The following is a 55,634-nucleotide window of genomic DNA, read 5'->3' on the forward strand; positions in this document are numbered from 1 at the left end:
GGGACCCGGCGGGCGGCGGCCCGGCGGGCGGCCCTGCCGGTGGTGACCCAGCGGCAGCCAGGCCGGCGGACGGCCCCGAAGGGGGTCCGGCGGGTGCTCCCGGGGGCGGTCCGGCAGGCGATCCCGCGGGCGGCCCCGAAGGCGCCGCTCCCGCGGGCGTCCCCGGGTGCGCCACCGCCTGGGGAGGCGAGGGCGGTACGGGCGGCTGCCCGCCCTGCTGCGGGCCGCTCCCCGCGCCGCTCGCGGGAGCCGCGCTCAGGGGAACGCCGCTCGCGGGAACGGGAACGATGCCGGGCCCCGGCGCCTGACCCGATCGCTCGGGCGGTGGCAGCGGACCCCCCACTGCGTGCTGCATCCGGTGCCACTCCGTCTCGTACGCCTGATGTATCCGGTGCCGCCGGAACGTTACCGCCCCCGGCCCCCACAGGGGGAACGGCCGGGGACGCCCCCTGGTGCCCGGTCAGCCCGCCAGTTCCTCGGCGAGCGCCCGAAGGGCCAGCCGGTAGGACCCGATCCCGAACCCGGCCACCGTGCCGGTCGCCACGGCCGCGACGACCGAGGTGTGCCGGAACTCCTCCCGCGCGTACGGGTTCGAGATGTGGACCTCGATCAACGGCGCGGTCCGCTGGGCGGCGGCGTCACGCATCCCGTACGAGTAGTGCGTGAACGCGCCCGGGTTGATCACCACGGGGGTCGACGTGTCCGCGGCCTCGTGGAGCCAGCGGATCATCTCGCCCTCGTCGTTCGTCTCCCGCACCTCGACGTCGAAGCCGAGCTCCGCGCCGAGGGTCCTGCAGGACTCGACGAGCCCCTTGTAGGAGGTGGCGCCGTAGATGTCGGGCTCACGGGAGCCGAGCCGGCCCAGGTTGGGGCCGTTGAGCACCAGAACCGGACGGGGCTCGCTCACGCCGACACCTCGCCGTACGCCGCGATCAGGACCGCCGGGTCGGGGCCCTCCAGGACGGTGGGCTTGCCGATCCCGTCGAGCACGATGAAGCGGAGCAGGTCGCCGCGGGACTTCTTGTCGACCCGCATGGTCTCCAGGAGCTTGGGCCACTGGTCGCCGCGGTAGGTGAGCGGCAGCCCGACGGACTCCAGGATCGCGCGGTGCCGGTCGGCGGTGGCGTCGTCGAGCCGCCCGGCGAGCCGGCCGAGTTCGGCGGCGAAGACCATGCCGACGGAGACGGCGGCGCCGTGGCGCCACTTGTACCGCTCGTTCTTCTCGATGGCGTGGGCGAGGGTGTGGCCGTAGTTGAGGATCTCCCGGCGGCCGGACTCCTTCAGGTCGCCGGAGACGACCTCCGCCTTCACCTTGATCGAGCGGACGAGCAGCTCGGCGGTGTGCGGCCCGGCGGGGGTGCGGGCGGCCTCCGGGTCCTCCTCGATGAGGTCGAGGATCACCGGGTCGACGATGAAGCCGGCCTTGATGATCTCCGCGAGACCGCTGACGTAGTCGTGCACCGGCAGCGAGTCGAGGGCCGCCAGGTCGCAGAGGACGCCGGCGGGCGGGTGGAAGGCGCCGACGAGGTTCTTGCCCTCGGCGGTGTTGATGCCCGTCTTGCCGCCGACGGCCGCGTCGACCATGGCGAGGACCGTCGTGGGTACGGCGATCCAGCGCACGCCGCGCAGCCAGGTCGCGGCCACGAAGCCGGCCAGGTCGGTGGTGGCGCCGCCGCCGACGCCCACGATGACGTCGCTGCGGGTGAAGCCGGTCTGGCCCAGCGCCTTCCAGCAGTAGGCGGCGACCTCCACGGTCTTCGCCTCCTCGGCGTTCGGCACCTGGATGGCGACCGTCTCGTACCCCTGGTCGGCCAGGTCCGCGCGGAGCGCCTCGCCGGTGTCGGCGAGCGCCTCGGGGTGGATCACGGCGACCCGCTTGGCCTGGGTGCCGATCAGACCCGGGAGCTCGTCGAGCAGCTGCCGGCCGACCAGCACCTCGTACGGATCCGTGCCCGCGCTGCCCGCGACCTGGATGCGGGTGACTTCCTGGTCCGTCGTCATGCGTCCTTCTTCAGATCCAGTGCCGCGAGGACCGCGTCCGCGACCTCTTCGGGGGTGCGGTCGTCGGTGGTGACGACGGCCCGGGCGACTTCGGTGTACAGGTGGCGGCGCGCCTCCATCAGCTCGCGCCACTGGCGGCGCGGGTTGACCGCGAGCAGCGGCCGCGCGGCGTTGAGGCCGACCCGGCGGACCGCCTCGTCGACGTCCATCGAGAGGTACGCGACGGGCAGCCCGGCGAGCAGGGTGCGGGTTCCGGCGTCGAGGACCGCGCCGCCGCCCAGGGCGAGGACGCCCTCGTGCTCGGCGACGGCCGTGGCGACGGCGGCCCGTTCGAGGGCGCGGAAGTGCTCCTCGCCGTCCTCGACGAAGATGTCGGAGATCTCGCGTCCCTCGGCGGCGACGATGTCGGCGTCGGTGTCCCGGTAGGGCGCGCCGAGCCGTTCGGCCAGGAGCGCGCCCACCGTGGACTTGCCGGATCCCATGGGTCCGACGAGGACGACCAGAGGTCCGGCGGTCACCGGATGTGCAGGTTGTCGAGGTACGACCGGACGTTGCGGCGGGTCTCGGGGACCGAGTCGCCGCCGAACTTCTCGACGACCGCGTCCGCGAGGACCAGCGCGACCATGGCCTCGGCGACGATGCCGGCGGCGGGGACGGCGCACACGTCGGAGCGCTGGTGGTGGGCCTGGGTGGCCTCGCCGGTGGCGACGTCGACGGTGGCGAGCGCGCGGGGGACGGTCGCGATGGGCTTCATCGCGGCGCGGACGCGCAGCAGCTCACCGGTGGTCAGGCCGCCCTCGGTGCCGCCGGAGCGGCCGGAGGTGCGCCTGAGGCCGTCGTCGGTCCTCACGATCTCGTCGTGGGCCTGGGAGCCGGGCACGCGGGCGAGGTCGAAGCCGTCGCCGACCTCGACGCCCTTGATGGCCTGGATGCCCATGAGAGCGGCCGCGAGCCGGGCGTCGAGGCGCCGGTCCCAGTGGACGTGCGAGCCGAGCCCGACGGGCACGCCGTAGGCGAGGACCTCGACGACGCCACCGAGCGTGTCGCCGTCCTTGTGGGCCTGGTCGATCTCGGCGACCATCGCCTTCGACGCGTCGGCGTCGAGGCAGCGGACCGGGTCGGCGTCGAGCTTCTCGACGTCGGCGGGGGTCGGGTAGACGCCGTACGGGGCCTTGGCGGCGGCCAGCTCGACGACGTGCGAGACGATGTCGATGCCCGCGGTCTCCTTGATGAAGGAGCGGGCGATCGCGCCGAGGGCGACACGGGCGGCGGTCTCACGGGCGCTGGCGCGCTCCAGGATCGGCCGGGCCTCGTCGAAGCCGTACTTCTGCATGCCGGCCAGGTCGGCGTGGCCGGGCCGGGGCCGGGTCAGGGGGGCGTTGCGGCCCGTCTCCTTGAGCTCCGAGGGGTCGACCGGGTCGGCCGACATGACCTTCTCCCACTTGGGCCACTCGGTGTTGCCGACCATGACGGCGATCGGGGAGCCGAGGGAGAGCCCGTGGCGGACGCCGCCGAGGAAGGTGATCTCGTCCTGCTCGAACTTCATCCGGGCGCCACGCCCATAGCCGAGACGTCGCCGCGCGAGGTGGTCCGCCACCAGCTCTGTGGTGACCGGGACGCCGGCGGGAAGACCCTCCAGCGTCGCGACCAGCGCGGGTCCGTGGGATTCCCCAGCGGTCAGCCAACGCAACCTGCTCAACGATGCTCCTCATGCTCGCGCCTGGGCACTGCGACGACGCGGCCGGGTGCGCGGCCCTGGCCCGCCACCACCGATCCTCCCACGTCCGGGGCGTCCACTTGGTCGCCGGTCCAGCTATCGGACGCGCGTCTCGTCCCGCTGGGCGGTCCCGTCGGGATCCTCGGCCCACTCGGCCCCCTCGGCCTCCTCTGTCTCCGGGGCGGAGGAGGAACGACTCCTCAGCCAGGTGAGGAAGCCGTAGGCCACGGTCAGGCCGAACAGGGCGAGCACGGTGTAGCGCGCCCACGCGGGCAGCGAGCTGAAGAACCCCACCCAGAGAAAGCGCACCACGTCCACGCCCGCGTCCCACTTCGACGCCAGCAGAGTTTCCCCGCCCATGCCCCTCGTACTCCCCCGTGTTCGTCCTGCTCCCCGTGCCCGCTGTCCGGCACGGGCTCCCGCCTACCGGGCGGCGAGCGCCCGTTCCCCCGCCGCCCGCATGGCGGTCAGCGGCGCCCTCGGGACACCCGTCATCTGTTCGACCTGGAGGACGGCCTGGTGGACGAGGAGGTCGAGGCCGCCGACCACCTTGCCGCCGCGGTCGGACCAGGCCGCCGCGAGCGCGGTCGGCCAGGGGTCGTACAGGACGTCGAAGAGCGTGCCGACCGCGTCGGGGACGTCGGTGGCGAGGGCGTTCGTGGTGCCGGCCGGGGTGGTCGCGATGACCAGCGGGGACGCGAAGGCCTCCGCCGCGTCGTCCCAGCCGGCGGTACGGACGTCCACACCGAGCCGCTCGCCCCAGCCGCGCATCTCCTCGGCACGCGCCTCGCTGCGTACGTACGCCGTGACGGGCCCCGCGCAGATCCGGGCCAGCGCGGCGAGCGCGGAGGAGGCGGTGGCGCCGGCGCCGAGGATCGCCGCCGACTCGACCTTCTCGACGCCCCGCTCCCGGAGGGCGGCGATCATGCCGGGGATGTCGGTGTTGTCGCCGACCAGGCGGCCGTCTTCGCGGAAGACGACCGTGTTGACGGCCTCCACGGAGGCCGCCGTGTCGCTGATCTCGTCGAGCAGCGGGATGATCGACCGCTTGAGGGGCATGGTCAGCGACAGACCGGCCCAGGTCGCGTCGAGCTCGGCCACGAAGCCGGGCAGCGCCGCCTCGTCGACCTCGAAGCGGTCGTACGACCACGCGTCGAGGCCGAGCTCGGCGTACGCGGCCCGGTGCAGGACCGGGGAGAGCGAGTGGGCGATCGGCGAACCGAGGACGGCCGCGCGGTGTTGCGTGCTCACTGGCCCTGTTCCCGTTCCTTCTCGTACTCCGCGACGTTCCGGTTGTGCTCCTTGAGCGTCACGGAGAAGACCGTCTTGTTCTCGTTGATCGACACGAAGTAGTACCACGGGCCGTCGGCCGGGCTCATCGCCGAGTTCAGCGCCTCGATGCCGGGGTTGCTGATGGGACCGGGAATGAGGCCCTTCACGTCGAACGCGTACGTGTTGTACGGGTCCTTGATCTTGCGCATCTCCTCGACGGATCCGACGTCGAGCGTGCTCGTGCCCCTGAGGTAGTTCACCGTGGAGTCGAACTCCAGGCGCCCCACGGTCTCCACGTTGTTCGGCTTGAGCCGGTTGTAGACGACGCGCGCGACCTTGTCGAAGTCGTGCTTGTACTTGCCTTCGACCTGCACCAGGCTCGCGACGGTCAGCAGCTCCCAGGGGCCGCTCAGACCCACGCTCTTCGCCTTACCCTCCAGGTCCAGCTTGGTGTACTCCTGGTTCGCCCGGGACACCATCTTGCGGAGGGCGTCCTCCGGCTTGCTGTTCTTGGCGACGGGGTAGCTCGCCGGGAAGAGGAAGCCTTCCAGCGGGTCCTTGACGTCGTCGTGGTTCTTGGCCCAGTCGGGCAGCCCGAGGGAGTCCGCCTTCGCCTGCGCGATGCCCTTGGTGGTGCCCGCCTTGAGGTCGAGGCGCTTGTCGAGCTGGTCGTACACCCAGGCGTTCCGCTTGCCCTCGGGAATGACGAGGTTGGCCTGGCTGACCGGGTCGAGCATGAGGGAGACCGCGCTCTCGGCCGACATCTCCTTCTTCAGCGTGTAGACGCCCGCCTGGATCGAGAGACCCTTCGGGTTCCGCCCCTGCGCCGAGACGAAGGCGTCGACGCTCTTGACGACACCCGCCTTCTTCAGGATGTTGCCGATCTCGTAGCCGCCGGCGTCCTTCGGGATCTCGACCTGGACCTCACCGCTGCCGGTACCGGCGAAGTCCTCGGCCGCGCCGAACTGGCCCTGCCAGAACTGGTAGCCGAAGTAGCCGACGCCGCCGACGCCGCCCGCCAGGACGAGCGTGACGACCAGGCAGGCCACGCCGTTCTTGCCTTTGCGTTTCTTCGCCTTGCCGCGGCGTTCGCGGTCGCCGCCGCGGGAGCCCCGGCCGGAGCCCGGCTCGTCGTCGTACTCGTCGTACTCGTCGGCACGGTCGTCCCCGCCGGTGAAGAAGGGGTGATTCTCCTCCTCGGGCTCGGGGCGCGCCTCCTCCTCCGGCGCCCAGTCCCTCACCGGCTCCGGCGGGTTCTGCCGGTGGCCGGGAGGCTGGGGCGGCGGGTACGCCTCGGGCGTGCCGTAGAGATCGGGGTTCTGGCCGCCGTACGGATCGGCCGGGGGCGCACCGTATGCCATCGCCGCCTGGCCGGTCTCCCAGTTTCCGTCGTACTGCTGTCCGAGGTTCCCGGGCGTGTCGTACTCGCCCGGGTATCCCGTCCCGTACTGCTGCTGATGCTGCTGCGCGTGCTGTTGGTACTGCTGCTGCTGCATCTGCTGCTGGTACTGCGGATCCACGTAACCGTGGGACTGCTGCGGCTCCTGGTACTGGGGCTGCTGGTACTGCTGCTGATACTGCTGCTGGTACGGGTCGCCCGGGTACTCCTGGCCGTACTCGTTCGCCTGCTGCGGGTGCTGGTACTGCTGCTGGCCCTCCCACCCCTGGTCCCCGTACAACGGGTCCCCTGGGTGCCACGGTTCGGAGCCGGGGCTCCGGCCATACTCAGTCATCGATCCCCAAACAGCCGCGAGGCTTCCGGACGATCCGCCTCTACGTAGTGCGGCAGCTGTTCGAACACCGCCGCATCGCGCGGAACGTTACCGTATCGCGATCAGATGACCACTTCGACGCCCTCACCGGGCGGATTACCTGATACCCGTTCGGACTCAAGAGCGTTCTGCAGGATGATCACAGCGGCGGCCTGGTCGATGACGGACCGGCCCTTCTTGGCCTTGACGCCGGAGGCCCGCAGGCCCTGTGTGGCCGTCACTGTCGTCATGCGCTCGTCGACCAGACGAACGGGCACAGGGGCGATCCCGCGTGCCATCTCCACGGCGAAGGCACGGACCTTGGTCGCGGCAGGACCCTCCCGCCCGCTGAGCGAGCGGGGCAGGCCCACGACGACCTCGATCGGCTCGTACTCCTCGACGATCTGGCGGAGCCGCCGGTGGGCGGCCCGGACGTCACGTCCGGGCACGGTCTCCACCGGCGTGGCGAGGACCCCGTCGGGGTCGCACGAGGCGACCCCGATCCGGGCGTCCCCGACGTCCACCGCGAGACGGCGGCCGCGGCGCATCGTCACGCCGTCTCCCCCACGAGGCGCTCGACGGCGGCGATGGCCTCGCCGACGGCCTCCGGGTTCTGGCCGCCGCCCTGGGCGACGTCCGGCTTGCCGCCGCCACCGCCACCAAGGGTCTTGGCGGCCGTGCGGACCAGTTCGCCGGCCTTGAGACCGCGCTCGCGGGCGGCCTCGTTGGTGGCGATGACGGTAAGCGGCTTGCCGTTGGCCGTGGTGAACAGGGCGACGACGGCGGGACGGCCGCCCGAGATGCGGCCGCGCACGTCGAGGACCAGCCTGCGCAGGTCGTCGGCGCCGGTGCCGTCCGGGACCTGGCCGGTCACCACGGCGACACCGCGGATGTCCTGGGCGGAGTCGACGAGCCCGGCGGCGGCCTGGAGGACCTTCTCCGCGCGGAACTTCTCGATCTCCTTCTCGGCGTCCTTCAGCTTGCCGAGCATGGTGGAGATCTTCTCCGGCAGCTCCTCCGGGCGGCCCTTGACCAGCTCCTGGAGCTGGGCGACGACCGTGTGCTCCTTGGCCAGGAAGCTGTACGCGTCGACGCCGACGAGGGCCTCGATACGGCGCACGCCGGAGCCGATGGACGACTCGCCGAGCAGCTTCACCAGGCCCAGCTGGGCGGTGTTGTGGACGTGCGTACCGCCGCACAGCTCCTTGGAGAAGTCGCCGATGGTGACGACACGCACCTTCTCGCCGTACTTCTCGCCGAACTCGGCGATGGCGCCCTGGCGCTTGGCCTCGTCGATCGGCATGACCTCGGCGTGGACCTCGAGCTCCCGCGAGAGGACCTCGTTGATCTTCTGCTCGACGTCGGTGAGGACCGCGCCGGGGACGGCGTTCGGCGAACCGAAGTCGAAGCGGAAACGACCGGGCTGGTTCTCGGAACCGGCCTGGGCGGCCGTCGGGCCGAGGGCGTCGCGCAGCGCCTGGTGGGTGAGGTGGGTGGCCGAGTGGGCACGGGCGATGGCCCGGCGGCGGCGCACGTCGATGGTGGCGTAGGCGGTGGCGCCCACGGTCACCTCGCCGACCTGCACGGAGCCCTTGTGCACGGAGACGCCGGGCACCGGCTGCTGCACGTCGCGGATGTCGATGACCGCGCCGCTGTGGAGCCTGATCCGGCCCTGGTCGGCGATCTGGCCGCCGCCCTCGGCGTAGAACGGGGTGCGGTCGAGGACGACCTCGACGTCGTCGCCCTCGGAGGCGGCCGGCGAGGGGACACCGTTGACGAGGAGGCCGACGACCGTGGTCTCGCCCTCGGTGTTGGTGTAGCCGGTGAACTCGGTGGCGCCGTTGCCGTCGGCGATCTCCCGGTACGCCGTCATGTCGGCGTGACCGGTCTTCTTGGCCTTGGCGTCGGCCTTGGCGCGGTCCCGCTGCTCCTTCATCAGGCGGCGGAAGCCGTCCTCGTCCACGGAGAGGCCCTGCTCGGAGGCCATCTCCAGGGTGAGGTCGATCGGGAAGCCCCAGGTGTCGTGGAGCAGGAACGCCTTGTCGCCGGAGAGGACCGTGCCGCCGGAGGCCTTGGTCTCGGTGACGGCGGTGTCGAGGATGTTGGTGCCGCCCTTGAGGGCCTTGAGGAAGGCGGCCTCTTCGGCGAGGGCGACGGTCTCGATGCGCTTGCGGTCGGTGATCAGCTCCGGGTACTGCTCGCCCATGGTGTTGATCACGGTGTCCACGAGCTCCTGGACGACCGGTCCTGTGGCGCCGAGCAGACGCATGTTGCGGACGGCGCGGCGCATGATGCGGCGCAGCACGTACCCGCGGCCCTCGTTGCCGGGGGTGACGCCGTCGCCGATGAGCATGACGGAGGTGCGCATGTGGTCGGCGACCACGCGCAGCGAGACGTCGCTCTCCTGGGACGTGCCGTAGTCGACGCCGGTGAGCTCGGTGGCCTTGTCGATGACGACCTGGAGGGTGTCCGTCTCGTACATGTTCTGGACGCCCTGGAGGATCATCGCCAGGCGCTCCAGGCCGAGGCCCGTGTCGATGTTCTTCGACGGCAGCTCGCCGAGGATCGGGAAGTCGTCCTTCCCGGAGCCCTCACCGCGCTCGTACTGCATGAAGACCAGGTTCCAGATCTCCACGTACCGCTCGTCGTTGACGGCCGGGCCGCCCTCGACGCCGAACTCGGGGCCGCGGTCGTAGTTGATCTCGGAGCACGGGCCGCAGGGGCCGGGGACGCCCATCGACCAGTAGTTGTCCTTCTTGCCGAGGCGCTGGATGCGCTCGGCCGGGACGCCGACGACGTCGCGCCAGATCTGCTCGGCCTCGTCGTCCTCCTGGTAGACGGTGATCCAGAGCTTCTCCGGGTCGAGCCCGTAGCCGCCGTGCTCCACCGGGGTGGTCAGCAGCTCCCAGGCGAGCTTGATGGCGCCTTCCTTGAAGTAGTCGCCGAAGGAGAAGTTGCCGCACATCTGGAAGAACGTGCCGTGGCGGGTGGTCTTGCCGACCTCTTCGATGTCGGGCGTGCGCACGCACTTCTGCACGCTGGAGGCGCGCGAGAAGGGCGGCTTGACCTCACCCAGGAAGTAGGGCTTGAAGGGCACCATGCCGGCGGGGACGAGCAGCAGAGTCGGGTCGTCCGCGATGAGCGACGCCGAAGGGACGACGGTGTGCCCGCGCTCCTCGAAGAAGCTCAGCCAGCGGCGGCGGATTTCAGCCGACTCCATCAGTGGTCCTCATTCCGGTTGTACGAGTTCGTGGGGATTGCATACGTCGTGGTGGGGCGCGCGGTGGGATCGAGCGCGGCCCTGCGGCGGGGCGGCGGGAGTTCACGGTCCCGGTCGTCGGCCGGTGCCGCGTCCAGGCCGAGCACCTCGCCCAGTTCGGCCTCCCGCTGGACCATGCCCGCCCTCACGTCGAGGGCGAAGTCCTTGAGGCGGTGGCCGGTCTCGACCGCCTTGTTCGCCGCCTGGGCCGCGAGACTCTCGGGGGTCAACTGCTTCAGCTTCCGGTTGACCTTGGTGGTGGCCCATACGCCGGCGGCTGCGCCGGCCGTGAACCAGAACGTGCGGCGGAACATCGCGGCTCAGCCCTTCTGCTTCCGGCGTCGCGAGGACGGCACGGTACGGCCGACGATCACCGTGCGCCGGGCGGAGGCCCGCGGCACGTCCTCGCCGTCGCCGGCCCGGCCGAGCGCCTTGCGCACCCCGTAGCCGAAGGCGGCGACCTTGACGAGCGGGCCGCCGAAGGTGGAGGCGACGGTGGAGGAGAGCGCGGAGGCGTTGGAGGTGACCTCCTGGACGTCCGACGCGATGGCGTCGACCCGGTCGAGCTGGGTCTGTGCCGAGCGCACGGTCGCGGAGGCGTCGGCCAGCAGGGGGACGGCCTGCTCGGTCACGTCCGCCACGAGCTTGGTGGTCGCCCTGAGCGTCTGCGCCAGCCTCACCAGCACCACGGCGAGGAAGGAGACCAGGATCGCCCAGAAGACGGCCACCAGGATCCCGGCAACCTCTCCACCGGTCACTCTGCACCGCTCTCTTCTGTCGTTGGGCCCTTGTGAAAGTCGTCCTCCGACCCTATCGCGCCCGGGGTGTCGCGCCGTACCTCATTACCGCCCGTGGGGCGGGACTCACGGGAACCGATTGTACGGAGAGCACGTGAATGAGTACGCTCCGTGTCCCATGCGACGGAGCAATCTCCCGGCGGAGCTGAACCGGTTCGTCGGACGGGCCGCCGAGCAGGCCGCACTGACGGCGCTCCTTGACGCGTCCCGCCTGGTCACGGTCGTGGGCGTGGGCGGGGTCGGCAAGACCCGGCTCGCGCTCAGGGCCGCCGAAGAGACGCAGAAACGCTACGGCGACGGGGTCCGGCTCGCCGGGCTCGCGCCGCTGCGCGACCCCGGCCTGGTCGAGTACGCGCTGGTCGAGGCGCTCGGCCTGACCGACCACACCCTCAAGGCCCCGCGCGAGGTGCTCCTCGACCATCTCGCGGAGCGGCGGCTGCTGCTCGTCGTGGACGGTTTCGAGCACCTCGTGGAGCGCTGCGCCCCCCTGCTGCGCGAGCTCCTGGAGCAGGCTCCGGGGCTCACCGTCCTGGCGGTCGGCCGCCGTCCCCTGCGGGTGCCGGGCGAGGCCGTGTTCCGGCTGGCGCCGCTCGGCGAGGCGGACGCGGTGACGCTGCTCGCGGAACGGGCGGCCGAGGCGGGCGCGCCGGCGCTGCCGACCGGCGAGGCCGCCGTACGGGAGCTGTGCCGGCGGCTAGACGGGATTCCGCTCGCCCTGGAACTGGCGGCCGGGCGGCTTCCGCTGCTCTCCGTCGAGCAGATGCTGTTCCGCCTGGACGACCGCTTCCGGCTCCTCACGGCCGGCGTGTGCGGAGCGCTCCCCCGCCACCAGACGCTGCGCACCGCCATCGGCTGGAGCCATGAGCTGTGCACCCCGGAGGAGCGGCTCCTCTGGGCGCGGCTCTCGGTGTTCCCCGGCCCCTTCGACCTGGACGCGGTGGAGTACGTGTGCGGGGGGCGGGAGCTGCCGCCGGAGAGGATCCTGGAGCTGCTCGGCGGGCTGCTCGCGCAGTCGCTGCTCATGCGGGAGGACACCCCCGCGGGCCCGGCCTACCGGATGCTCGACACGGTCGCCGCGTACGGGGCGGAGTGGCTGGCGGCGCTCGGCGACACGGAGCGGATGCGGCGGCGGCACCGCGACTGGTACATGGGCCTGGCGACCTGGTGCGAACTGGAGTGGTTCAGTTCCCGCCAGCCGGAGGTGGCGGCCCTCACGGAGGCGGCGCTCCCGCATCTGCGGGCGGCCCTGGACCTCTGCCTGGAGCTCCCCGAGGAGGCGCATCTCGCCCAGCACCTCGCGGGCACGCTCTGGTTCGCGTGGGTGGGCTGCGGGCGCCTCTCGGAGGGCAGGCACTGGCTGGAGCGCTCGCTCGCGCTCGAGTCGGGGCACGAGGAGGCGCGGCTGAAGGCGCTGTGGGTGCTCGGGTACGTGGCCGTGCTGCAGGGGGACGGTACGGCGGCGGTGGCCGCGCTCCACGAGTGCCGGGAGCGGGCCCGATCCTCCCGGAACGAGTTGGCGGAGGCGTACGCGACCCACCGGCTGGGCTGTCTGGCGCTGCTCACGGACGACATGGCACGGGCCGAGGAACTGATCGGGTGGGCGCTGGACTCGTACCGGGAGCTCGGCGAGCTGAACAGCAACGTGCTGATGGGGCAGGTCGAGGTGGCGATGGCGCGGGCCTTCGCGGGAGACCTTGAGGGCGCGGTCGCCCTCTCCCGGGAGGTCCGGGAGATCTGCGAGGAGCGGGGCGAGCTGTGGACGAGGGCGTACGCCCTCTACGTGCTGGGGTACTCGGCGTGGACCCGGGGCGCGTACGGCGAGGCCCGGGAGCTGCTCACCGAGTGCGTCCTGATCAACCACACCTTCCGTGACCTGGTGGGGCTGGTGCTCGCGATCGAGCTGCTCGCCCTGGTGACGGTGAGCGAGGGCGACGCGGTGGAGGCTGCGGTCCTCCAGGGGGCGACGGTGCCGGTATGGCACACGGTCGGCATCCGGCTCTTCGGTTCGGAGGCGTTCGACAGGCCGAGGGCGCTGTGCGCGCAGCGGGCGGAGGAGGCGCTCGGCGCGGAGGCCTACGGCGTCGCGTTCCGGGAGGGCGAGGGGCTCTCGCCGGCGGAGACGGTGGAGCGGGCGCTCGCGGCCGGCCGGCCTCCGGCCCTCGGCGGCCCGGCGGAGCCTTCCGCCCCGCGCCCCTTCCGTACGGGCAGGCCGGCGGCGGTCCCGGGAACGCGGAAGCCCGCCGGCTCCCCCACCGGAAAGGGTGGGGAAGCGGCGGGCTGAACACCGCGTGGGTGGTACTGCGCCGAAGCTGGAATCAGCGGGCGTAGTACTCGACGACCAGCTGCTCGTCGCAGATGACCGGGATTTCCTTGCGGTTCGGGTCGCGGTCGAGGCGGAAGGCCAGGGCCTTCAGGTTGACCTGCAGGTAGCGCGGGGTCTCACCGTCGGCGGCGAAGCCACCCTCGCGGGCCATCTCGAACAGCGGCTTGGTGCGGCTGCGCTCGCGGACCATCACGACGTCGTCGGGACGGACGCGGAACGACGGCTTGTCGACCTTGCCACCGTTGACCTGGATGTGGCCGTGGACGACCATCTGACGGGCCTGGTAGATGGTGCGGGCGATGCCCGAACGCAGGACCAGGGCGTCGAGGCGACGCTCGAGCTCGACGACCAGCGCCTCGCCCGTCTTGCCCTCGGCCTTCTTGGCACGGTCGTAGGCGCGCGCCATCTGGCGCTCGCTGATGTCGTACTGGGCGCGCAGACGCTGCTTCTCGAGCAGACGGACCTTGTAGTCCGAGTTCTGCTTGCGGCCACGGCCGTGCTCGCCCGGCGGGTAGGGGCGGGCCTCGAAGTACTTGACAGCCTTCGGGGTCAGCGCGATGCCGAGGGCACGCGACTTCTTGACCTTGGGACGGGACTGGTTCGGCATGAACCAACCTCTCTCTTCGTACGAAACGGCTTCACCAGGGTTAGGGGAGGTCGCATCCGCAGCCGGGAAACCCGCCTGGTCCGTACGAGACGGACCTGCCGGGCAGCCGCTCCCAGGTCTGGGCACATACGTGCAGCACGCGAACGGCCCACCGCCGCTCCCGGGATCCGGGTGGTGGTGGGTTGCCCGCGACACCTTCGAAGGTGCGCGACGCTCCTGGAAACCCCGCCCGAGGGCCGGGTCTCCGGCTGACTGTCCCGTTCTGGTGTGCCGACCGGGGCCGGACACGGGACGCAGCAATCCGGACCAGTGTACCGGGTGCGCGGGTGGCCCGTGTCCACTCTCCCCCGCGGCCGGTCCGGCGCTACTCGTCGCCCTTCAGGCGGGCTCGTACGCGCTCCACCACGTCCGCGTATCTCGCCTCCGCTCCGTAGCGCGTCGGCTCGTAGTACTGCTTGCCGTGGATCGCGTCGGGGGCGTACTGCTGGGCCGCGATGCCGCCCGGCACGTCGTGCGGGTAGACGTAGCCCTGGGCGTGGCCGAGCTTGGCCGCGCCCTTGTAGTGGCCGTCGCGCAGGTGCGGCGGGACCGATCCGGCGAGGCCGTTGCGCACATCGGCCAGGGCGGCGCCGATGGCCGTCGTCGCGGCGTTCGACTTGGGGGCGAGGGCCAGGGCGATGGTCGCGTGGCTCAGGGTGAGCGCCGCCTCGGGGAAGCCGATCATGGCGACGGCCTGGGCGGCGGCGACGGCGATCGGCAGCGCGTTCGGGTCGGCGAGGCCGATGTCCTCGCTCGCGGAGATCATCAGCCGGCGGGCGATGAACCGGGGGTCCTCCCCCGCCTCGATCATCCGGGCGAGGTAGTGCAGGGCCGCGTCGACGTCGGAGCCGCGGATCGACTTGATGAGCGCGCTGGCCACGTCGTAGTGCTGGTCGCCGTCCCGGTCGTACTTCACGGCGGCGCGGTCGACGGTCTCCTCGACGGTCTGGAGGGTGATCTCCGGCTCGCCCTTGGCGATGGCGGCGCCGGCCGCCGCTTCGAGGGCGGTCAGGGCGCGCCGGGCGTCACCGCCGGCGATGCGGAGGAGATGCGCCTCGGCGTCCGCGGGCAGGGTCACCGCCCCGCCGAGCCCCCGCTCGCCGGTGAGGGCCCGGGCCATGAGTCCGCGCAGGTCGTCGTCGGTCAGCGGCTCCAGGGTGAGGAGCAGCGAGCGGGAGAGGAGCGGGGAGATGATGGAGAAGTACGGGTTCTCGGTGGTGGCGGCGATCAGCGTCACCCAGCGGTTCTCCACGGCGGGCAGGAGCGAGTCCTGCTGGGCCTTGGAGAAGCGGTGGATCTCGTCGAGGAAGAGGACGGTCTCCTTGCCGTAGCCGCCGACCGCGCGCCGGGCCCCTTCGATGACGGCCCGGACCTCCTTGACGCCCGCGGTGATCGCGGACAGCTCCACGAACCGCTTGTCGGTCGCCTTCGACACCACGTACGCGAGGGTGGTCTTTCCGATGCCCGGCGGACCCCAGAGGATCACGGAGGAGGCGCCGGCGGGACCGCCGCCCCCGTCCCCGACGAGGCGGCGCAGCGGCGACCCGGGCTTGAGCAGGTGCTTCTGGCCCACCACCTCGTCGAGGGTGCGCGGGCGCATCCGGACGGCGAGCGGGCTGCCGGCCGGGTCCTTCTCCTGCCGTTCTTCGGCTGCTGCGGTAAAGAGATCGGGCTCCACAGTCATGAAGCCTAGGTCACGGCACTGACAGAGCGGCCCGCCGTCAGCTGGTCCAGAAGTCCCACCAGCGGGTGAGGATCAGCATGCCGATGATCCCGATGTGCAGGACGGGCAGGATCCAGGTGAACTCGTCGAAGAAGGTCCTGAGGCCGCGGGGGGCGGGGATGACGCCGTACCGGACGTTGTGCGAGGTCACGTACCAGAACATGACGATGGTCGCGACCCAGGCCAGGCAGCACCAGAGGCAGAGCGAGTTGATCTCGTACAGCGACTGGTACATCAGCCAGGTGCAGAAGCCGACGCCGAAGAGGGTGCCGGCGTTGAGGCCGAGCCAGTACCAGCGGCGGTAGCGGGCTCCGGCGAGCAGCGCCAGGCCGATCGCGACGACCATGGCGTAGGTCACCAGGCCGAGCATCGGGTTGGGGAAGCCGAAGACCGAGGCCTGCTCGCTCTTCATGATGTTGCCGCAGGACACGATCGGGTTGAGGCTGCACCCCGGCGTGAAGTCCGGGTCCTCCAGGAGCTTGAACTTGTCGATCGTGATGACCCAGGCGGCGAGCACTCCGGCCGCTCCGGTGATCACCAGCAGCCAGGCGAAGGCCCGGCTCGCACCGATCGTGCCGTCGCCGTCCCGGCCGGAGGCGGCTTCGTCCACCGCTGCCTTCGTCATGTCGCCGTTTCCCTCGCTCGCTGGCCCCCTGGACACGGTCATTCTGCCGTACCGCGCCTCGCGTCCACCGTTCGCCGGAGATAAGTGAAGCGGCCGTAAGGACACGCGGAGGGGCCCGGACCGGCGCGTGCGCGTGGTCCGGGCCCCTCCGTCCGTACGGTCCGTCAGGCCAGCTTGGCCCGTACCGCGTCCAGGAGACCGTCCACGGGGACCGCCTGCTGTTCGCCGGACTCCATGTCCTTGAGCTGGACGACGCCCTCGGCGAGGTCGCGCTCACCGGCGACGACGGCGAGGCGGGCTCCGGAGCGGTTGGCGTCCTTCATGGCGCCCTTGAGGCCCTTGCCGCCGAAGGCGAAGTCCGCGGCGATGCCCTCCCTGCGCAGCTCGGTGACCTTGCCGAAGAGGAGGCGACGCGCCTCGTCGCCGATGGCCACCGCGAAGACGCTGGTGGCGGCGGGGAGGTCGAGCTGGATGCCCTCCGCCTCCAGGGCGAGGACCGTGCGGTCCACACCGAGCGCCCAGCCCACGGACGGCAGCGCGGGGCCGCCGATCATCTCGGAGAGGCCGTCGTAACGGCCGCCGCCGCCGACCGCCGACTGCGAGCCGAGACCACCGTGGACGAACTCGAAGGTCGTACGGGTGTAGTAGTCGAGGCCGCGCACCAGCTTGGCGTCGTCCTCGAAGACGACGCCCGCCGCGGTGATCAGGGCGCGCACCTCCTCGTGGTACGCCTTGCACGCGTCGCACAGGTAGTCGCCCAGGAGCGGCGCGCCGACCAGCTGCTTCTGCACGGCCTCGCGCTTGTCGTCGAGGACGCGCAGCGGGTTGATCTCGGCGCGGCGACGGGTGTCCTCGTCGAGGTCGAGACCGCTCAGGAAGGACTGGAGCGCCTCCCGGTAGACGGGGCGGCACTCCTTGTCGCCGAGCGAGTTCAGCAGGATGCGGAAGTTCCGCAGGCCGAGCGAGCGGTACGCCTGGTCGGCGAGGATGATCAGCTCGGCGTCGAGCGCCGGGTCCTCCGAGCCGATGGCCTCGGCGCCGACCTGCGAGAAGTGGCGGTAGCGGCCCGCCTGGGCCCGCTCGTACCGGTAGTACGAACCCGAGTACCAGAGCTTGACGGGCAGGTTGCCCTGCTTGTGCAGGTTGGCCTCGAGGGCCGCCCGCAGGACCGAGGCGGTGCCCTCGGGACGCAGGGCGAGCTCGTCGTTGCCCTTCGTGGTGAGGGTGTACATCTCCTTGGACACGATGTCGGTGGACTCGCCGACACCGCGCGAGAAGAGCTTGACGTCCTCGAAGCCGGGCGTCTCGACGTATCCGTAACCCGAGTTCTTCAGCGGGGTCGAGATCGCCTCGCGCACCGCCAGGAAGGTGGCGGAGCGCGGCGGGATCAGGTCGTACGTGCCCTTGGGGGCCTTGAAGGTGCTCACGTGAGTCGTCACATTCCTCGTCGGGGAGCCTTCTCGCTCCCGAGGCCGGAGGCCACGTCCCGCAGATAGGGGTTGGTGGCGCGCTCCTGGCCGATGGTCGTCTGGGGACCGTGTCCCGACAGCACCACGGTCGAGTTGTCGAGCGGCAGGCACACGCGTGCCAGCGACTCGAGCATGTCGTCCATGTCACCGCCGGGAAGGTCGGTGCGTCCGATGGAGCCGGCGAACAGCAGGTCCCCGGAGAAGAACACGGAGGGGATCTCCGTGGTCTCCGGCATCCTGAAGGTCACCGACCCCTTGGTATGACCGGGCGCGTGGGCGACGGAGAACTCCAGACCGGCGAGCTTCAGCTGCGCGCCGTCGGTGAGCTCGCGCACGTCGTCGGGCTCTCCCACGGTCAGCTCGCCCATGAGGGGCATCCCGATGGAGCGGCCGAGGGCCTTCTCCGGGTCGCTCATCATGTACCGGTCGGACGGGTGGATCCACGCGGGGACGTCATGGGCGCCGCACACCGGGACGACCGAGGCGACGTGGTCGATGTGTCCATGGGTGAGGACGACGGCGACGGGCTTGAGCCGATGCTTCTTCAGCGTCTCCTCGACACCCTGGGCGGCCTGGTGGCCCGGGTCGATGATCACGCACTCCTCGCCTGCGGCGGGGGCGACCAGATAGCAGTTGGTCCCCCAGGCCCCGGCGGGGAACCCGGCAATCAGCACGTTCGTCCTTAGTTGTCGTCCGGCACGGGCGCGTGAATCCCGGAAATCACGGGATTCAGCAGATCAGAGCCTACCGGCGGTGCCGCTTCCACAGCCAACCCGTATACGGTACGGGCACATCCGGCCAGGACGGGAACAGACGAGCGACAGGAGCGGAACCGGTGGTCACCAGCGATCAGCGGCGGCGGCAGCTTGCCAGGGAGAAGTACCAGCGGCAGCAGCAGCGGCGGGAGGAGAACCGGCGCAAGGCGAAGCGCCGCAACACCGTCGTGGCCGCCGCCCTCGCGGTGGTCCTCGCGGCGGGCGGCGCCGTGTACGCGTCCGTCGCGCTGACGGACGACGGCTCCCCGAAGGGCACGGACAACGCGGCGGGCGACACGCCGACCAGCTCCGCGCCCACGCCCTCGGCGAGCGAGTCCGCGAGCCCCGAGCCGAAGCTGTCCGTGGACGCCAAGGCCACGTACACCATGGCTCTGAAGACCGACGAAGGCGACATCACGTTCACCATGGACGCGGCGAAGACGCCGCGCACGGTGAACTCCTTCAAGCACCTCGCCGACAAGAAGTACTTCGACGGGACCAAGTGCCACCGGCTCACCACCCGGGGCATCTTCGTGCTCCAGTGCGGTGACCCCAAGGGCGACGGCACCGGCGGCCCGGGGTACACCATCCCGGACGAGAACCTGGACGCCCTGGGCAAGGCGGGCGCGGACGGCACCGTGACCTTCCCGGCCGGCACCGTGGCCATGGCGAACACCTCTCAGCCGAACACCGGCGGCTCGCAGTTCTTCCTCGTCTACAAGGACACCAAGCTGCCGCCGAGCTACACCCCGTTCGGGAAGATCGACGCCGCCGGTCTGAAGGTGGTCCAGGACGTGGCCGCGGCCGGTGTCGAGGGCGGCGCCACGGACGGCGCCCCGAAGACGGCCGTCACCGTCGAGAAGGCGACCGTCACGAAGAAGTGAGCCGGGCGTCCGCACCCGCGCGACCATCGAATCTCGGTCGCGCTGAGTGCGGACAGCCGGGCCGCCGTTCGCCTAGATTGGCGTTGTGCAGCGTTGGGCCGTCGGCCGCGCTGCGGAAGGCGGGCGAGGCCCGCCGGGAAACTGTGGACGATGCCCGGGGGGTACGACCCCGCGACGGCATCATGGTGAGGAGGCGCTGTGAGCAGCGACCCGTGGGGCCGCGTCGACGAGACGGGCACCGTGTACGTGCGGACGGCCGAGGGTGAGAAGGTCGTCGGATCGTGGCAGGCCGGCACCCCTGAGGAGGCCCTGGCCTACTTCGAGCGCAAGTACGAGGGCCTGGTGGTCGAGATCGGCCTCCTCGAGAAGCGGGTGAGGACCACCGACCTCTCGGCGAAGGACGCCACGACGGCGATCGAGCACATCCGGAAGCAGATCGACGAGCACCACGCCGTCGGCGACCTGGCCGCGCTCGGTGTCCGCCTCGACAAGCTCGTCGAGACGGTCGACTCGCGCCGTGAGGAGCGCAAGGCCCAGAAGGCGAAGCAGACCGACGAGGCCCGCGCCGCCAAGGAGAAGCTCGTCACGGAGGCCGAGGAGCTGGCCCAGAGCGAGCAGTGGCGCTCCGCGGGCGAGCGTCTGCGGGCGCTCGTGGACACCTGGAAGGGCCTGCCCCGGCTCGACCGCAAGTCCGACGACGAGCTGTGGCACCGGTTCTCGCACGCCCGCTCGGCGTTCTCGAAGCGCCGCAAGGCCCACTTCGCCTCGCTGGACGCCCAGCGTGAGGACGCCCGCAAGGTCAAGGAGCGTCTGGTCGCCGAGGCCGAGTCGCTCTCCGGCTCCACCGACTGGGGCACCACCGCGGCCCGCTACCGCGATCTGATGGCGGAGTGGAAGGCGGCCGGCCGCGCCCAGCGCGAGCACGAGGACGATCTGTGGAACCGCTTCCGCGGCGCCCAGGACGTCTTCTTCGCGGCGCGTGGCGAGGTCTTCGCCGAGCGGGACGCGGAGCAGACCGAGAACCTCAAGCTGAAGGAGGAGCTCGCGACCGAGGCCGAGAAGCTGCTGCCGGTGACGGACCTGAAGGCGGCGCGTGCGGCCTTCCGCTCCCTGAACGAGCGCTGGGAGGCCGTCGGGCACGTGCCGCGTGACGCCCGTCCCAAGGTCGAGGGCCGGATGCACACGGTGGAGCGGGCCATCCAGGAGGCCGAGGAGGCCGAGTGGCGCCGGACGAACCCGGAGGCACGCGCGCGTGCCGCGGGTCTGACCGGTCAGCTGCAGGACGCGGTCGAGAAGCTGCGCAAGCAGATCGACGCGGCCCGTGCCGCCGGCAACGACGCCAAGGCCGACAAGCTCTCCCGTGAGCTGGAGGGCCGGCAGGCCCTGCTCGACCAGGCCATGAAGGGCCTGGAGGAGTTCGGCGGCTGAGCCTCCCGACCGTACGACCGACGAAGGCCCCCCGGCAGTGAGCCGGGGGGCCTTCTCGTATCCGCTCTTACGGCCTGCGGGCCGAGGTCACGCGGTACACGTCGTAGACGCCCTCCACGCCCCGCACGGCCTTCAGGACGTGGCCGAGGTGCTTCGGGTCGCCCATCTCGAAGGTGAAGCGCGAGGTGGCCACCCGGTCACGGGAGGTCTGGACGGCCGCCGAGAGGATGTTGACGTGCTGGTCCGAGAGGACCCTGGTGACGTCCGAGAGCAGCCGGGACCGGTCGAGCGCCTCGACCTGGATGGCGACCAGGAACACCGAGGACTGGGTCGGGGCCCACTCGACCTCCAGGATCCGCTCCGGCTCCCGGGAGAGCGACTCCACGTTGACGCAGTCGCTGCGGTGGACCGATACGCCGCTGCCGCGGGTGACGAAGCCGATGATCGGGTCGCCGGGCACGGGGGTGCAGCAGCGGGCCAGCTTCACCCAGACGTCCTCGACGCCCTTGACGACCACACCGGGGTCGGAGCTGGAGCGGCGCTTGGACCGGCCGCGGGTGGGCGGCGCCGCCTCGTCGATGTCCTCGGTGGCGGCCTCCTCGCCGCCGAGCGCCTGGACCAGTTTCTGCACGATGGACTGGGCGGTGACATGACCCTCGCCGATCGCCGCGTACAGCGAGGAGATGTCGCTGTAGCGCAGTTCGTGGGCGAGGGTGACGAGGGAGTCGCCGGTCAGGATCCGCTGGATCGGCAGGTTCTGCTTGCGCATGGCCCGCGCGATGGCGTCCTTGCCCTGCTCGATGGCCTCGTCCCGGCGTTCCTTGGAGAACCAGGCGCGGATCTTGTTGCGGGCGCGCGGGGACTTGACGAAGCCGAGCCAGTCGCGGGAGGGTCCGGCGCCGGCGGCCTTGGAGGTGAAGACCTCGACCAGGTCGCCGTTGTCGAGGGTCGATTCGAGCGGTACGAGGCGCCCGTTGACCCGTGCTCCTATGGTGCGGTGGCCGACCTCGGTGTGCACCGCGTACGAGAAGTCGACGGGGGTGGCCCCGGCGGGCAGCGCGATGACGTCGCCCTTGGGCGTGAAGACAAAGACCTCGTTGCGCGAGAGGTCGAAGCGCAGGGACTCCAGGAACTCGCCGGGGTCCTCGGTCTCCTTCTGCCAGTCGAGGAGCTGGCGCAGCCACGCCATGTCGTTGAGGTGGTCGTCCTTGCCGGTCTTCCTCGGCACGTCGGTGCGCACCTTGGAGGCGCCGGCGGAGGGGTCCTGCTTGTACTTCCAGTGGGCGGCGATGCCGTACTCGGCGCGCCGGTGCATGTCGAAGGTGCGGATCTGCAGCTCGACGGGCTTGCCGTTGGGTCCGATGACCGTCGTGTGGAGCGACTGGTACATGTTGAACTTCGGCATCGCGATGTAGTCCTTGAACCGGCCGGGGACCGGGTTCCATCGCGCGTGGACGGTGCCGAGGGCCGCGTAGCAGTCCCTCACCGTGTCGACGAGGACACGGATGCCCACCAGGTCGTAGATCTCAGCGAAGTCACGGCCGCGGACGATCATCTTCTGGTAGACGCTGTAGTAGTGCTTGGGGCGCCCGGTGACGGTGGCCTTGATGCGGGCGGCGCGCAGGTCCGTCTGGACCTCGTCGGTCACTATCGCGAGGTACTCGTCCCGCTTGGGGGCGCGCTCCGCGACGAGCCGGACGATCTCGTCGTACATCTTGGGGTAGAGGATCGCGAAGGCGAGGTCCTCCAGCTCCCACTTGATGGTGTTCATGCCCAGCCGGTGCGCCAGCGGGGCGTAGATCTCCAGGGTCTCGCGGGCCTTCTTCTCCTGCTTCTCCCGCTTGAGGTAGCGCATGGTGCGCATGTTGTGCAGGCGGTCGGCGAGCTTGATGACCAGGACGCGCGGGTCCTTGGCCATGGCGACGACCATCTTGCGGACGGTCTCCGCCTGGGCGGCCTCGCCGAACTTGACCTTGTCGAGCTTGGTGACGCCGTCGACGAGGAGCGCTACCTGGTCGCCGAAGTCCCGGCGGAGGGTGTCGAGGCCGTACTCGGTGTCCTCGACGGTGTCGTGCAGGAGCCCGGCCATCAGGGTCGCCGGGTCCATGCCGAGCTCGGCGAGGATGGTGGTGACGGCGAGCGGGTGCGTGATGTACGGGTCGCCGCTCTTGCGCTTCTGGCCGCGGTGCCAGCGCTCGGCGACCTGGTACGCCCGCTCGATCTGGCGGAGCGTGGCCGTCTCGATCTTGGGGTCGTTGGAGCGGACGATCCGCAGCAGCGGTTCGAGGACCGGGTTGTACGGGGAGGAACGCTGGACGCCCAGCCGGGCGAGACGGGCGCGCACGCGGTTGGACGAGCCGCCGGAGCGGGCGGGCGTGGCCGGGGCGGGCCGCGCGGGGGCCGGGGCCTCGGGCGCGGGCGAGGGCGACGCGGACGCGGCAGGCGCGGGCCCGGTCTCCGCGGGCTTGTTCTCGGGCGTGCCGGTCCCCTGCGCGGCCTTCTCGGCCTTCGGGTCGGGCTGCGCGGCGGAGAGTGGCTGGGCCTCGTCTGGCAAGAGCGCTCCTCGTGCGGTGCCGGGTCCCCCGGTCAGGCCCGGAAAGCCCATGGTATCGAGCCGGGGGTCGCGATGCGCACGCGGTGGCCCTCGTCCGCGGCGGGCTCCCCGCGGCGGGCCGGTGGACACACGGCCCGCCCGCCCTTGCCGGCCTCCGTCAGTTCCAGCGGAGCAGGGAGGGACCGCCCTTCACCTGGATCTCCTTGGTGGCGGCGACATCGCCCCAGTGGATCTTGAGGGAGCCGCTCTTCCCGCACAGCGGGGCGGACCAGAACTCCTTGCGCCGGGCGTCGTAGCCCTTGGCGCGGACGCAGATGCCGCCGCCCTTGTACACCTTCCAGGCGTACGCCATCTTCATGCCCTCGGCACCGAAGTGGCCGCATCCGTCACTGACCTTCGACCACTTCAGGGGCACGCTTCCGGCGTTCTTCCAGCCGACGCAGACGTGGGAGGCGGCCGTCACGGCGGCCTCGGGCGCCTGTGACGGCCTGCCCGCGCTCGCGGGGTTCGCGGCGGCCGCGAGGGCAGCGAGCGCGATCAGGGAGACAGCTCCCGCGACGGTCTTCCGCGACATGTTCATACGACTCCTCCTGGCGACGCACAACGGTCGGGAACGGCGACGGGCGCCTCGGGAGAACCCGGGGCGCCCGTCGCCGTATCCCTCGACCGTTATCGGGCGGGAGATCGTCGGACTTGAAAGATCACACTCGGATGAGTGCCGTGAGCGGAGCGCCGTTCAGGGCCGGTTCCAGACGGGCGCGGCCCGGGAGGAAGCCGAGTTCCATGAGGACGGCCACGCCCGCGACCTCGGCGCCCGCGCGCCGGATGAGCTCGATGGAGGCCTCGGCCGTGCCGCCGGTGGCGAGGACGTCGTCGATGACCATGACGCGGTCGCCCGCCTCCAGGTCCTCGGCGTGCACCTCGATCTCGGCGGTGCCGTACTCCAGCTCGTACGCCTGGCGGAGCGTCGCCCCGGGGAGCTTGCCGGCCTTGCGGACCGGGATGAAGCCCAGGCCCGCGCGGACGGCCACCGGGGCGGCCAGGATGAAGCCGCGCGCCTCGAGGCCGACGATCTTCGTCGCGCCGTGCGCGGAGCACAGCGCGGCGAGGGCGTCGGTGAGCGCCGTGAACGCCTCCGGGTCCGCGAGCAGCGGCGTGATGTCCTTGAACAGCACGCCCTGCTTCGGATAGTCGGGGACGTCGCGGATGCGGCTCAGCAGGAGTGCGGTGACGTCCTGGGCCTCGGCGGTCATCCTCGGTGCTCCGGCGCGCGGCCGTGGCGGCCCGCCCGCGGGCCGATGACGGCGATCTCGCCCTCGTCGGCGTACGACTCGCCCGTCCCGTCCTGCGACTCGCCCTGGGCCGCGGCACTGGCCCGCTTGGCGAGGATGCGCTTCTTCAGGGCCTTGATCGCCGGCTCGCGCTCCTTGAGGTCGGCGACGAGCGGGGTGGCGATGAAGATCGAGGAGTACGCACCGGCGGCGAGACCGACGAACAGCGACAGCGAGATGTCGTTGAGCATGCCGGCGCCGAGGACACCGCCACCGATGAAGAGCAGGCCGGCGACCGGCAGCAGCGCGACGACGGTGGTGTTGATCGAACGGACCAGGGTGCCGTTGATCGAGCGGTTCGCCAGCTCGCTGTACGTGAAGCGGGTCTGCTTCGTGATGTCCTTCGTCTGTTCCTTGAGGGAGTCGAAGACGACGACCGTGTCGTACAGCGAATATCCGAGAATGGTCAGCAGACCGATCACCGTACCGACCGTGACCTCGAAGCCGACCAGCGAGTAGATGCCCACCGTGATCGTGAGGTCGTGGATGAGGGCGATGAGCGCCGCGACCGCCATTCTCCACTCGAAGGCGATGGCCAGATAGATCACCACGAGGATCATGAAGACCCCCAGGCCCGTCCAGGCCTTGTTGGCGATCTGCTCGCCCCAGCTCGGGCCGACGAGCTCCGCCGCGATCTTGTCCTCGGGGACGTTGAGGTCCTTGGCCAGCTCCGAGCGGACCTGGTCGGACTGCGCGGTGTCGAGGCCGCCGACCTGGATGCGCAGGGAGCCGTTGCCGAGCTGCTGGACGATCGCGTCGTGGCCGGAGGCCTCTTCCGCGTACTCCTGGGCCTGGCTGACGGAGACTTCCGACTTCGGGGTGGTGAAGACGGCGCCGCCCTGGAACTCGATGCCCATGTTGAGGCCGCGGACGGCCAGGGCGACGATGGCGGTGATGGTGATCAGGATGGACAGGCCATACCAGATCTTGCGGTTGCCGATGAAGTCGTAACCGACCTCACCGCGGTGGAGCCGGGCGCCGAGATCGCCGAGCTTCGACATCTCACGCCTCCTTCGGGTCGGCAGCGGCAGGGGCAGTGGCACGGCGGGCGCGGCGCAGCGGCGGCTTGGCGCCGAGACGCTTCGGGTCGAGACCCGACCACGGGTGACCGTTGCCGAAGAACTTGGTCTTCGCCAGCATCGTCATGACCGGCTTGGTGAAGAGGAACACCACCACGACGTCGAGCAGGGTGGTCAGGCCGAGCGTGAACGCGAAGCCCTGGACCTTGCCGACGGTGACGAGGAACAGCACGGCCGCGGCCAGGAACGACACGAAGTCGGAGACCAGGATGGTGCGGCGGGCGCGCGGCCAGGCGCGCTCGACGGCCGGGCGGAGCGTACGGCCCTCGCGCAGCTCGTCCCGGATGCGCTCGAAGTAGACGATGAACGAGTCCGCGGTGATACCGATGGCGACGATGGCGCCGCAGACGGCCGGCAGGTTCAGCGCGAAGCCGATGGCCGGGCCGAGCAGGGCCATGATCACGTAGGTGAGGAGCGCGGAGACGCCGAGGCTGAGGATGGCGACCAGCGACAGGCCGCGGTAGTACGCGACCAGGTAGACGATGACCAGGCCGAGACCGATGGCGCCGGCGATGAGGCCGGCCTCCAGCTGGTCACCACCGAGCGCGGCGGTGACGGTGTCGACGCTCTGCGTCTCGAAGGAGAGCGGCAGGGCGCCGTACGCCAGGATGTTGCCGAGGTCCTGGGCGGTCTGCTGGTTGAAGCTGCCGGAGATCTGCGCGCTCGCGCTCAGGGTGGTGCGGACCGAGGGGGCCGAGACGACCTCGCCGTCCAGGACGATCGCGAACCGGTTCTGCGGCTCGGCCTGTGCCGAGAGCTTGCCGGTGATCGCCTGGAACTTCTTGGAGCCGCCGTCGGTGAACTCCATGTCCACGATCCACTGGCCGGTCCGCTGGTCGATCGCGGCCTTGGCCTTGTCGACGTCCTTGCCCTCGACCTCGGCCGGGCCGAGCAGGTACTTCGACCAGATGCCCGGGGCGTCCTCGCCACAGGCGACGGTGGGCTCGGCCGGCTTGACGCCCTGACCGGCGGCGGTCCGCTGCTTCGGGTCGAGGCAGTTCAGGGTGGCGAACTTCTGCTCCAGCGCCGCCTGGGCGGCGTCGGGCGTCGGGGTCGCCTGCGGGGTTCCGGTGGCCTTCGGCGTCGTGGACGGCGAGGCGCTTCCGGTGGGCGTCGGGGTCGGGGCCTTGAGGGCCTCGGTGAGCGCACGGCCCTGCGTGGAGGCGGTGGCCGTCGGGGTCGCCGGCTTCTCGCCCGCCGTCGCGCCGGAGGCGGAGGAGGACGGCTTCGGCGAGGCCGACGGGGAGCCGGAGGAGCTGGCGGTCGGCGCCGGCTGCGGCGCGGCGGCCGCGACGGCGAGAACGGGCCGGAAGTAGAGCTGGGCGGTGGTACCGACCTGCTCCCGGGCCTGCTTCTCGTTCGTCCCGCGAGGGATGTTGACGATGATGTTCTCGCGGCCCTGCGTCTGGACCTCGGCCTCGGAGACGCCGAGACCGTTGACACGGCGCTCGATGATGCCGACGGCGGTGTTCATGTTGGTCTCGTTGACCGCCGACTCCTGGCCCGGCTCAGCCTTGGCCTTGAGCGTGATCGACGTACCGCCGGCGAGGTCGATGCCCAGGCGCGGGGTGGTGTGCCCCGACCAGAACATGCCGCCGGTGAGCGCGACCATGGCGATCAGGATGAGTGCCAGGGCGCGGCCCGGCCGGCTCTGTCCCCCCGCCGGCCTTCGGCCCTTCTTCGGTGCTGCCACCTGTCGTATCTCCCTGTCCAACCGTCTCGCGCCGGGTATGCGTGAGACGGCCACGAAGTGTGTGTGGGGACCTGCCCCCGCAGACGTGGAACCGTTCCGGGGACCGCGCGCGCCGGTGGGCGTGCGCGGTGCTCCCGGCCGCGACTACTTCGCGTCGGTCTCGCCTTCGGACTTGCCGTCCTTCTGGCCCTCGGTGGCGGCGTCGGCCGCGTCCTTCTTCGTCAGATCGGCCTTGGCGGCCGCGTCGTCCGTGTCGGCGGCCTTGGCGGTCTCCGTGCCCTCCGTGGCCTCGGCGGCCTCGGTCAGCGACGAGGCGTCGTCCGGGACGACGGCGTCGGAGTCCGACTCGTCGTCGCCGTGGACGATGCGGTTGTACTCGGAGTCCTCGAGGACCGCGCCGATGGCGTTCTTGGCGTAGACGGCGTGGACGCCGGGCGCGACTTCGAGGAGGACGGTCTCGTCACCGATCTCCTTGACGGTGGCGTACATCCCCCCGATCGTGCGTACGCCGGTGCCGGGCTGCATCTCGTTGCGCATCTGCGCCGCCGCCTGCTGCTTCTTCTTGGCAGAGCGGGTCATCAGGAACATGGCCCCGATGAGGACGATGAAGGGGAGGAGGGTCACGATGCTCACGGGACGGGTTTCCTTCGCACGGTCGCGGAGAACCCGCGGCCTGATCTTCGGGGGTGGGCGCGCCGACCAGAAAGGGCGGCATCGGCGGAGTCTAGGCGAGTCCGCATCGATGGAACAACGTCCAGCATCGCACCCCGGTTCCTGTCCGGGCGAGTGTCGACACCGTCACGCCCCGAAGAGCCCCTGTTGTCCGCTTCCTGTCCCGCCCGGGCCCGCTGCCTGCGGCGGAACCAGTCCGAGGTGGGTCCAGGCCGCCGGAGTGGCGACCCGGCCACGGGGTGTGCGGGCCAGCAGACCTTCGCGTACGAGGAAGGGTTCGGCGACCTCCTCGACGGTCTCCCGCTCCTCCCCCACCGCGACGGCGAGGGTGGACAGACCGACCGGTCCGCCGCCGAAGAGCTTGAGCAGGGCCTCCAGGACGGCGCGGTCGAGCCGGTCGAGGCCGCGGCCGTCGACCTCGTACACCCTGAGGGCCGCCTCCGAGATCTCGCGGGTGATCACTCCGTCGGCCCTCACCTGCGCGTAGTCGCGGACGCGGCGCAGCAGACGGTTGGCGATGCGGGGGGTGCCCCGGGAGCGGCCGGCGATCTCGGCGGCGCCGGCCGCGTCGATCTCGACGTCGAGGAGTCCGGCGGAGCGGTGGATCACGCGCTGGAGCTCGGCCGGGTCGTAGAACTCCATGTGGCCGGTGAAGCCGAAGCGGTCGCGCAGCGGCGGCGGCAGGAGTCCGGCGCGGGTGGTGGCGCCGACGAGGGTGAAGGGCGGGAGTTCGAGCGGGATGGCGGTGGCGCCGGGGCCCTTGCCGACGATGACGTCGACGCGGAAGTCCTCCATCGCCATGTAGAGCATCTCCTCGGCGGGCCGGGACATGCGGTGGATCTCGTCGAGGAAGAGGATCTCGCCCTCCTGGAGGGAGGAGAGGATCGCGGCGAGGTCCCCGGCGTGCTGGATGGCGGGGCCCGAGGTGATGCGGATCGGGGCGTTCATCTCGGCCGCGATGATCATCGACAGGGTGGTCTTGCCGAGGCCGGGGGCGCCGGAGAGCAGGACGTGGTCGGCGGTGGCGCCGCGCTGGCGGGCGGCCTTGAGGACCAGGTCGAGCTGCTGGCGGACCTTCTCCTGGCCGACGAACTCGCTGAGGTCCTTGGGGCGCAGGGCCGCCTCGACGGCCTGGTCGTCGCCCTCGGCGGCGGCGCCGACGATGCGCGCCTCGGCGTCCGCTGCCTCGGCGGTGGTGTCGTCGTCCCAGTTCACGGTGGATGCCTTCTCGTTCGTACGGGTGGTCCGCGGGTCAGCGGGCGCGGTTGAGGGTCTGCAGGGCGGCGCGGAGCAGCTGCGGTACGGGGGCGGCGCCGGTCTCCGCGATGGCGGCCTCGGCCTGCGGGGCGACGGCGCCGACGGCCTCCTCGGCCTCGCGGCTCTGGTAGCCGAGGCCGATCAGGGCGGCGGTCAGCTGCTCGGTCCACGGCGCGGGTCCGGAGGCCGCGGCGCGCTGGGCACCGACCAGGCCGCTGCTGCCGAGGGGGCTGCCGAGCTTGTCCTTCAGTTCGAGGAGGAGTTTCTGGGCCCCCTTCTTGCCGATGCCGGGCACCGCGGTGAGGGCCTTCTCGTCACCGGTGGACACGGCGAGGCGCAGGGCGTCGGGGCTGTGCACCCCGAGCATGGCCTGTGCGAGGCGGGGGCCGACGCCGCTCGCGGTCTGGAGGAGCTCGAAGACCTGGCGCTCGTCGTCGTCGGCGAAGCCGTACAGGGTGAGGGAGTCCTCACGGACGACGAGGGAGGTGGCGAGCCGGGCGTCCTGCCCGATCCGGAGCCCCGCGAGGGTCGCCGGGGTGCACTGGACGGCCATGCCGACACCGCCGACCTCGATCACGGCCGTGGTGGGGGCGAGTGCGGCGACCGGGCCGCTGACGAAGGCGATCATCGGGTTCGGCCTTTCACTGCGGACGCCTGCTGGGCGACCGCCTGCTGGAGACGGTTCTGCGCGACGGCCTGCTGGAGACGGTTCTGGGCGGGAGCGCGCCAGATGTGACAGATGGCGAGGGCGAGGGCGTCGGCGGCGTCGGCCGGCTTGGGCGGGGCGGCGAGCCGGAGCAGCCGGGTCACCATGGCGCCGACCTGCGCCTTGTCGGCGCGTCCGCTGCCGGTGACGGCGGCCTTGACCTCGCTGGGGGTGTGCAGGGCGACGGGGATGCCGCGGCGCGAGGCGCAGAGCATGGCGACGGCGCTCGCCTGTGCCGTGCCCATCACCGTACGCACGTTGTGCTGGCTGAACACCCGCTCCACGGCGACGAGTTCGGGCGAGAAGCGGTCGAGCCACTCCTCGATGCCGCGCTCGATGCCGACCAGGCGGACGCCGATGTCGTCGTCCGCCGCGGTCCGCACCACGCCCACGCCGAGCATGCTCAGCGGCCGTCCGGCGACGCCCTCGACGACGCCGACGCCGCACCGGGTCAGACCGGGGTCCACCCCGAGAACACGCACGCCGCCCCCCTCCACCGATTCCATCGATCACCTGTTTGTGCAGGCTATCGGCTGCCACCGACAACGCCGTACGAACGACAGCGGGCCGACGGGGGCGTGTCCCCGTCGGCCCGCTGTGGAACGGCCGCGATCAACGGCCGCGATCGACAACCGTGATCAGGCGTCGACCTTCTCCATGACCTCGTCGCTGACGTCGAAGTTGGCGAAGACGTTCTGCACGTCGTCGCTGTCCTCCAGCGCGTCGATGAGCTTGAACATCTTGCGCGCGCCCTCTTCGTCGAGCTCGACCTGCATGGTCGGGACGAAGCTGGACTCGGCGGAGTCGTAGTCGATTCCGGCCTCCTGGAGGGCGGTGCGGACCGCGACCAGGTCGGTGGCCTCGCTGATGATCTCGAACGACTCACCGAGGTCGTTGACCTCTTCGGCGCCCGCTTCGAGCACCGTCTCCAGGACGTCGTCCTCGGACAGCTCGCCCTTGGGGAGCACGACGACGCCCTTGCGGTTGAACAGGTACGAGACCGAGCCCGGGTCGGCCATGGAGCCGCCGTTGCGGGTCATGGCCACGCGCACGTCGGAGGCGGCGCGGTTGCGGTTGTCGGTGAGGCACTCGATGAGCACCGCGACACCGTTCGGGCCGTAGCCCTCGTACATGATCGTGGCGTAGTCGGCGCCGCCGGCCTCGAGACCCGCACCGCGCTTGAGCGCGGAGTCGATGTTCTTGTTCGGGACCGACTGCTTCTTCGCCTTCTGGACGGCGTCGAACAGCGTCGGGTTACCGTCCAGGTCGGCGCCGCCCGTGCGGGCCGCGACCTCGATGTTCTTGATCAGCTTCGCGAAGAGCTTGCCGCGCTTGGCGTCGATCACGGCCTTCTTGTGCTTCGTCGTAGCCCATTTAGAGTGGCCGGACATCTGCCTGTCTCCTTCGCGTAACCCATTACTGAACGAACCCCAGAGATCCTACCGGGATCGGATCAGCGCGCCGCGCGCACCATGTCGACGAACAGGGCGTGGATGCGGTGGTCCCCGGTGAGTTCCGGGTGGAACGAGGTCGCGAGCGCCCGGCCCTGCCGTACGGCGACGACGTGGCCCTCGTGCTCGGCGAGGATCTCGACCTCGGCGCCGACGGACTCCACCCAGGGGGCCCGGATGAAGACGCCCTCGACGGGTCCGTCCTCGATGCCCGCCACGGTGACGCCGGCCTCGAAGGACTCGTTCTGCCGCCCGAAGGCGTTACGGCGGACGATCATGTCGATGCCGCCGAAGGTCTCCTGGCCCGAACGCGGGTCGAGGATCTTCTCGGCGAGCATGATCAGGCCGGCGCAGGTGCCGTAGACCGGCAGGCCGGCCGCGATGCGCTCGCGGAGCGGCTCCGCCATGCCGAACAGGTCGGCCAGCTTGGAGATGGTGGTGGACTCACCACCGGGGATGACCAGGCCGTCGATCTCGGCGAGTTCCTCGGGGCGCCTCACCGGCCTGGCCACGGCGTCCGCCGCGGCCAGGGCGATCAGGTGCTCCCGTACGTCGCCCTGCAGGGCCAGGACACCAATCACGGGAGAGGGGTTCATCGGTGCTTACCAGCCACGGTTGGCGTAGCGCTCGGACTCGGGGAGGGTGTCGCAGTTGATGCCGACCATGGCCTCGCCCAGGTTGCGGGAGGCGTCCGCGATGATCTTCGGGTCGTCGTAGAAGGTGGTGGCCTTCACGATGGCGGCGGCGCGCTTGGCCGGGTCGCCCGACTTGAAGATGCCGGAGCCGACGAAGACGCCCTCGGCGCCGAGCTGGCGCATGAGCGCGGCGTCGGCCGGGGTGGCGACGCCACCGGCGGAGAACAGCACGACCGGCAGCTTGCCGAGCTCGGCGACCTCCTTGACCAGCTCGTACGGGGCGCGCAGGTCCTTGGCGGCGGCGAACAGCTCGTTGTTGTCGAAGCCGCGCAGACGGGCGATCTCGTTCTTGATCTGGCGCAGGTGGCGGACGGCCTCGACGACGTTGCCGGTGCCGGCCTCGCCCTTCGAACGGATCATGGCCGCGCCCTCGGCGATGCGGCGCAGGGCCTCGCCCAGGTTGGTGGCGCCACAGACGAAGGGGGTGGTGAAGGCCCACTTGTCGGAGTGGTTGACCTCGTCGGCCGGCGTGAGGACCTCGGACTCGTCGATGTAGTCGACGCCGAGGGACTGCAGCACCTGGGCCTCGACGAAGTGGCCGATGCGGGACTTGGCCATGACCGGGATGGAGACGGCACCGATGATCTCTTCGATCATGTTCGGGTCGGACATGCGGGCCACGCCGCCGTCCTTGCGGATGTCCGCGGGGACCCGCTCCAGGGCCATGACGGCCACGGCGCCGGCGTCCTCGGCGATCTTCGCCTGCTCGGCGTTGACCACGTCCATGATCACGCCGCCCTTGAGCTGCTCGGCCATGCCGCGCTTCACGCGGGCGGTGCCGGTCTCGGGAGACTGGGGGGAAACGGAAGGCGTGGTGGACACGGGGTACCTCACTCGTGACAACGGGGGTTGACGACTAGGTCGAGGAAACAGTCCACCTGGGGTCCACAGCAAGGGCCAATGTGGACCCGGTGGATCGTTTTCGCAGGTTACGGGGTGTCAGACCGGGCGATCGGCAAGGGCCACCGGCGGCTCGTCGTCCATTTCGAAGGCCAGCGGGAAGGGCGCGTGGCCCGCGAGGCGGAACCAGCGGACCTTACGGTGGCGGCGCAGGGCGCGGGCGGCCCGTACGGCGTCGTTGTGGAAGCGGCGGGCCATCGGCACCCGGCGGACGGCCTGCGCCAGCTCGCCCGCGGCCTCCTCGCCGCCGGGGGCCGCCCGGACGACCTCCATCTGCTCGGGCTCGCCGAACACGGCCCGCAGGGCCTGGCTGAGCTCGCTCTCGGCGACCTCCCGGTGGTCCTCCTCGGCCTGCCGGGCGGCGTGCGCGGCCTCGTACAGCACGATCGAGGCGGCCGGATCGAGCACACCGGAGGTGGCCAGCTCCTGGGTGACCGAGGCCCGGCGCAGCAACTGGGCGTCCAGGGCCGCGCGGGCCGCGTCGATACGGGAGTGCAGCCGGTCGAGTCGTCCGGCGGTCCAGCTGAGATAGACGCCGATGAGGATCAGCGCGACGACGGTCCAGATCAGGGTTTCGGTCACGGGCGCACAGGCTACCGGGGCGGCTCCCACCCCCGTTGCGGGCAGTCGCTCCGCCGGGGCGGCGCCCACCCCCGATGCCGTCGCACCGTTCCGCCGGGGCGGCGCCCACCCCCGTTGTAGGCAGTCGTTCCGTCGAGTCTGCGCCCACCCCCGATGTCGTCGCACCGTTCCGCCGGGGCGGCGCCCACCCCCGATGCCGTCGCACCCTTCCGCCGGGGCGGCGCCCACCCCCGTTGTAGGCAGTCGTTCCGCTGGGCGGAACGGGTGGGCACAACGGGCGGCGCCCCCTGCCGGGCCTAGGCTTCCGCGCCCTGACCCGCACCCGTGGTGCGGTGCACTGCTGGTGCGGGTCCAGGCACAAGGGGCGAGGCGCCGCCTAGGGCGCCGTCCCGTGTGCCCACCCGTCCCGCCCAGCGGGACGACTGCCCACACGGGGGTGGGCTGGGTGGGTGGTGGGCCGAGCCCCAGGCGGGGATGGGTGGCGGGCCGAGCCCCAGGCGGGGTGGCGGGCCGAGCCCGGGCGGGGGTGGGATGGCGCGGGCGCGGGCCTGGACGAGGTCCCCCGGGGCGGGCCCGCCCCGGGGCGGCCGGCGCGGGGTCCGGCCCGAGGGGCCCGGGCCCTACAGGCCCAGGCGGGATCGCAGGGTCACGCGCTCGTCCGTGTCCACCGCCGCCGCGCCGTCCGCCACCGTCTCGTAGACCGCCAGGATGTCCGCGCCGACCGTCGCCCAGTCGAAGCGGCGGACGTGCGCCGAACCCCGCGCGCTCAGCCCCGCGCGGCGTTCCTCGTCGCCCAGGAGCCGGATCGCCGCCGTCGCGAGCGCGTCGGCGTCCTCGTTGGCGAAGAGCTCGCCCGCCGCTCCCTGGTCGAGGACCTGCGCGAAGGCGTCCAGGTCGGAGGCGAGGACCGCCGCACCCGCCGACAGCGCCTCGACGAGGATGATGCCGAAGCTCTCGCCGCCGGTGTTGGGCGCCACGTACACGTCGACGCTGCGCAGCAGCCTCGCCTTGTCCTCGTCGCTGACCATGCCGAGGAACTCCACCCGGGAGCGCATCTCGCGCGGCAGCGACGCCACCGCCTCCTCCTCGTCCCCGCGCCCGGCGACGAGGAGCCGCGCTCCGGGCCGCTCGGTGAGGATGCGGGGCAGCGCGCGCATGAGGACCGGCAGGCCCTTCCTCGGCTCGTCGATCCGGCCGATGAAGCCGAGGGTCTCGCCCTGCCATTCCTTCTTGGGTTCGGCGCGGGCGAAGAAGTCCACGTCGACCCCGTTGGGGATGACGACGGCGTCGCCGCCGAGGTGCTCGACGAGCGTGCGGCGCGCGTACTCGCTGACCGCGATCCGGGCGCTGATCTTCTCCAGGGCCGGCTGGAGGATCGGGTACGCGGCGAGCATCGCGCGCGAGCGGGGGTTCGAGGTGTGGAAGGTGGCCACGATCGGCCCCTGCGCCGCCCAGCAGGTGAGCAGTCCCAGGGAGGGCGAGGTCGGCTCGTGGATGTGGACGACGTCGAAGGTGCCGTCGTGCAGCCAGCGGCGTACCCGCGCGGCGGAGAGGAAGCCGAAGCTGAGCCGCGCCACCGAGCCGTTGTACGACACGGGGACGGCCCGGCCGGCCGAGACGACGTACGGCGGCAGCGGGGTCTCGTCGTCGGCCGGGGCCAGGACGGAGACCTCGTGGCCGAGCCGGATCAGGTGCTCGGCGAGGTCCCGGATGTGGAACTGGACGCCGCCCGGCACGTCCCAGGAGTACGGGCAGACGATCCCGATCTTCACGCGCCGCGCTCCCCGTCCCGCTCGGGAACCATGGCGGGTTCCGGGCGTTCCTCCAGGTCGGCGAGCCACAGTCGCTGCAGCATGTGCCAGTCCTCCGGGTGGTCCGCGATGCCGGCGGCGAAGGCGTCGGCGAGCGCCTGTGTCATCACGGCCGTCTTCTCGGTCCTGCTGCCCGCCTCGGGTACGTCGACCGGCGGGTGGATGCGGCCCCTCATGACCGACGTCTCGTCGTACCAGAGGGTCACCGGCAGCAGCAGCGCGCCCGTCTGCTGGGCGAGGATCGCGGGTCCCGCCGGCATCCGCGCCGTGTCGCCGAAGAAGGCGACCTCGATGCCGGAGGCCGACAGGTCGCGGTCGGCGACCAGGCAGACCAGGCCGCCCGCCCGCAGACGCCGGGCGAGCGTGCCGAAGGCGGAGCCTCCGCTGTGCGGGAGGACCTCCATGCCGAGGGACTCGCGGTAGGCGACGAAGCGGTCGTAGAGGGTCTCCGGCTTGAGCCGCTCGGCGACGGTCGTGAAGGGGATGCCGAGGCAGCGGGTCACCCAGACCCCGGCCAGGTCCCAGTTCGCCAGGTGCGGCAGGGCGATGACGACCCCGCGCCCGGCGGCGATGCCGTCCGTGAGGTGGTGGGCGTCCTTGATGTCGACGTCGCGCTCGACCCGGTCCTTGTCCCAGGTCGGCAGCCGGAAGGACTCCATCCAGTAGCGCATGTACGAGCGCATGCCGGCCTTCGACAGCTCGGCGAGGCGCTCCGGCGTGGCGTCGGGCACCACGCGCGCGAGGTTGGCCTCAAGACGCAGGACGCTCTTGCCGCGCCGCTTCCAGGTGAAGTCGGCGATCCGCCGGCCGAGGCCGGTGGCCACCGGTTCGGGGAGTTTCTTGACGGTCGCCCAGCCGGCGCCGTAGAGCCCGTCGCTCAGTCGTTCCTTCAGCGTGCTGTCCGTGGCGGGCGTGCCGTCCTTCTGCCCGCCGTCCTTCTGCCCGCCGTCCTTCGGAGGCGTGCCGTCCTTCTGCGCACTCACGATGTCGCCCCGCTCCCCCCGGCCGCGGCGGCGTCCGCCTCGGCCGATTCCCGTCGTACGGTCACGACCCGCTGTCCCAGGGTGACGGCGCTGCCGACGGCCACGATCCACAGGGCGATCGGGAGCAGCACGTCGACGCCCGGCACGCCGAAGGCGTGCAGACCGGCGAGGCCGGCGGCGACCAGCGAGATCACGAGCCGTTCGGCCCGTTCGATGAGGCCGTTGACCGCGACCGGCAGGCCGATCGATTCGCCACGCGCCTTGGTGTACGAGACGACCTGACCGCTGGCCAGGCAGAAGATCGCCACGGCGCACAGCACGTTGTCGTCGCCCTTGCCCGCGTACCAGAGCGCGAAACCGCCGAAGATGGCGCCGTCGGCGACCCGGTCGAGCGTCGAGTCGAGGAAGGCGCCCCAGCGGCTGGAGATCCCGGCCTGCCGGGCCATGTTGCCGTCGACGAGGTCGGAGAAGACGAACAGGGTGATGACGATGGTGCCCCAGAAGAATTCTCCGCGGGGGAAGAAGACCAGCGCACCGGCCATCACTCCCGCCGTGCCGATGAGCGTGACCGCGTCGGGGCTGACGCCCCGGCGGAGCAGAAACGCGGCGAACGGTGTGAGGACACGCGTGAAGAATGCACGCGCGTACTTGTTCAGCATGGCCTTCCCGAGGTTCGGTGGGCCGCGCGGCCCCTATGACCACCGGCTCACCCATCGTAGCCACGAGCACCGCGGCGTACCGGCGGCACCCGCCCGCCGCGTCGCCGTCCCCCCGGCGGGCCCGCTCCGTGTACGACGTATGGACGCGTCCCGGCGTCGGTGCAAAGCTCGAAGGACCACCGCGGGCACCGCCGGAGCCGTACCGCGACACACCACTCCCCCGCGCCCGCGTCCCGCCGCACCGTGCGAGCAGCCGGGAGGAACACATCATGGGTGACAAGGCGAACACGACCGCCGGGGCCGCCGGCGGGGCTCTGACGGCCGACCGGCCCACGGCCGTACGGAACGTGGTGCTGGTCGGCCACAGCGGATCGGGCAAGACGACCCTGGTGGAGGCGCTGGCACAGACCGCCGGGGCGCTCAACCGGGCGGGCCGGGTCGAGGACGGCGCCACCGTCTCCGACTACGACGAGATCGAGCACCGCCAGCATCGCTCCGTACAGCTCTCGCTCGTTCCGGTCGGCTGGGACGGGTACAAGATCAACCTCCTCGACACCCCCGGGTACGCCGACTTCGTCGGGGAGCTGAGGGCCGGTCTGCGCGCGGCGGACGCGGCCCTCTTCGTCGTCTCGGCCGCCCAGGAGGCCGACGCCGTCGCCGCCTCCACCCGGATGGTCTGGGAGGAGTGCGCCGCCGTCGGCATGCCCCGGGCCATCGTCGTCACCCATCTCGACACCGCCCGCACCGACTTCGACGAGCTGACCGCCGTCTGCTCCTCCCTCTTCGGCCGTGACGACCCGGACGCCGTCCTGCCGCTCTATCTCCCGGTGCGCGGCGAGGAGGGGCCCGACGGGCACGCGCGCGCCACCGGTCTGGTCGGCCTGCTCTCGGAGCGGATCTTCGACTACTCCACGGGGGTACGTCGGGAGAGCCCGCCCGACGAGAGCCGGCGGGAGCTCATCGAGGAGGCGCGCGCCCGGCTGATCGAGGGGATCATCGCCGAGAGCGAGGACGAGACCCTCATGGACCGCTACCTCGGCGGTGAGCGGATCGACGTGAAGACGCTCGTCGACGACCTGGAGAAGGCGGTCGCCCGGGGCGCCTTCCACCCGGTGCTCGCGGCCGCCCCGGCCATCGACGGCGGTACGCAGGGCCTGGGCACCGTCGAGCTCCTGGAGCTGATCACCGGCGGGTTCCCGTCCCCGCTGGAGCACGAGCCGCCCGCCGTCACGACCCCCGACGGCCGCCCCCGGCCGCCGGTCACCTGCGACCCCGAGGGCCCCCTGGTCGCCGAGATCGTCAAGACCGCCGCCGACCCCTACGTGGGCCGGGTCTCCCTGGTCAGGGTCTTCTCCGGGACCCTGCGCCCCGACGAGACCGTCCACGTCTCTGGTCACGGCCTGGCCGACCGGGGGCACGAGGACCACGACGTCGACGAGCGGGTCGGCGGGCTCACCTCCCCCTTCGGCAAGCAGCAGCGCCCCATGGCACGGTGCATCGCCGGGGACCTGGCCTGTGTGGCCCGGCTCGGCCGGGCGGAGACGGGCGACACGATCTCCGCGAAGGACGACCCGCTCCTGATCGAGCCCTGGAGCATGCCGGAGCCGCTGCTCCCGCTCGCGGTCGAGGCGCACAGCAAGGCCGACGAGGACCGGCTCTCGCAGGGCCTCGCCCGGCTGGTCGCAGAGGATCCGACCCTGCGCCTCGAACACAACCAGGACACCCGGCAGGTGGTGCTGTGGTGCCTGGGCGAGGCCCACCAGGACGTCGTGCTCGAACGGCTCAGGGGCCGCTACGGGGTCCAGGTGGACGCCGTGCCGTACAAGGTGTCGCTGCGCGAGACCTTCGGCGGACGTTCGGCGGGCCGCGGCCGGCACGTCAAGCAGTCCGGCGGACACGGCCAGTTCGCCATCTGCGAGATCGACGTGGAGCCGCTCCCGCCGGGCAGCGGCATCGAGTTCGTCGACAAGGTGGTCGGCGGGGCGGTCCCGCGCCAGTTCATCCCCTCGGTGGAGAAGGGGGTGCGGGCCCAGGCCGCGCGGGGCGTCGCCGCCGGGTATCCGCTGGTCGACATCCGTATCACCCTGCGGGACGGCAAGGCCCACTCGGTGGACTCCTCCGACGCCGCCTTCCAGACGGCCGGGGCGCTCGCGCTGCGGGAGGCTGCCGCTGACGTCGCCGTCCACCTCCTGGAGCCGGTGGCCGAGGTCGAGGTCCTCGTGCCGGACGAGTACGTCGGGCCCGTGATGAGCGACCTGTCGGGGCGGCGCGGCCGGGTCGTCGGCACCGACCAGGCCGGCCCGGGGCGGACCGTGGTCAGGGCCGAGGTGCCGGAGATCGAGATCGGGCGGTACGCGATCGACCTGCGGTCCGTGTCGCACGGCACCGGCAGGTTCGACCGTACGTACGCGAGGCACGAGCCGATGCCGCCGCACCTGGCGGAGAAGGTCCGCGAACAGACTGGAAAAAGCCCCTAGTTGACGAGTTGTCGCCAGCTGTCGCCCGCGTCGCCGTCGTGGAGCGGGCGGCATTCGGCCGACCCGCCCCACTCCGGTGACGCATCAGGCGGTACCCGGTTACGCTGGGGTGCCCAGCTCAGAAGGTGTGCGGGGCGCGGCAGTTGGGAACAGCCCGCACAGGTACTCGCGCGCGATGGGGGCGGCAGTGGCGATGGACGGTTTCGGACCCGGGGCACAGATTCCCCTGCAGGGCTCCGGTGGCGGGGCGGGGGCGACGAACGCCCTCGCCTCCGCCGCGTACCGGGACAGTCCGCTGGACACGATCAAGGAAGCCGACAACGACCTCTACAAGTCGACGGTCAAGGAAGGGAAGTGGCACAAGCTCTTCCACCCCGACCTCGGCGAGGCGTTCTCCCGCGCGGTCCAGGTCCGCATGCTCGGGGGCGCCCGCAAGGCACTCATCCAGTCCTTCGGCGCCGACCCCCAGCCGGTCGTCGAGCACTGCCTCGCCGCCTCCCGCCTCCGCAGGCAGCGCGACATCAAGCTGACCCTGGTCACCTTCGTCTGCGGCGTGCTCTTCCTGCCCGGTCTGCTGCTCTGGCTCGGAGTCATCCAGCTCCGCCGGATCGCGGCGGGTTCGGACAACAAGCGCACCAGCGCCGTCGGCACCGTGCTCCTCGTCGCGGCCGGACTCTTCGCCCTGCTCGTCCTGCTGAAGCTGCCCTTCGACGGGATCCTGCCGAACTACCTGCGCGCCATGATCGCGGCCCCGGTCGTGGGCTGGTTCCTCGCCCGGCGCATCTGCGAGGGCACCGCCGTCGACCTCCGGGAGCGCTGGACGGCCCTGCTCAGCGGCGGCGGCGTCGGTGCCAAGATCCCCGAGGCCGCCCCCAGGGACCCGGGCGAGAAGGCCGCGGAGGAGCTGCGGCAGAACCTGGAGAAGCTCTCGGCCGAGCAGCAGTCCAACATCGTGTTCTACGCGGGCGCCAAGGGCGTTCTCGGTCTCGGCACCCGCTGGGGCAGCTGGACCCTCGCCGAGGAGCTCGTCCCCCAGCCCGGCCGCGAGATCCACGACTTCCGCGCCTGGGACCTCGTCCGCAAGATCCACGACCAGCTGACCCTGCTGGAGCGCGGCTCGCTGAAGACCGGCTTCCCGAAGCCGACCGTCAAGCACTGGGTCGTCTCCCCGGTCGGGGAGGGCGCCGACGAGGTCACCCGGCCCGAGGGCGACAGCATCGTCCACTACCAGGTCAAGCCGCACGAGATACAGCGCATCTGCAACGACCAGCAGTTCGGCGCCGGCAACCGCCACTACCTGGGCGTCCAGTTCACGCTCTGGGACGGGAACCTGGTCCTGACCATGATGGTCACGGTGACGTCGCTGCTCCACACCCTCCGCATCGAGGTCACCGGGCACGCCCTGGGGCCTGTGCACGGTCTGTTCACCACGAAGCCGAAGGCGAAGACCAAGGAGGTATCCAAGACCGTCCGCTTCTGGGAGACCCGGGAGATCAAGCAGCCGCTGATGACGACGGACGAGGTCGTCCGGCTCGCGGTCCGCGCCCCGCTCACCTGGTATCCGCCGGTCCTGGACTTCCTCGGCGGCAAGCTCGTCCTGCCGGAGCCCTTCGGGCTGCGGCACATCTGGGCCGGGCCGCCCTGGAAGAACCGGTTCATGGCGGACGACGCGATCCGCATGGCGACTCCGGTGCTGCGGGCGGTCCACACCGCGACCATCAAGATGCTCGACGACCACGGCGTGGACACCGAGCGCTTCACGAACCGCTCGCTGATCCTCGGCGGCGCCGTCCAGGAACCGGGCCCGAAGAAGGCCGACGTCTACGACGCCTGACGCGCCCGTATCCCGGGTTCCTGAAGGCCCGTACGGATCAGACCGTGGCCGGCCAGGCGTCGGCCAGCATCTTCCGGGTGTCGGCGAGCAGCTGCGGCAGCACCTTGGTGTGGCCGACGACCGGCATGAAGTTGGTGTCCCCGCCCCAGCGCGGCACCACGTGCTGGTGCAGGTGGGCGGCGATGCCGGCGCCCGCGACGGCGCCCTGGTTCATGCCGATGTTGAAGCCGTGCGCACCGGACGCCGCGCGCAGCGCGACCATCGCGCGCTTGGTGAAGTCGGCGAGCTCCGTGGTCTCCGCGACGTCCAGGTCCGTGTAGTCGGCGACGTGACGGTAGGGGACGACCATGAGGTGGCCGCCGTTGTACGGGTACAGGTTGAGGACCGCGTACACGCTCGCGCCCCGCGCGATCACCAGACCGTCCTCGTCCGACTTCGACGGAATCGAGCAGAACGGGCAGCCGTCCTCGGCCCCCGGCCCGGTGGGCTTGTTCTCGCCCTGGATGTACGCCATCCGGTGAGGCGTCCACAGGCGCTGGAACGCGTCCCGCGTCCCGACTCCGATCTGCTGCTCCGGCTCAGTCGTCATGCCGAGCAGCATATTGCGTCGCCCGTTCGGAACGTGTCGCCGGGGCGGGAGATCCATCCGGCGGCCATGCTGATCCGATGAGCGAAAGGTCACCGAAACCGCCCCGGCAGGAGCGCTGGGACAGGCATCTGGAGAACCCGCTCGCGGTGGCCTCCGGCGTCTATCTTGCGGGGTACGCGGTCCGGGTCCTCGGCCACGACGATCTCCCCCAGGCCTGGCTCGACCTCTGCCTCGCCCTCACGCTCGCCGCCTGGGCCGTCTTCGTCGTGGACTACGCGGTACGGCTCCGCCTCAGCGGCCTCGGTCCGCTCCGTTTCGTCCGTACGCATCTCCTCGACACGGTGGTCCTGGTGATCCCGCTGCTGCGGCCGGTACGGATGGTGAACATCTACGACCGGGTCCAGCGCCGCAAGGACAAGCCGCGGCTCAGCATCTACGCGCGCGTGATGGTCTACGCCGGCCTCACCACGACCCTGCTGGGCTTCGCGGGAGCGCTCACCGTCTACAAGTACGAGAGGGACGCCCCCGGCGCCTCGATCCTCACCTTCGGCGACGCGGTGTGGTGGACCTGCGCCACGCTCGCGACGGTGGGGTACGGGGACGTCGCCCCGGTGACCCCGGCCGGCCGGCTCACGGCGGTGGGCGTGATGGCCTGCGGGCTGGCCCTGCTCGGCGCGGTCACGGGTTCGTTCTCGTCCTGGCTGATCCAGGCGTTCACCCGGGAGGACGAGAAGGGGACCGGGCCGGAGGAAGGGAGGAGGCCCCCGGGGGACTCCCCGGGGGCCTCCTGAACGCTCAGGTCATCACACCTGGACGCGGTCCTCGACGATCTTGGCGAGCTTGGCGATGGCCTCGTCGACGGGGATGCCGTTCTCCTGCGAACCGTCGCGGTAGCGGAAGGAGACGGCGCCCGCGGCCATGTCCTCGTCACCCGCGATGATCATGAACGGAACCTTCTGCTTCTGCGCGTTCCGGATCTTCTTCTGCATCCGGTCCGAGGAGGAGTCGACCTCCACCCGCAGGCCCTGCTTCTTCGCCTTGGCGGCGAACTCGTGCAGGTAGTCGACGTGGGCGTCGCCGATCGGGATACCGGTGGCCTGGACGGGCGCCAGCCACGGCGGCATCGCGCCCGCGTAGTGCTCCAGGAGCACCGCGAAGAACCGCTCGATCGAGCCGAACAGCGCGCGGTGGATCATGACCGGGCGCTGCTTGGTGCCGTCCGGGGAGGTGTACTCCAGGTCGAAGCGCTCCGGCAGGTTGAAGTCGAGCTGCACGGTCGACATCTGCCAGGTGCGGCCGATGGCGTCCCGCGCCTGCACCGAGATCTTCGGGCCGTAGAACGCGGCGCCGCCCGGGTCGGGGGTCAGCGGGAGGCCCTGCTTCTCGGCGACCTGCTGGAGGACCGCGGTGGCCTCCTCCCAGATCTCGTCCGAGCCGACGAACTTCTCCGGGTCCTTGGTGGACAGTTCCAGGTAGAAGTCGGTCAGGCCGTAGTCACGCAGCAGGTTGAGGACGAAGGTGAGGGTCTTGTCGAGCTCCTCCGCCATCTGCTCCTTGGTGCAGTAGATGTGCGCGTCGTCCTGGGTGAAGCCGCGGGCCCGGGTCAGGCCGTGCACGACGCCGGACTTCTCGTACCGGTACACGGTGCCGAACTCGAAGAGGCGCAGCGGCAGTTCACGGTACGAGCGGCCGCGCGCGTCGAAGATCAGGTTGTGCATCGGGCAGTTCATGGGCTTGAGGTAGTAGTCCACGCCCTCGTCGAGCTGCATGGGGGGGTACATGCCCTCGGCGTACCAGTCCAGGTGGCCGGACTTCTCGAACAGCTTGCCCTTGGTGGCGTGCGGCGAGTAGACGAACTCGTAGCCCTCCTCCTCGTGGCGCTTGCGCGAGTAGTCCTCCATGACCCGGCGGATGATGCCGCCCTTGGGGTGGAAGACCGCGAGGCCGGAGCCGATCTCGTCGGGGATGGAGAAGAGGTCGAGCTCGTTGCCGAGCTTGCGGTGGTCGCGCTTCTCGGCCTCGGCGAGGAAGTCGAGGTGGGCCTTCAGCTCCTCCTTCGACGGCCAGGCGGTGCCGTAGATGCGCTGGAGCATCGGGTTCTTCTCGCTGCCGCGCCAGTAGGCGGCGGCGTTGCGCATCAGCTTGAAGGCCGGGATGTTCCGGGTGGTCGGCAGGTGCGGACCGCGGCAGAGGTCCTTCCAGCACAGGTCGCCGGTCTTGGCGTCGATGTTGTCGTAGATGGTCAGCTCGCCGCCGCCCACCTCGACACTGGCGCCGTCGTCGGTCGACGCGGAACCCTTGATGCCGATGAGCTCCAGCTTGTACGGCTCGTCCGCCAGCTCCGCGCGGGCGTCCTCGTCGGTGACCACACGGCGGGCGAAACGCTGGCCGCGCTTCTGGATCTCCTGCATCTTCTTCTCGATGACCTTGAGGTCCTCGGGAGTGAAGGGCTTCTCGACGTCGAAGTCGTAGTAGAAGCCGTCCCGGACCGGCGGGCCGATGCCCAGCTTGGCCTCGGGGAAGAGCTCCTGCACGGCCTGGGCCATGACGTGCGCGGTCGAGTGGCGCAGGATGTCGAGACCGTCCGGGGAGGAGATCTCGACGCCCTCGACGACATCGCCGTCGGAGAGCTCGTACGACAGGTCCTTCAGTTCGCCACCGACGCGGGCGGCGATGACGGTGCGGTCGTCGGCGAACAGGGCGCCGGCGGTGGTGCCCGCGCTCACCGCCCTCTCCTCTGCTTCGGAGGCGGACTGGACGGTCACACGGACATCAGACACGGGTGTTCTTCTTCCTTTGGGGCGCGGACAGACACGAGGTGCCGGCGCCGACGGTGCGCGACAGAGACGAGGTGCCGCGCATCGCCGATGGTACCGAGGAGACCGTCCCACCCGCGAAACGGTTTCCCTCAGGCCTCCGCGCCTCAGGCCCGCACCCACTCACTCCTCGTCCGGCCCGCACGCCTCCTCGAAGAAGTCTGCGTCATCGATGGTCCCCTGGATCGCCTTCATGATCCTGTCCCTTTCGGTCTCGTCGACCTGTACGGGGACGACCCCGGAGGCGTCGGTGAGGCGCCGGAAGCCGCCCCGGCTCTCCAGGCGGCCCACCACCCGGATCGGAAGCCCCACGAGATGGGCGTGGCCCGCGGTGCGGTACGCCTCCTCGTCGAGGGTGACCCGGACGTGCGGGACCTCCGCCCCGCCGAGCACACGGAGGCGTACGGTGCCCTCGCCGCGGGGCCCCGAGCGGCGCATGCGGACGACGGCGCCGGTGAGCCGGACCGGTACGGAGGGCTCGTCGGTCAGGTAGCGGGCGCTCGCCTCCCGCAGGGCCGGCAGGTCGCCGGGTGAGAACTCGACCGGTTCGGGCCGGGCCGCGCAGCCCTCGGGAGCCCCGGCGGAGGGGGCCCACTCCAGGGCGACGCGAGCCCCCTCGGTGCCGCGGACGAGGGCGACGAGGGCCTCGGTGAGTTCACGGCTGACACCCGCCTCGACGGCGGCGTCGAAGGCCTCCATGCCGCCGGTGGCCCGCTGGTAGTCGGTGGCCTCGCGGGCCGCGTGGAGCGCGTGGTGGAGCCGGACGGCGACCGCGCGGCCCGGCTCGACCGGCAGGAAGGCGGTGAGGCCGCGCCCGCCGGTGACCGCGCCGACGACGACCGACTCCAGGGAGGCCTGGGCCGGGCGCCGGTGCCGGGCCCCGTGGTAGCCGGCCCGGACGCGCACGGCGAGGGCGCCGGCCAGGAGCAGCTGGCGGGCGGCGGACCTGAGCTGCTCCTGCACGGTCCAGGGGACCGTGCCGGCCGGGCCCGGGGGCACGTCGCGCCACCAGCGGATCTCGTCGCTGGGCACGGCGAGGCCGGTGAGGACCTCGCGGGCGGAGGGCGTGGCGCTGCGGGCGAGGGCGGTGAGCGCCTCGCCGAGCAGGTCCTCGCAGTCCGGGAAGGCCCGGCTCTCCGGGACGAGGAGGCTGGTACCGGTGCCGCTGCCCGGCGGGGTCCACCGGCTGTAGCGGCCGGCCGCCCCGCCGCGCCGCCGCCACCCGTGGCGGGCGAGGAGGGCTCCGAGGACGCGCGGGTCCACCCTGCCCGGGTCGGGTGCGCCCTGGCTGTCGGCCCAGGGTCCGGCGGGCGGGCCGGGGACACCGGTCCAGGACGCCGGGAGGTCGTTGGGCGCGGGGTGGGGCCGGTAGGGCGGGGGCACGGAGGCGGGGCCGTGCCCGCCCCCCTCGTCCCCGAACCTCGGTTCGTCGATCGGCCGGTGCATCAAGGTCTCCCTCCCACGCCGACTCGGGTCATGATCTCGCAGAGCGCCCGGTCGTCGAAGATCCGCGCCGTCGGGACGCGCACGGTGGTCCTGCGCCGTCCCGTGACCGGGTGCCCGGCCAGGTTGATCCAGTAGCAGCAGTGCCGCAGGTCGAGCCGGTCGTGCCCCGCCCTCAGCCAGTCCTCCTGTGACCTCGGGACGAGCATCACGACGAGGATCTTGTGCACGGACACCGGGGTCCTGGCGAGTTTCACCAGGTGGTCGTTGTCGAGGGTGAACGCGAAGGTGCTCCCGGGCGGGCCCGGCGGTATCTGGTAGGTGCACTTGAGCTGCACCTTGATGGTGACCTCGTCGTCGACGGTGTGTCCGGGAGAGCCGTGGCTCACGTGCCAGTCGATGCCGTTGTCCGGAAAGGGCTGGGACAGCGAGCAGCCGGCCGCGGCGGCGACGGCGTGCAGGTATCCCACCTGAAGGGTCTCCATGCAGGCGGTGGTGGCGAGTGAGCCGCGCGTCGGAGCCAGCCGCTGGGGCGGCAGCCCTCCCGACTCGGGCTGGGCGAGCGCCATGTCGATTTCCTTCCCCGTCCCTTGTGTTGTGACCGGTCCGCGTACGGCGCAAACAGTCCGGGTATCACCGTTTCGGGGCAGGGGGTTGGCCATCTGCCGCACGTGTGCAGGGAGTTCAGGGATGACAATGCACTGGTACGAAGGGCCCCTGGCCGCTTTCGACACGGAGACCACGGGAGTCGACGTCGAGGGCGACCGGATCGTCTCGGCCGCTCTGGTCGTGCAGGACGCCGCGGGCGCGCGCCCCCGGGTGACGCGCTGGCTGGTCAACCCGGGCATACCGGTGCCCGAGGGGGCCACCGCCGTACACGGCCTGACGGACGATCACCTCCAGCGGAACGGCCGGTGGCCGGCTCCGGTGATGGAGGAGCTGGCGCGCGCGCTGGCGGAGCAGGTGGCGGCGGGGCGCCCGCTGGTGGTGATGAACGCGCCCTTCGACCTGACGATCCTCGACCGCGAGCTGCGCAGGCACCGGGCGTCCACGCTGGGCGCCTACCTGCCGGGCACGCCCCTGTGCGTGCTCGACCCGCGGGTCCTGGACAAGCACCTGGACCGGTACCGGAAGGGCCGCCGGACGCTCACGGACCTGTGCGCGCACTACGAGGTGGAGCTGGCGGGGGCGCACGACGCGGCGGCGGACGCGACGGCGGCGCTCGATGTCGTACGGGCGGTGGCGCGGCGCTTCTCGTCCCGGCTGGAGCGGCTGACCCCTGCGGAGCTGCACACGCTGCAGGCGGTGTGGCACGCGGCGCAGGCGCGGGGTCTCCAGGCGTGGTTCACCCGGCAGGGCACGCCGGAGATCGTGGACCCGGCGTGGCCGCTGCGGCCCGAACTGGGCACGGCGGCGTGACACATGACAGAGGCCGGTCCGTCTTTCGACGGACCGGCCTCTACCCGGTGGGCGATACTGGGATCGAACCAGTGACCCCTTCGGTGTGAACGAAGTGCTCTCCCGCTGAGCTAATCGCCCGGGAACGGGTTGAACCATACAGGCCTTCGCGCCCTTCGTTCAAACCGCTCGCAGGTGGGTGGCGAGTCCCCGCCGCCCGCCGCGCATCATCAGGGCGTGGTTGGCGCGGAACACCGGTCGCCCGGGGACGGCGAGGGTCCTCAGGAGCCGGGCCCGGACCTCGACCTCCTGCTCGTACACGGCGAGGGTGCCGGCCCCTTCCGGGGTGACGGTCCAGCGGGCCCAGCCCTCCAGGTCGCCGCCGAGGCCGATCTCCAGGACCCCGGCCGCCGGGTCGCGGCGCAGCGCGCGGGCGGTGACGACGATGTCGTACGGGAGCAGGGAGCGGAAGCGGGCGGTGCCGGTGCTGTCGTCCACCGGGACGACCTCGCGGACCTGGGGCCACCAGCGGGGGTACTCCTCGGCGCGTTCGAGGACCGCGTAGACGGCGTCGGGCGGGGCGGCGAGCCGCCAGAGGCTGCGGAAACGGTACCGGCACCAGTCCATGCCCCCAGTGTGGACGTACTCAGGCAGTAGGCGCCGGAAGATGAGTACCGGCACGCATTCCCGTCGGGTGTGGCCGGGGCCACACTCCGGGTATGGACAACTCACTGCCGCCCGCGGACGAGCTGGTGCTCGTCGACCGCGAGCTGGCGCAACTCGACGCACGCCGGTCCCAGTTGCTGGCCCGGCGGGCCTGGCTGCTGCAGGTGCTGTACGCGCCCGTCGCGCCGGCGGCTCCGTGGCCCCGTCCGCCGGTGGCGGACTCGACGCCGCGGAGCGCGCAGAACGTCCTGCTGACGCTGGGTGGCACCCTCCTGACGATCGCGGCGGTCGCCTTCACGCTGGTCAGCTGGGGCTCGATGGGCATCGGCGGCCGGGCGGCGGTCCTGTTCGTGGTGACCTCGGCGGCCCTGGCGGCCCCGGTGGCGCTGCTCCGCAGGAGCCTGGTCTCGACGGCCGAGTCGGTGGCGGCCCTCGGGCTCGTCCTGATGGTGCTCGACGCGTACGCGCTGCACCGGGCGGCGCTGTCGGAGACGGACGGCCTCGGGTACGCGGCGGTGGCCTCGGCCGTCCTCGCGGGCGCGTGGACCGCGTACGGCTCGGCGCTGTCCCGGCTCCGGATCCCGCTGCCGGTGGCCGTGGTCGCGGGGCAGCTCCCGCTGCCGCTCGGCGTGCTCGCCGCGGGCGGCGGGCCGACGGCGTTCGCCTGGGCGGCGCTCGTCACGGCCGCCGCGGACGGGGCGGTGGTGCTGTGGGTCCGGCCGGCGCCGGTCCGGATCACGGCGGTCACCGGTGCGGTGGTCCTGGGCGGCTGGGCCCTCCTGACGGGCGGCTGGCTCTCGCTCGCCTCGCCGTGGAGCGGCGCGCCGCTGCTCGTGGCGGGTGCGGTGGTGACACTGTACGTGGCCTGGCGCACGCCCCCGCTCGCGGTGGCGGCCTCGGTGGTCGCGGGCCTGGCCGTGGTGACGGCCGTCGGCGGCCTGCTGCGCGCCGCGGTCCCGGCGGACTGGACGGTGCCGGTGTACGTGCTGTGCGCACTGGTTCTGGCCTCGGTGTGGCGCGTGGGCACCACGGCCGCGGCGCCGGCGGACGGCCCTGCGACTGCGCCGGCCGGCCGGCTCCCGCGCGGTGTTCGGCTCGGGCTCGCCGGTGCGGGGGCGGGGGTGGCCGCCCTCGGAGTCGTGTGGGCGCTGCCGCCGGTGGTCGCCGGGCTCCTCGGGCCGATGGCCCGGACCACGGAGGTCTGGTCGGGCGAGCACGCCGGGCGGGTCCTGACGTCGTTCCCGGCGACGGCGGCCCTGGTCCTGGCGGTGGCCGTGGCCGCTCTCGCGGCCGTCCCCCGCCTCTGGACCCGGTGTGCGGCCCTCGTCCTGGCCTGGGGGCTGCTCACGGCCCTGCCGGTCTCCCTCGACCTGCCGTACGCGGCGACGCTCGCCCTCCAGCTGGTCACCGCCGCGGCGGCCCTGTGGGTCGCCGTACGCCCGGGCCCGCTGACGCGGGGCCTGCGCGCTGCCGGGGACGCGGCGGGCCCGGCGCCCGCCGGACCCGTGCTCACCCCGCCTGGGGCCGGAGGAGCGACGCCCTGGGCGGGCTGGGCGCCGACGGGCACCGGGCGGCAGCTGCCGGCCGTGGAGCCGGGGACCGTCCTCGGCTGGGCGGCGTACGCCGGTGGGCTGGCGTCCGCCGTGAGCGCCGTCGCGCTCGCCCTGGACGTGCGGGGTGCCACGTTCGTCGTGCTCGGCGCGGTGCTGGCTCTGTTCACCGGCGTCGCGGTGCTCGGCACGGACGCCCGCCGGGTGGTGGCCGCCTGCGGCGCCGTCCTGGCCGGGACCGGACTGGTGGGGGCGGTGGCCGCCGCCGCCGGGTTCGAGGGCCACTGGACGGCCCTGGCCCTGCTGCTGGTCCCGGCGGTCACCGCCGCCGTGGGGGCCCGGACGCGCCCGCCCGCGGTGGCCCTGGCGGTGGAGATCACCGGCGCGGCCGTGGCGATCCCCGCGTTCGGTCTCGCCGTGTCCCGGCCGGCCTTCCTCGCGCTCGCCCTGGCCCTCGGCGGGGTGATCGCGGCGGCGACGGCGGTACGTCCCGAGCGGCGGCGGTTCGCCTCGTGGACGGCGGCGGCGCTGTTCCTGCTGGCCGCCTGGGTGCGTCTGGCGGCCTTCGAGGTGACGACGCCGGAGGCGTACACCCTCCCGGTGACCGTGCCCGCCCTCGTCGCCGGGTTCCTGCGGCGGCGCCGGGACGCCGAGGCCTCGTCGTGGACGGCGTACGGCGCGGGTCTCGCGGCGACGCTGCTGCCGAGCCTGGCCGCGGCCTGGACCGACCCGGAGTGGGTCCGCCCGCTGGCTCTGGGCGTCGCGGCCCTGGTGGTGACGCTGCTGGGCGCACGGTTCCGGCTGCAGGCCCTGCTCGTCCTCGGTGGCGTGGTCCTGGCCCTGGACGGGCTGCACGAGCTCGCCCCGTACGTGGTGCAGGCGGTGGGCGCGCTGCCCCGCTGGCTGCCGCCGGCCCTCGCCGGGCTCCTGCTGCTCGCGGTGGGCGCCACGTACGAGCAGCGGCTGCGGGACGCCAGGAGGCTCCGGGACCGGGTGGCGCGGATGCGGTGAACGCCGAAGGCCCCGGGACGGTGTTCCGTCTCGGGGCCTTCGGACCGGGTGGTGGGCGATACTGGGTTCGAACCAGTGACCCCTTCGGTGTGAACGAAGTGCTCTCCCACTGAGCTAATCGCCCCGGTGCACCGCAAACATTACCGCATGTCAGCGGGGCTCCCGAACCATCCCAGGGTCACTCGGTGATCTTCCACGGCATGACGAAGCCGAACTTCCACAGGTAGACGCCGAGCAGGACGGCGATGATCACCAGGCCGATGGTGGTGAGGATGATGTTCCGGCGGCGGACCTTGGGGTCGAGGGCGCGCTGGGCGGCCTCGGTGACCTTGCGCTTGGTCCAGCGGAGCACGAGCTGCGCCCAGACGAACTCGGTGGCCCAGATCGCCATGCCGCCGAAGATGACCAGCCAGCCGGGCCCGGGCAGCGGCAGCATCACCACTCCGGCGCCGACCACGGCGAGCCCCACGATGAAGACGCCGACCTGCCAGCTCAGATGCAGGCCTCGCCGGGACTTGATGAACTCCGGTGCGCGGGATCCCAGTTCGGCTTCCTGGCCGTCTGCGGACTCCCCGGTGCGCTCGTCACTCTCCGCATTCATACCCCCCAACTTACCGGACTCGGAGCCGTCACCGGAATGGCGGTATTACCGCAGGTCACACGCACCCGATCGAGTGTCCTGAACACTCACAAAACCGACAGAGGGGTTTACAACGGCACCGGAGGTGGCATGTCGATTTCGCCGACGTGCGAATCCCCGAGCGCACACTGAGCGAAAGGCCCTGGCGCTTATGAACACCACGGTCAGCTGCGAGCTGCACCTGCGCCTCGTTGTGTCGAGCGAGTCCTCACTGCCTGTACCCGCGGGCCTGCGGTATGACACGGCCGATCCCTATGCCGTGCACGCCACCTTCCACACCGGAGCCGAGGAGACGGTCGAGTGGGTCTTCGCCCGCGACCTTCTCGCCGAGGGGCTGCACAGGCCCACCGGCACGGGCGACGTCCGCGTCTGGCCGTCCCGGAGTCACGGTCAGGGAGTCGTCTGCATCGCACTGAGCTCCCCCGAGGGAGAAGCCCTGCTCGAGGCCCCGGCGAGGGCCCTGGAGTCGTTCCTGAAGAGGACCGACGCCGCCGTGCCACCGGGCACCGAGCACCGGCACTTCGACCTCGATACGGAGCTCTCCCACATCCTGGCCGACAGCTGAGCCAGGCGAGAGCCGCACGGCGCCGTCCGACTCGGGGCGACGGCGCCGCGTGGGCAGTCACATAGGCACGACATCCGGCGCCCACCACCGCGCAGCCGGCGCGGTGGTGGGCGCCGGTGCCTTTTCCCGGTCGCGCTAAAGTCAGCGCCATTCCGCGGGCGCCCGCCCGCGGCCGGCCAGGGAGCGAATCGTGCTGATCCCCCACGACACCCGGATCGCCCTCGACACCGTCGTCGATCTGATGAACACCGCGCCCCAGGGCGACCGTGCCGACGAGCTCGCCGACCTGGAGGGGCTGGGAACCTTCGTCCGCGCCCACAAGGTCAGCGACGTGGGCGACCTGAGCCCCGCCGATCTACGCGCCGTCCGCGAGGTGCGCGAGAAGTTCGCGGCCGTCTTCTCCGCGCCGGAGGCCCGGATCGCGGCCCCCCTGATCAACCAGCTGGTGGCCGGCGCCGGCACCACGCCGCAGCTCACCGACCACGACGGCTACGACTGGCACGTGCACTACTTCGCGCCGGGCGCCTCCGTGGCGGACCACCTCGCGGCCGACTGCGGCATGGCGCTGGCGTTCATCGTGGTGGCGGGCGAGCAGGAGCGGCTGCGGCGCTGCGAGGCGCCGGACTGCGGCCGGGCCTTCGTCGACCTCTCCCGCAACCGCTCGCGCCGCTACTGCGACAGCCGCACCTGCGGCAACCGTCTGCACGTGGCCGCCTACCGGGCGCGCCGCAAGGAAGCGGCGGGCTGAGGCGGGAGCCGCCGGAGCACGAGGAGCGGTCGGAGCGCGCAGAGCCGTCACAGCACGAAGAGGTCGTACACGGCGGCCATGAGCAGCAGACAGCCGATGACCCCGAGAAAGATCATCAACGGTGGCTGGGAGAGCGCGAACAGGCAGCCGCGCGGCTCTTCGGCAGGGGCATCGGTGGCGGGGACGGGCTCCCGCGAGGTATCCAGCATCTCGGGGGGATGATGGCGTACCCACGACCCCGGAAATCCCGCAACACGCCCCTTGGCAGGGGCTGTTCACCCCTTCCCGTGGATCATGGGAACGGGAATCGCCAGAAGCGGTCAGATTCCGTGCTTCTTCAGAATCGCCTCGATGTCGCTGAAGTCGTCACCGGCGGACTCGCCCGTCCTTCCGGCCTGCCCGGCCTTCGGCTTCGCCGTCACGGCGCGCGAGGGCGCCGAAGCCCCGGGGGCCACTGCTCTCGGCACGTCGGCTCCGCCGGCGCTCTCCACACGGCCGCCACGACGCCGCTCGACCGCCCTGGTGGACAGGAAGAGCAGCCAGGCCACGCCGAGAACACCGAACCCGGCCCACGCGACAGGACTGAACGCCGTGTCCGCGATCCAGTCGACGGCCCCCGTCATCACCAGGCCGAGCGGCACAAGCGCGTAGGCGGCGATACGGGCGGCGGACAGGAATCGCTTCCGGTACGCCGCGACGGCGGCGATGCCCAGGCCCGCCGCGGCCACCGCGGAGCAGATCGTCTCGGCGAGCATGCGGTCCTCCAGACCCCGGGTGATACGTCCCTTCCATCCTGCACCGAGGGGACCGCCCGGGGCCATGTCCCGAGGCCGGTATCAGGGAGATCTCCGGGTAGGCCCGGCCGGATCTCCTCCCTGGGCACCCCCTGGGGGTGCCTCGTGGGCCCTCTCCCGGTGAGGGAGACTGCTGTCATGAGCGACTCCACCACCGCACCCGCCTCCCCCGTCGTCCTGGAGGCCTGGTTCGACCTCCAGTGCCCCGACTGCTTCCAGGCCCTCGACGACGTCCGCGCGCTCCGCGAGAAGTACGGCGACCGGCTCGACGTACAGCTGCGCCACTTCCCGCTGGCGAAGCACAAGCACGCGTACGCCGCCGCCCAGGCCGCCGAGGAGGCCTTCGAGCAGGGCAAGGGCTGGGCGTACGCGGAGGCGCTGCTCGCCAGGACCGCCGACCTCGCCGACCGGGGCGAGCCGGTCCTCATGGAGGTGGCGACCGAACTCGGCCTGGACGCCGAGGAGTTCGACACCGCACTGATCGACGGCCGGCACCTGCTGACCGTCGACGCGGACGAGGCCGAGGGCAAGGCGATCAAGGTCACCGGCACGCCGACCTATGTGATCGGCGGCGAGCGCCTGGACGGCGGCCAGAGCCAGGACGGCCTGCGCGAGCGCATCGAGGAGATCGCCGACCGCCTCCTGGGGGCCTGACGCCCCGCTCCCCTACCGCAGCTCCTTGGCGCTGTTGACATGGGTGGTGCGGTAGCCGAGCGACTCGTAGAGCCGGATCGCCGGGGTGTTGCCCGCGAAGACGTGCAGTCCGAGCAGGGTGTCCCCGGCCTCCCGCGCCACCCGCTCGGCGAGCAGCATGAGCGCCCGCCCGTAGCCGCGCCCGCGCTGCTCCTCCTCGACCTCGATGTTGTACACGAAGGCCGCCCACCGCCCCGGTTCCAGTTCCATCCGGCCGGTCCACAGATGGCCGGCCGGCCGGCCGTCGCGGACGACGACGTGGATCGCGACACCGGGCGTCGCCAGGCCCTCCGGGAGGAACCTCCGGTGGCTGCCCTCGGCCTTGGCGCGGGCCTGCTCCGCGGGAACGCCCCGGTCGATCCAGCTCTGGGCGAACTGCTCCCTGGCGCGCACCTCCCACCCGACGTACTCGGCCTCGGTCATCGGCCGGACCTCGACGCCCTCCGGCAGCTCCGGCGGCTCGGCGGGCAGTTCCTTGACCATGTTCCGGCTGCGCTCGGTGTAGCCGAGCGAGCGGGCCATCCGCAGCGCCGCCGCGGAGTCGGCGGGCACCGATATCTGCACCTCGACGCAGCCCCAGCCCCGCAGCACCTCCTCGGAGGCGAGCGCCGCGACCGTGCCCCGGCCGCGTCCGCGGTCGGGCTCGTCGACCCCGAGACCGCTGATCACGCCGGAGGCGGCGCCGAATCCCGGGTCGGTGGAGAGGCGGACGGAGCCGACACGGCGGCTGTTCACGCACACGTCGTAGGTACGCGCACGGCCGCCGTCGGGCGTCTGCTGAAGCGGCTCGGCCGGCCGCAGGGTGGTGGTCATCACAGGTGTTCTACCCACCCCGGGGCCATCCGTCATCAGGTTTACCCGAGACGGGGGTCGGCGTCCGCCGCCGCCCGCTCGTCGAAGATCCGCATCGCCTTCGCGGTGAGCGGCCCGGGCGCCGGCGACAACTCGCGCCCGTCGACCCGGTGCACGGCCTGGACGTCGCGGAGGGTCGACGTCAGGAAGATCTCCTCGGCACTGTCCAGGACGTCCAGCTGCAGGTCGGCCTCCTGGGCGCCGGTCCACTCCACCGCCAGGGCGCGGGTGATGCCGGCGAGGCAGCCGGAGGAGACGGGCGGGGTAAGGAGCTGCCCGTCGACCACGACGAAGACGTTGGAGCCGGTGCCCTCGCAGAGCTGCCCCACGGTGTTGCCGAAGAGCGCCTCCGAGGCCCCCTGCTCGCGTGCCCTGGCGAGGGCGACCACGTTCTCGGCGTACGAGGTGGTCTTGAGGCCGGTGAGGGCGCCGCGCTCGTTGCGGGTCCAGGGCACGGTGATCACGGCGGTGGAGTCGGCGCGGCGGCCGGTCTCGCCGAGGGCGACGACGAGGCTGGCCCCGGCGTCGCCGCGCT

General features: G+C 71.8%; 54 protein-coding genes and 2 tRNA genes (2 of these 56 cut by a window edge). 11 read left to right on the forward strand and 45 right to left on the reverse strand.

Annotated features, from left to right (window positions below):
* The 12 genes from ACIA8N_RS20080 to ACIA8N_RS20135 all read right to left on the reverse strand — a co-directional run.
* Positions 1-61 carry the 5' portion of an AAA family ATPase gene (locus ACIA8N_RS20080; protein ID WP_399416753.1) on the reverse strand. The gene continues 833 nt to the left of window position 1, outside the view, so the window shows 61 of its 894 coding nt (coding positions 1-61); its start codon is at positions 59-61; its stop codon lies off the left edge, out of view.
* A gap of 399 nt (positions 62-460) precedes the next feature.
* Positions 461-907: a type II 3-dehydroquinate dehydratase gene (aroQ, locus tag ACIA8N_RS20085; protein ID WP_365787522.1), complete on the reverse strand. Its 447-nt coding sequence runs from the start codon at positions 905-907 to the stop codon at positions 461-463.
* Entirely contained in the window at positions 904-2,001 is a 1,098-nt protein-coding gene (gene aroB / locus ACIA8N_RS20090) for a 3-dehydroquinate synthase (protein WP_030551906.1), read from the reverse strand. The genes aroQ and aroB overlap by 4 nt, the downstream gene beginning before the upstream one ends.
* On the reverse strand, positions 1,998-2,519 hold the full coding sequence (locus ACIA8N_RS20095; RefSeq protein WP_365787524.1) for a shikimate kinase: 522 nt from the start codon (positions 2,517-2,519) through the stop codon (positions 1,998-2,000). The genes aroB and ACIA8N_RS20095 overlap by 4 nt, the downstream gene beginning before the upstream one ends.
* Positions 2,516-3,700: a chorismate synthase gene (gene aroC / locus ACIA8N_RS20100; protein ID WP_365787526.1), complete on the reverse strand. Its 1,185-nt coding sequence runs from the start codon at positions 3,698-3,700 to the stop codon at positions 2,516-2,518. Before aroC ends, ACIA8N_RS20095 begins: the two co-directional genes overlap by 4 nt.
* A 114-nt stretch (positions 3,701-3,814) precedes the next feature.
* Positions 3,815-4,078 (reverse strand): hypothetical protein, encoded by a 264-nt coding sequence (locus tag ACIA8N_RS20105; protein WP_365787528.1) that lies wholly within the window; start codon positions 4,076-4,078, stop codon positions 3,815-3,817.
* 63 nt (positions 4,079-4,141) lie between these two features.
* A complete protein-coding gene (locus tag ACIA8N_RS20110; protein WP_365787530.1) occupies positions 4,142-4,969 on the reverse strand; it encodes a shikimate dehydrogenase in 828 nt (275 codons plus the stop codon).
* Positions 4,966-6,723, reverse strand: a complete 1,758-nt coding sequence (gene mltG / locus ACIA8N_RS20115) for an endolytic transglycosylase MltG (protein WP_365787532.1) — start codon at positions 6,721-6,723, stop codon at positions 4,966-4,968. Before mltG ends, ACIA8N_RS20110 begins: the two co-directional genes overlap by 4 nt.
* Before the next feature lie 101 nt (positions 6,724-6,824).
* Positions 6,825-7,289 carry a Holliday junction resolvase RuvX gene (gene ruvX, locus ACIA8N_RS20120; RefSeq protein ID WP_030204525.1) on the reverse strand — a complete coding sequence of 155 codons (465 nt, stop codon included), beginning with the start codon at positions 7,287-7,289 and terminating at the stop codon, positions 6,825-6,827.
* 2 nt (positions 7,290-7,291) lie between these two features.
* The gene (gene alaS / locus ACIA8N_RS20125; protein WP_365787534.1) at positions 7,292-9,961 is read right to left on the reverse strand and encodes an alanine--tRNA ligase; all 2,670 of its coding nucleotides are present in this window, start codon (positions 9,959-9,961) and stop codon (positions 7,292-7,294) included.
* Entirely contained in the window at positions 9,961-10,314 is a 354-nt protein-coding gene (locus tag ACIA8N_RS20130) for a DUF6167 family protein (RefSeq protein ID WP_365787536.1), read from the reverse strand. Before ACIA8N_RS20130 ends, alaS begins: the two co-directional genes overlap by 1 nt.
* 6 nt (positions 10,315-10,320) lie before the next feature.
* A complete protein-coding gene (locus tag ACIA8N_RS20135; protein WP_030204528.1) occupies positions 10,321-10,758 on the reverse strand; it encodes a DUF948 domain-containing protein in 438 nt (145 codons plus the stop codon).
* A gap of 157 nt (positions 10,759-10,915) precedes the next feature.
* Between ACIA8N_RS20135 and ACIA8N_RS20140 the strand changes: the two genes are divergently transcribed.
* Complete coding sequence (locus ACIA8N_RS20140; protein ID WP_365787538.1) at positions 10,916-13,078, forward strand: AAA family ATPase; 2,163 nt, start codon at positions 10,916-10,918, stop codon at positions 13,076-13,078.
* Positions 13,079-13,112: 34 nt separating this feature from the next.
* Here ACIA8N_RS20140 and rpsD read toward each other — a convergent pair whose 3' ends face one another.
* The 5 genes from rpsD to ACIA8N_RS20165 all read right to left on the reverse strand — a co-directional run bounded on the left by rpsD (position 13,113) and on the right by ACIA8N_RS20165 (position 18,257).
* Positions 13,113-13,727: a 30S ribosomal protein S4 gene (gene rpsD / locus ACIA8N_RS20145; protein WP_015032311.1), complete on the reverse strand. Its 615-nt coding sequence runs from the start codon at positions 13,725-13,727 to the stop codon at positions 13,113-13,115.
* A 364-nt stretch (positions 13,728-14,091) separates the two neighbouring features.
* Complete coding sequence (locus ACIA8N_RS20150; RefSeq protein WP_030551887.1) at positions 14,092-15,444, reverse strand: replication-associated recombination protein A; 1,353 nt, start codon at positions 15,442-15,444, stop codon at positions 14,092-14,094.
* A gap of 43 nt (positions 15,445-15,487) precedes the next feature.
* Positions 15,488-16,114: a vitamin K epoxide reductase family protein gene (locus ACIA8N_RS20155; RefSeq protein WP_365787541.1), complete on the reverse strand. Its 627-nt coding sequence runs from the start codon at positions 16,112-16,114 to the stop codon at positions 15,488-15,490.
* Between the two features lie 164 nt (positions 16,115-16,278).
* Positions 16,279-17,541, reverse strand: coding sequence for a histidine--tRNA ligase (gene hisS, locus ACIA8N_RS20160; RefSeq protein ID WP_365787543.1), 1,263 nt, complete (start codon positions 17,539-17,541; stop codon positions 16,279-16,281).
* 8 nt (positions 17,542-17,549) lie between these two features.
* Positions 17,550-18,257 (reverse strand): MBL fold metallo-hydrolase, encoded by a 708-nt coding sequence (locus ACIA8N_RS20165; RefSeq protein WP_365787545.1) that lies wholly within the window; start codon positions 18,255-18,257, stop codon positions 17,550-17,552.
* 161 nt (positions 18,258-18,418) lie between these two features.
* Between ACIA8N_RS20165 and ACIA8N_RS20170 the strand changes: the two genes are divergently transcribed.
* Both ACIA8N_RS20170 and ACIA8N_RS20175 read left to right on the forward strand, forming a co-directional pair.
* Entirely contained in the window at positions 18,419-19,222 is an 804-nt protein-coding gene (locus ACIA8N_RS20170) for a peptidylprolyl isomerase (RefSeq protein WP_365787547.1), read from the forward strand.
* 198 nt (positions 19,223-19,420) lie between these two features.
* The gene (locus ACIA8N_RS20175; protein WP_365787549.1) at positions 19,421-20,650 is read left to right on the forward strand and encodes a DUF349 domain-containing protein; all 1,230 of its coding nucleotides are present in this window, start codon (positions 19,421-19,423) and stop codon (positions 20,648-20,650) included.
* Positions 20,651-20,717: 67 nt separating this feature from the next.
* Here ACIA8N_RS20175 and ACIA8N_RS20180 read toward each other — a convergent pair whose 3' ends face one another.
* From ACIA8N_RS20180 to pgsA, 16 genes are all read right to left on the reverse strand, one after another.
* Positions 20,718-23,204, reverse strand: a complete 2,487-nt coding sequence (locus tag ACIA8N_RS20180) for a bifunctional (p)ppGpp synthetase/guanosine-3',5'-bis(diphosphate) 3'-pyrophosphohydrolase (protein WP_365787551.1) — start codon at positions 23,202-23,204, stop codon at positions 20,718-20,720.
* A gap of 157 nt (positions 23,205-23,361) precedes the next feature.
* Positions 23,362-23,778, reverse strand: a complete 417-nt coding sequence (locus tag ACIA8N_RS20185) for a hypothetical protein (protein WP_365787553.1) — start codon at positions 23,776-23,778, stop codon at positions 23,362-23,364.
* Between the two features lie 127 nt (positions 23,779-23,905).
* Positions 23,906-24,457, reverse strand: coding sequence for an adenine phosphoribosyltransferase (locus ACIA8N_RS20190; protein ID WP_365785108.1), 552 nt, complete (start codon positions 24,455-24,457; stop codon positions 23,906-23,908).
* Entirely contained in the window at positions 24,454-25,536 is a 1,083-nt protein-coding gene (gene secF, locus ACIA8N_RS20195; protein ID WP_365785106.1) for a protein translocase subunit SecF, read from the reverse strand. Before secF ends, ACIA8N_RS20190 begins: the two co-directional genes overlap by 4 nt.
* Before the next feature lies 1 nt (position 25,537).
* Positions 25,538-27,307 carry a protein translocase subunit SecD gene (gene secD, locus ACIA8N_RS20200; protein WP_365785104.1) on the reverse strand — a complete coding sequence of 590 codons (1,770 nt, stop codon included), beginning with the start codon at positions 27,305-27,307 and terminating at the stop codon, positions 25,538-25,540.
* A 144-nt stretch (positions 27,308-27,451) separates the two neighbouring features.
* The gene (gene yajC / locus ACIA8N_RS20205) at positions 27,452-27,940 is read right to left on the reverse strand and encodes a preprotein translocase subunit YajC (RefSeq protein ID WP_365785102.1); all 489 of its coding nucleotides are present in this window, start codon (positions 27,938-27,940) and stop codon (positions 27,452-27,454) included.
* Between the two features lie 165 nt (positions 27,941-28,105).
* Entirely contained in the window at positions 28,106-29,194 is a 1,089-nt protein-coding gene (gene ruvB, locus ACIA8N_RS20210) for a Holliday junction branch migration DNA helicase RuvB (protein WP_365785100.1), read from the reverse strand.
* A 37-nt stretch (positions 29,195-29,231) separates the two neighbouring features.
* Positions 29,232-29,864 carry a Holliday junction branch migration protein RuvA gene (gene ruvA, locus ACIA8N_RS20215; RefSeq protein ID WP_365785098.1) on the reverse strand — a complete coding sequence of 211 codons (633 nt, stop codon included), beginning with the start codon at positions 29,862-29,864 and terminating at the stop codon, positions 29,232-29,234.
* Entirely contained in the window at positions 29,861-30,424 is a 564-nt protein-coding gene (gene ruvC, locus ACIA8N_RS20220) for a crossover junction endodeoxyribonuclease RuvC (RefSeq protein WP_365785096.1), read from the reverse strand. Before ruvC ends, ruvA begins: the two co-directional genes overlap by 4 nt.
* Positions 30,425-30,580: 156 nt before the next feature.
* Positions 30,581-31,333, reverse strand: a complete 753-nt coding sequence (locus ACIA8N_RS20225) for a YebC/PmpR family DNA-binding transcriptional regulator (RefSeq protein ID WP_030204558.1) — start codon at positions 31,331-31,333, stop codon at positions 30,581-30,583.
* A 62-nt stretch (positions 31,334-31,395) separates the two neighbouring features.
* A complete protein-coding gene (gene pdxT / locus ACIA8N_RS20230) occupies positions 31,396-31,989 on the reverse strand; it encodes a pyridoxal 5'-phosphate synthase glutaminase subunit PdxT (protein ID WP_030551864.1) in 594 nt (197 codons plus the stop codon).
* A 6-nt stretch (positions 31,990-31,995) separates the two neighbouring features.
* A complete protein-coding gene (gene pdxS, locus ACIA8N_RS20235) occupies positions 31,996-32,910 on the reverse strand; it encodes a pyridoxal 5'-phosphate synthase lyase subunit PdxS (RefSeq protein WP_030204560.1) in 915 nt (304 codons plus the stop codon).
* A gap of 117 nt (positions 32,911-33,027) precedes the next feature.
* Entirely contained in the window at positions 33,028-33,570 is a 543-nt protein-coding gene (locus ACIA8N_RS20240; protein ID WP_365785093.1) for a hypothetical protein, read from the reverse strand.
* A 620-nt stretch (positions 33,571-34,190) separates the two neighbouring features.
* A complete protein-coding gene (locus ACIA8N_RS20245) occupies positions 34,191-35,342 on the reverse strand; it encodes a glycosyltransferase family 4 protein (RefSeq protein WP_365785091.1) in 1,152 nt (383 codons plus the stop codon).
* The gene (locus tag ACIA8N_RS20250) at positions 35,339-36,274 is read right to left on the reverse strand and encodes a phosphatidylinositol mannoside acyltransferase (protein ID WP_365785110.1); all 936 of its coding nucleotides are present in this window, start codon (positions 36,272-36,274) and stop codon (positions 35,339-35,341) included. The genes ACIA8N_RS20245 and ACIA8N_RS20250 overlap by 4 nt, the downstream gene beginning before the upstream one ends.
* A gap of 86 nt (positions 36,275-36,360) precedes the next feature.
* Positions 36,361-37,023 carry a phosphatidylinositol phosphate synthase gene (gene pgsA, locus ACIA8N_RS20255; protein WP_030204569.1) on the reverse strand — a complete coding sequence of 221 codons (663 nt, stop codon included), beginning with the start codon at positions 37,021-37,023 and terminating at the stop codon, positions 36,361-36,363.
* A 269-nt stretch (positions 37,024-37,292) separates the two neighbouring features.
* Between pgsA and ACIA8N_RS20260 the strand changes: the two genes are divergently transcribed.
* Together ACIA8N_RS20260 and ACIA8N_RS20265 are read left to right on the forward strand one after the other, a co-directional pair.
* A complete protein-coding gene (locus tag ACIA8N_RS20260) occupies positions 37,293-39,500 on the forward strand; it encodes an elongation factor G-like protein EF-G2 (RefSeq protein WP_365785089.1) in 2,208 nt (735 codons plus the stop codon).
* 175 nt (positions 39,501-39,675) lie between these two features.
* Positions 39,676-41,334 (forward strand): hypothetical protein, encoded by a 1,659-nt coding sequence (locus ACIA8N_RS20265; RefSeq protein ID WP_365785087.1) that lies wholly within the window; start codon positions 39,676-39,678, stop codon positions 41,332-41,334.
* Between the two features lie 37 nt (positions 41,335-41,371).
* Here the strand turns inward: ACIA8N_RS20265 and ACIA8N_RS20270 are convergent, their stop codons facing one another.
* Complete coding sequence (locus ACIA8N_RS20270; RefSeq protein WP_365785085.1) at positions 41,372-41,935, reverse strand: HIT domain-containing protein; 564 nt, start codon at positions 41,933-41,935, stop codon at positions 41,372-41,374.
* 65 nt (positions 41,936-42,000) lie between these two features.
* On the opposite strand from ACIA8N_RS20270, the gene ACIA8N_RS20275 reads away from it, so the two are divergent.
* Positions 42,001-42,714, forward strand: a complete 714-nt coding sequence (locus ACIA8N_RS20275) for an ion channel (RefSeq protein WP_365785083.1) — start codon at positions 42,001-42,003, stop codon at positions 42,712-42,714.
* 12 nt (positions 42,715-42,726) lie between these two features.
* On the opposite strand, the gene thrS is transcribed toward ACIA8N_RS20275, so the two are convergent.
* From thrS to ACIA8N_RS20290, 3 genes are all read right to left on the reverse strand, one after another.
* Positions 42,727-44,703 (reverse strand): threonine--tRNA ligase, encoded by a 1,977-nt coding sequence (gene thrS, locus ACIA8N_RS20280; RefSeq protein ID WP_365785081.1) that lies wholly within the window; start codon positions 44,701-44,703, stop codon positions 42,727-42,729.
* Positions 44,704-44,862: 159 nt separating this feature from the next.
* A complete protein-coding gene (locus ACIA8N_RS20285; RefSeq protein ID WP_365785079.1) occupies positions 44,863-46,185 on the reverse strand; it encodes a hypothetical protein in 1,323 nt (440 codons plus the stop codon).
* Positions 46,185-46,751, reverse strand: coding sequence for a DUF4365 domain-containing protein (locus ACIA8N_RS20290; RefSeq protein WP_365785077.1), 567 nt, complete (start codon positions 46,749-46,751; stop codon positions 46,185-46,187). The genes ACIA8N_RS20285 and ACIA8N_RS20290 overlap by 1 nt, the downstream gene beginning before the upstream one ends.
* Positions 46,752-46,872: 121 nt before the next feature.
* Here ACIA8N_RS20290 and ACIA8N_RS20295 point away from each other — a divergent pair, with 121 nt between their 5' ends.
* Positions 46,873-47,601, forward strand: coding sequence for a 3'-5' exonuclease (locus ACIA8N_RS20295; RefSeq protein WP_365785075.1), 729 nt, complete (start codon positions 46,873-46,875; stop codon positions 47,599-47,601).
* A gap of 48 nt (positions 47,602-47,649) precedes the next feature.
* Here ACIA8N_RS20295 and ACIA8N_RS20300 read toward each other — a convergent pair.
* Together ACIA8N_RS20300 and ACIA8N_RS20305 are read right to left on the reverse strand one after the other, a co-directional pair.
* Positions 47,650-47,721 (reverse strand) — tRNA-Val (locus ACIA8N_RS20300).
* A 39-nt stretch (positions 47,722-47,760) separates the two neighbouring features.
* Complete coding sequence (locus ACIA8N_RS20305) at positions 47,761-48,207, reverse strand: SRPBCC family protein (protein WP_365785073.1); 447 nt, start codon at positions 48,205-48,207, stop codon at positions 47,761-47,763.
* A gap of 92 nt (positions 48,208-48,299) precedes the next feature.
* On the opposite strand from ACIA8N_RS20305, the gene ACIA8N_RS20310 reads away from it, so the two are divergent.
* A complete protein-coding gene (locus ACIA8N_RS20310; protein ID WP_365785071.1) occupies positions 48,300-50,807 on the forward strand; it encodes an SCO7613 C-terminal domain-containing membrane protein in 2,508 nt (835 codons plus the stop codon).
* Positions 50,808-50,856: 49 nt separating this feature from the next.
* Here ACIA8N_RS20310 and ACIA8N_RS20315 read toward each other — a convergent pair.
* Both ACIA8N_RS20315 and ACIA8N_RS20320 read right to left on the reverse strand, forming a co-directional pair.
* A tRNA-Val gene (locus tag ACIA8N_RS20315) sits at positions 50,857-50,931 on the reverse strand.
* A gap of 54 nt (positions 50,932-50,985) precedes the next feature.
* On the reverse strand, positions 50,986-51,408 hold the full coding sequence (locus ACIA8N_RS20320) for a TIGR02611 family protein (protein WP_365785069.1): 423 nt from the start codon (positions 51,406-51,408) through the stop codon (positions 50,986-50,988).
* Positions 51,409-51,598: 190 nt separating this feature from the next.
* Here ACIA8N_RS20320 and ACIA8N_RS20325 point away from each other — a divergent pair, with 190 nt between their 5' ends.
* Both ACIA8N_RS20325 and ACIA8N_RS20330 read left to right on the forward strand, forming a co-directional pair.
* Positions 51,599-52,012, forward strand: a complete 414-nt coding sequence (locus ACIA8N_RS20325) for an SsgA family sporulation/cell division regulator (RefSeq protein WP_015032345.1) — start codon at positions 51,599-51,601, stop codon at positions 52,010-52,012.
* Between the two features lie 190 nt (positions 52,013-52,202).
* Positions 52,203-52,760: a CGNR zinc finger domain-containing protein gene (locus tag ACIA8N_RS20330; RefSeq protein ID WP_365785067.1), complete on the forward strand. Its 558-nt coding sequence runs from the start codon at positions 52,203-52,205 to the stop codon at positions 52,758-52,760.
* 47 nt (positions 52,761-52,807) lie between these two features.
* Here the strand turns inward: ACIA8N_RS20330 and ACIA8N_RS20335 are convergent, their stop codons facing one another.
* The gene (locus tag ACIA8N_RS20335) at positions 52,808-52,969 is read right to left on the reverse strand and encodes a hypothetical protein (protein WP_169749523.1); all 162 of its coding nucleotides are present in this window, start codon (positions 52,967-52,969) and stop codon (positions 52,808-52,810) included.
* Positions 52,970-53,080: 111 nt separating this feature from the next.
* A complete protein-coding gene (locus tag ACIA8N_RS20340; RefSeq protein ID WP_365785065.1) occupies positions 53,081-53,515 on the reverse strand; it encodes a hypothetical protein in 435 nt (144 codons plus the stop codon).
* A gap of 177 nt (positions 53,516-53,692) precedes the next feature.
* Between ACIA8N_RS20340 and ACIA8N_RS20345 the strand changes: the two genes are divergently transcribed.
* Positions 53,693-54,208 (forward strand): DsbA family protein, encoded by a 516-nt coding sequence (locus ACIA8N_RS20345; RefSeq protein ID WP_365785063.1) that lies wholly within the window; start codon positions 53,693-53,695, stop codon positions 54,206-54,208.
* A gap of 12 nt (positions 54,209-54,220) precedes the next feature.
* Here the strand turns inward: ACIA8N_RS20345 and ACIA8N_RS20350 are convergent, their stop codons facing one another.
* A complete protein-coding gene (locus ACIA8N_RS20350) occupies positions 54,221-55,060 on the reverse strand; it encodes a GNAT family N-acetyltransferase (RefSeq protein WP_365785061.1) in 840 nt (279 codons plus the stop codon).
* A 41-nt stretch (positions 55,061-55,101) separates the two neighbouring features.
* Positions 55,102-55,634, reverse strand: partial view of an aminodeoxychorismate lyase gene (locus tag ACIA8N_RS20355; RefSeq protein WP_365785059.1) — the 3' portion only. The gene runs 298 nt beyond the window's last position; only the last 533 of its 831 coding nucleotides appear in the window; the start codon falls outside the window, past its right edge; the stop codon is at positions 55,102-55,104.

Source organism: Streptomyces sp. NPDC051822 (assembly GCF_044452745.1).
Classification (GTDB): Bacteria; Actinomycetota; Actinomycetes; order Streptomycetales; family Streptomycetaceae; genus Streptomyces.

Excerpts from the sequence above, each read along its gene's own strand:
- ACIA8N_RS20140 (WP_365787538.1), top strand. The coding sequence starts at position 10,916 with ATGCGACGGAGCAATCTCCCGGCGGAGCTGAACCGGTTCGTCGGACGG.
- ACIA8N_RS20270 (WP_365785085.1), bottom strand. The coding sequence starts at position 41,935 with ATGCTGCTCGGCATGACGACTGAGCCGGAGCAGCAGATCGGAGTCGGG.
- ACIA8N_RS20275 (WP_365785083.1), top strand. The coding sequence starts at position 42,001 with ATGAGCGAAAGGTCACCGAAACCGCCCCGGCAGGAGCGCTGGGACAGG.
- ACIA8N_RS20190 (WP_365785108.1), bottom strand. The coding sequence starts at position 24,457 with ATGACCGCCGAGGCCCAGGACGTCACCGCACTCCTGCTGAGCCGCATC.
- pdxT (WP_030551864.1), bottom strand. The coding sequence starts at position 31,989 with ATGAACCCCTCTCCCGTGATTGGTGTCCTGGCCCTGCAGGGCGACGTA.
- aroB (WP_030551906.1), bottom strand. The coding sequence starts at position 2,001 with ATGACGACGGACCAGGAAGTCACCCGCATCCAGGTCGCGGGCAGCGCG.
- mltG (WP_365787532.1), bottom strand. The coding sequence starts at position 6,723 with ATGACTGAGTATGGCCGGAGCCCCGGCTCCGAACCGTGGCACCCAGGG.
- ACIA8N_RS20295 (WP_365785075.1), top strand. The coding sequence starts at position 46,873 with ATGACAATGCACTGGTACGAAGGGCCCCTGGCCGCTTTCGACACGGAG.
- pgsA (WP_030204569.1), bottom strand. The coding sequence starts at position 37,023 with ATGCTGAACAAGTACGCGCGTGCATTCTTCACGCGTGTCCTCACACCG.
- ACIA8N_RS20130 (WP_365787536.1), bottom strand. The coding sequence starts at position 10,314 with ATGTTCCGCCGCACGTTCTGGTTCACGGCCGGCGCAGCCGCCGGCGTA.
- ACIA8N_RS20320 (WP_365785069.1), bottom strand. The coding sequence starts at position 51,408 with ATGAATGCGGAGAGTGACGAGCGCACCGGGGAGTCCGCAGACGGCCAG.
- ACIA8N_RS20325 (WP_015032345.1), top strand. The coding sequence starts at position 51,599 with ATGAACACCACGGTCAGCTGCGAGCTGCACCTGCGCCTCGTTGTGTCG.
- secF (WP_365785106.1), bottom strand. The coding sequence starts at position 25,536 with ATGTCGAAGCTCGGCGATCTCGGCGCCCGGCTCCACCGCGGTGAGGTC.
- ACIA8N_RS20335 (WP_169749523.1), bottom strand. The coding sequence starts at position 52,969 with ATGCTGGATACCTCGCGGGAGCCCGTCCCCGCCACCGATGCCCCTGCC.
- ACIA8N_RS20340 (WP_365785065.1), bottom strand. The coding sequence starts at position 53,515 with ATGCTCGCCGAGACGATCTGCTCCGCGGTGGCCGCGGCGGGCCTGGGC.
- ACIA8N_RS20285 (WP_365785079.1), bottom strand. The coding sequence starts at position 46,185 with ATGCACCGGCCGATCGACGAACCGAGGTTCGGGGACGAGGGGGGCGGG.
- ACIA8N_RS20310 (WP_365785071.1), top strand. The coding sequence starts at position 48,300 with ATGGACAACTCACTGCCGCCCGCGGACGAGCTGGTGCTCGTCGACCGC.
- ACIA8N_RS20260 (WP_365785089.1), top strand. The coding sequence starts at position 37,293 with ATGGGTGACAAGGCGAACACGACCGCCGGGGCCGCCGGCGGGGCTCTG.
- ACIA8N_RS20225 (WP_030204558.1), bottom strand. The coding sequence starts at position 31,333 with ATGTCCGGCCACTCTAAATGGGCTACGACGAAGCACAAGAAGGCCGTG.
- ACIA8N_RS20345 (WP_365785063.1), top strand. The coding sequence starts at position 53,693 with ATGAGCGACTCCACCACCGCACCCGCCTCCCCCGTCGTCCTGGAGGCC.
- ACIA8N_RS20350 (WP_365785061.1), bottom strand. The coding sequence starts at position 55,060 with ATGACCACCACCCTGCGGCCGGCCGAGCCGCTTCAGCAGACGCCCGAC.
- rpsD (WP_015032311.1), bottom strand. The coding sequence starts at position 13,727 with ATGCCGAACCAGTCCCGTCCCAAGGTCAAGAAGTCGCGTGCCCTCGGC.
- ACIA8N_RS20305 (WP_365785073.1), bottom strand. The coding sequence starts at position 48,207 with ATGGACTGGTGCCGGTACCGTTTCCGCAGCCTCTGGCGGCTCGCCGCC.
- ACIA8N_RS20185 (WP_365787553.1), bottom strand. The coding sequence starts at position 23,778 with ATGTCGCGGAAGACCGTCGCGGGAGCTGTCTCCCTGATCGCGCTCGCT.
- ruvX (WP_030204525.1), bottom strand. The coding sequence starts at position 7,289 with ATGCGCCGCGGCCGCCGTCTCGCGGTGGACGTCGGGGACGCCCGGATC.
- ACIA8N_RS20265 (WP_365785087.1), top strand. The coding sequence starts at position 39,676 with ATGGGGGCGGCAGTGGCGATGGACGGTTTCGGACCCGGGGCACAGATT.
- ruvA (WP_365785098.1), bottom strand. The coding sequence starts at position 29,864 with ATGATCGCCTTCGTCAGCGGCCCGGTCGCCGCACTCGCCCCCACCACG.
- alaS (WP_365787534.1), bottom strand. The coding sequence starts at position 9,961 with ATGGAGTCGGCTGAAATCCGCCGCCGCTGGCTGAGCTTCTTCGAGGAG.
- ACIA8N_RS20290 (WP_365785077.1), bottom strand. The coding sequence starts at position 46,751 with ATGGCGCTCGCCCAGCCCGAGTCGGGAGGGCTGCCGCCCCAGCGGCTG.
- ACIA8N_RS20155 (WP_365787541.1), bottom strand. The coding sequence starts at position 16,114 with ATGACGAAGGCAGCGGTGGACGAAGCCGCCTCCGGCCGGGACGGCGAC.
- ACIA8N_RS20105 (WP_365787528.1), bottom strand. The coding sequence starts at position 4,078 with ATGGGCGGGGAAACTCTGCTGGCGTCGAAGTGGGACGCGGGCGTGGAC.